Below are 47418 nucleotides of genomic sequence, written 5' to 3'. Positions count from 1 at the left end.
TCCTTTCTCCCCCCGCGTGCCCGCGGGGGCCCGGGGCGGCGGGGTGGGGGGGGGGGGGCGGCGGGGGGCCCCCCGGGCCCCCCCCCCCCCCGGGGGGGGGGGGGGGGGGGGGGCCCCCCCCCCCCCCCGCCCCTCCCTCTCCCCCGCCGACCACCCGAAGGACGCTTCCGCATGACTCCGCCCGCCTTCCTGTTCTGCTGCGACCCGCTACAACCCCGGCGCCCTGATCCGCAGTTCGGCCAGGAGGCGGCTGCGGCCCGGCGCGCCGGCGCGCAGATTGCTCTCGTCGATCACGACGCGCTTCTCGCCGGGGACGTGGAGACCGCCGTCGGCCGGGTCCGGCGGGACTCGGGGCCGTACTGGTACCGGGGCTGGATGATTCCGCCCGCCCGTTACGCGGAGTTGGAACGCGCCCTCGCCGCCCGTGGCTGCGCGCTGCTCACCGGCGCCTCCGCGTACCGCACCGCCCATGAACTCCCGGGATGGTACGAGGTGTTCTCCGGGCTCACCCCGCGCAGCGTCTGGCGTTCCCTGTCCACCGACGAGGTCCCGCCTGATGCTTCCGTATGGTCGGGCCTCGCCGGGGATCTCGGTCCCGGCCCCGGCATCGTCAAGGACTACGTGAAGTCCCGCAAGCACGAGTGGCTCGAGGCGTGCTTCGTGCCGGAGCTGAGGGACGCGGGCCGGCTAGCCGGAGTCGTCGGCCGATTCGTCGAACTGCAGGGGGACTTCCTGGCCGGCGGAGTGGTGCTGCGCGCGTACGAGCCGTTCGTGCCGGGCGGTGAGGCGCGGGTGTGGTGGGTGGACGGTGAGCCCGTGCTGGTGACAGCCCACCCGGACACGCCCGTCCAGGTGCCCGAACCCCGCCTCGACGCCGTCGGCGAGGCGGTGCGCGCGCTCGGCTGCCGTTGGGTGACCACCGACATGGCGCTGCGGGAGGACGGGGCATGGCGGGTCGTGGAGGTCGGTGACGGCCAGGTCAGCGGCCTGCCCGCCGACGACGACGGGCACCGCCTGTTCACCGCGCTCCTCGGCGCGTGAGCCGCACGCAGCGGTTCAGCAGCCGTAGTCCTCGGCGTCCGCGGGCGCACTGAGCGTGCCGGCCGCCCGGTGGACCACCGCCGACCCGTGCCGTTCCTTCACGATCTCGAGCTGGGCGGGGATGCGGCGCCGCAGGTCGGCCACGTGGCTGACGATGCCGACACTGCGGTCGCGTTCGCGCAGCGAGTCCAGTACGTCGAGGACCTCGTCCAGCGTCTGGTCGTCGAGGCTGCCGAAGCCCTCGTCGATGAAGAGCGTGTCCAGACGTACTCCGCCCGCCTCGTCCGTCACCACGTCGGCGAGGCCGAGAGCCAGCGCGAGCGAGGCGAAGAAAGTCTCTCCGCCGGACAGCGTGGCCGTATCGCGCTCCCGGCCCGTCCATGAGTCGACGACGTGCAGTCCGAGCCCCGCCCTGCGTCCACCGCTGCGCTCGTCGGAGTGGACCAGCGTGTAGCGGCCCGACGACATCCGCTGGAGGCGCGCCGTCGCTGCGGCGGCCACCTGTTCGAGGCGAGCCGCCAGTACGTACGACTCCAGGCGCATCTTGCGCTCGTTGTCCACGGAGGTGCCCGCGGTCAGGCCTGCGAGACGGGCGACCCTTTCGTGCTCCTGCCGCACGGGCCCCAAGGCACGCACCTCGCTCTCGGTGCGGCGTGAGAGCCGGCCGAGCTCCGCGCTGCGCTCCTGCGCGGCGGCGTCCGCCGCGGCACTGTCGCGCAGCGCTTTCGAGGCCAGTTCGTACGCCGCCTGCGCCGCGTCCGGCGCTGCGGGTGGGCGGGCTGCGGCGGATCGGGCGTCCTCCTCGGCGAGCCGGTCGGCGACCGTGGCGGCTTCCGTCTGCCAGGCGTCGATCCGGTGCTGGAGCTCGCGCTGCGCGGTGTCTCCGAGGAGTTTCGCGGCGGCGGCCTGCGGTGTGTCGAATCCGGCCCGGAAGGCAGCGTCGGCCAGCCTGCCGTCTGCCTCCTTGAGCCGCTCGGCCGCGCCCTGTTCGGCGCGGAGTGCCTCGGCGGCGTCGGCCAGCAGCCCCGCCCGCCGCTCCAGCAGCTCCGCGTGCTCGGCCACGGAGGCGCAGACGCCACGGGCCTTCTCCACCTCGGCTTGCAGCGCTGCCTGTTCACGGTCGAGTGCTTCGCGCTGCGAGCTGCGGGCAGCAGCACGCCGCTCGACCCGCTGCCGGTCGTCGAGCCGGCCGAGGTGTTCACGCTCCGCGGCAGCGAGGGCTTCCCTGGCCGCGTGTGTTCCCGCCGCGAGACGGTGCGCTTCGATGTGGTCCCTGGTCAGGCAATCGACGACCGCCCGCAGTTCGGCCACGGATACGGGGGCCCGGTGCACCGTTCCGGTGGCGTCGGTTCCGCCCTCCGGATCCGCCGCCTCCGCCTGCGCCGCCGCGAGGCGTTCGCGTAGGACTCCGAGCTCGCCCTCCGCCTCCGCACGGGCCCGGTCAGCCCGCTGGTGGGCGGCGAGTGCTGCCTCCTCCGTGGCCCGGTCCACATGGCCGGCCTCCGCGCGGGCGGGCTTCGGGTGCTCGGCCGAGCCGCACACCGTACAGGCCGCGCCGTCAACGAGCTGACCGGCCAGTTCCGCCGCGATGCCACGCAGCCGCTGCTCCCGTAGCGCCAGCCACTTCTCGTGCGCGTCCAGCGCATGCTCGCGGGCCGTGGTAAGGGCCGCAGCCGTCGTTTCCACCTGCACGCCGAGCGCGTCGCGTCGGCGTGCCGCCTCCAGCCTCCTGCGCGCGGGGTCGAGCCGGCCCGCCAGCTGTTCCGCGCGGGTCGCGGCGTCCTGCGCCGTCTCGATGGCTTCCCTGAGTTCCCGGTGGGTGGCCTCCCAGCCGGCCAGCCATTCCGCCGCCTCCTGGATCAGTTCGTCGTCGGAGCGGGACTGCCTTTCCAGCCTGGCCCGTTCGGCGTCGATCTCTCTGCTTCGCCGCTCGGCGCGGCGTGCGGCGTCGAGTGCACCCAGCTCCGCCCGCAGACCGCGTTCCCTGTCGGCCAACTGCTCGAAGCCCGCTTCGGCCAGCTCGGGAGGCAGTCCGGCGCGGGACCGCTCGCGGGCCCCGGCAGCCACGCGGTGGGCCCGCTCGGCCTCGTCGCGAAGGTCGAGCGCCGGGGCGACCAGGTCCGCCTTGCGCGCGCGTGCGAGCTGTTCGTGGCAGCGGTCGCGTTCGGCACGGCGGTCCTCCAGGCTTGCGGCTCGGCGGCCGGTCTCCTCATACCGTTGCTGAAGCCGGGCGAGTTCGCGCTCGGCCTCCATTGCGTGGCGTGCGGCGGTACTCCGGCCCTCCGCCCCGGCCAGGACGCACCGGGCGATGTCGAGCCGTTCACCCGCTCCGCTGCGCGCGACGGCGGCCCATTGCAAAACCCCCTCGGCGAGACCGGGCTCACCGGGCCGCTCCTCCGGCAGCGCCTCCTCCTCCGCCGCGGGCCCGGCTGCCTGCGCGATGCGCTGGGCGAGCGCGAGGATCTGTCCGTCCCCCGCCTTGACCCTGGCTTCGGCCGCCCGCCGCAGCTCCGCGAGTCGCTCCTCGACGGCCGCGAAACGGCGGGTGTCGAAGAGCCGGCCGAGCAGCTTTCCGCGTGCCTCCGCGTCGGCCCGCAGGAAGCGTGCGAAGTCGCCCTGCGGCAGCAGCACCACCTGGCAGAACTGGTCGCGGCTCATTCCGATGAGCCCGCCGATCTCCTCGCCGATCTCCTGATGGGAGCGGCTGAGCGGCTTCCAGCCGTTCTCGGCGTCGTATTCACGCAGCCAGCTCTGCGCCTTCTCGGTCGTGACCCCGCCGCCTCTCTTCTTGGGGCGGGGCTGGGCGGGCCGCCTGGTCACTTCCAGGCGGCGGCCCCCGACAGTCAGCTCCAGGCGCACCTCGGTCAACCGGTCCACCGGGGCGTGGTCACTGCGCAGGGAGGTGCCGGGGCTCTGCCGGGCGCCGGGCACCGCACCGTACAGGCCGTAGCAGACGGCGTCGAGAACGGAGGTCTTGCCCGCGCCGGTGGGCCCGTGGAGCAGGAAGATCCCGGCCGAGGACAGTGCGTCGAAGTCGACTTCCTGGGTGGCGCCGAAGGGCCCGAACGCGGTCAGGGTGAGCTTGTGCAGCCTCATCGGGACACCTCGCCGGCCCCGTCGGCGACCCGTACGTCGTCGAAGGCCGCGCTCAGCACCGCCCGCTCCTGTGCACTGGGGCCGCTTCCGCCCCGTACATGGGCCACGAAATCCTCCGCCACCTGCTGGTCGTCACGTCCCTTGAGCCGCTGGGCGTACGACGCGAGGGGGTCCTGAGGGGAACGCTCGGGGTCGAAGACCAGGCTGAGGGTGTGCGGGAAACGCTCGAGCAGCCGGGCCATCGGATCGTCGGGCCGCGCCGGGTCGGTGAGGGTAGCTTCCACCCAGGATTCCCGGTGCCGTTCGAGGGCCGGGTCGTCGAGCAGCGTGCCGAGGCGTCCGCGGAGCCGTGCGAGCGGGCGCGGGACCGGACAGTCGATGCGTTCGGCGACGAGCTCGCCGCCGGAACCGAGGTCGATCAGCCACATCGTCTTGCGGTGCATGTGCTCGGAGAAGGAATATGCGAGCGGCGAGCCCGAGTAGCGCACGCGTTCCGTGACCGTCTGACAGCCGTGCAGGTGGCCGAGGGCCACATAGTCGACGCCGTCGAAGACCCCTGCGGGGACGGCGGAGACACCGCCGACCGTGATGTCACGCTCGCTGTCGCTGGGTTCACCGCCCGCCACGAACGCATGGGCGAGCACCACGGACCGGGTGCCGTCCGGCCGGGAGGCGAGATCGGCGCGTACCCGGTCCATGGCTGCGGTGAGGACGTCTTCGTGCCCCGCCTTCGACGCGCCCAGGCTGTCCTTGACGAGGGCCGGCTCCAGGTAGGGCAGTCCGTAGAACGCCACATCACCCTGTGCGTCGGGCAGCACGACGGGGGTGGCGCAGTGGCCGGGGTCGGTGCGCAGATGGATCTGGGCCCGCGCCATCAGCCCGGCGCCGACACCGAGCCTGCGGGCGGAGTCATGGTTTCCGGAGATCATGACGGTCGGCACCCCGGCGGCGGCCAGCCTGTGCAGCGCGTCGTCGAACAGCTGGACTGCCGACAGCGGCGGTACGGCCCGGTCGTAGACGTCGCCCGCCACCACGACCACGTCGACGGCGTATTCCCGCACCGTGTCCACGAGGTGGTCCAGGTAGGCGGCCTGGGCGTCGAGCATCGAGACACGGTGGAAGGACCGCCCGAGGTGCCAGTCCGAAGTGTGCAGAATCCTCACGACATCACTCCGACGACTACGACACGCATGTTCCACTTCCTCCGCCCCCAGGACCCCACCGGTCCGGCACCCCGCCCGTCCCGGGAATCCGTGGCAGGCCCGACCACGCTAATGCCGCGTGGCCCCCGATCCCGCATCGGGCTCAGACATCCCCGTATGCCTCGCCACCCAGTTCGAGCGACGCGGAGCCTGCCGTGGCGTCGGCCAGCCAGGCCCTGAAACCGTCGACGTCGGCATCCGGCAGCCCGATCGCGAACGTCACGGCCTCCGCGTAGGTCACCTCGCGAACGGGCCGTCCGGTGGCGCGCAGGTCGTTCTCCAGCCTGCCCGCCCGCTGGTGGTCGACCGTGACGGTGGCGAGGCGGAACCGGCGGCGGGTGGTCGTGCCGAGCGCGTCGAGCGCTTCACCGACCGCGCCTCCGTACGCCCGGATCAGCCCGCCCGCGCCGAGCTTGACGCCGCCGAAGTAACGGGTGACGACGGCGACGGCGTACCGCACCTCCCGGCGCATGAGCATCTGCAGCATGGGGACGCCCGCCGTCCCGCCGGGCTCCCCGTCGTCACCGGCCTTCTGCACGGAGGCGTCGGCGCCGATGACGTAGGCGAAGCAGTTGTGGTTGGCAGCGGGGTGCTCCTTGCGGATACGCGCGATGAACTCCTGCGCCTCCTGCTCGGTGGCTGCGGGGGCGAGCGCGCAGAGGAAGCGCGATCGGCTGACCTCGGTCTCGTGCACGCCCACGCGGGCGACTGTCCGGTACTGCTCCTGCATCGGTCCACCCTATGTGCCCTTCCGGCCGGGACTTTCACCCTCCCGTGGGGAATGGTCCGGCGGGACCGTCCGTTGTCCGGGCATGTACGCAGACGATGAGACGGTTCGCAGGATCCTCCAGGACACGGGCGACACCTGGGCGGTGGTCGGCCTCTCCGCCAACCGCTCCCGCGCGGCCTACGGGGTGGCGGAGGTCCTCCAGCGCTTCGGCAAGAAGGTGGTGCCCGTCCACCCCAAGGCGGAGCCGGTCCACGGCGAACAGGGGTACGCCTCGCTGGCGGACATACCTTTCCCCGTCGACGTGGTGGATGTCTTCGTCAACAGCGACCTGGCGGGCGGTGTCGCCGACGAGGCGGTGGCGGCCGGAGCGAAAGCGGTCTGGTTCCAGCTGGGCGTGATCGACGAGGAGGCCTACGAGCGCACGCGCGAGGCGGGCCTCGCCATGGTGATGGACCGCTGCCCGGCCATCGAGATACCCCGCCTGGAGTCTCGCGGCTGACACGAGACGGCCCCCCGCCCGGCAGGCGTGGTGTCGCGGAAGGCTGCCGGCGGGGAGAATGTCCGCTGTGACACAGCCTCTCGTCCTCGGTGGTGAACGCGCCGCCGCCCAGTTGTACGCGCTCGGCGTGCGGCAGGGTGGTGTCGTGCTGGTGCACGCCTCGATGCGATCCGTGGGCGGGGACGCGGAGAGCATGGCCGCTGCGTTGCGACGGGCTCTGGGGCCGGCAGGGACGCTGGTGGTCCCTGCCTTCACCCCGGAGAATTCCGACACCTCGCGCTCGTACCTGGACCGTGTCCGCGGCCTCAGCGCCGAGGCCCGCGCGGCGGTGCGGGCGGCAATGCCGGCGTTCGACCCGGCGGTTTCTCCCGCACCCACGATGGGCGCGCTCGCCGAGACGGTGCGCCGGGCTCCCGGTGCGCTGCGCAGCGCCCACCCGCAGACCTCGTTCGCCGCGCTCGGCCCGGCGGCCGGGAAGCTCCTCGCCGGCCACCATCAGGACTGCCACCTGGGCGAGGACTCGCCTCTCGCCCGGCTGTACGAGGCCGACGCACAGGTCCTGCTGCTGGGCACGGGCTTCGGCAGCTGCACGGCCTTCCACCTCGCGGAGTACCGCCGCCCCGCCCCGCCCCGCCGCCTCTACCGCTGCGTGGTGGCCTTGGAGGGCGGAGGGGGACGCTGGTGGGAGTACGAAGACATCACCCTGGACGACAGCGACTTCGCCGCCCTCGGGAACGACATGGTCCGCGCGCGGGCCGAGGCCGTCGGCACCGGCTCGGTAGGGGCAGCCCGAAGCCACCTGTTCCCTCTCCGCGCGGCCGTGGACTTCGCTGTGGACTGGCTGGGGGACCGTCGTGGCACCGGCTGAGTGCGCCCCTCCCCCCAGCCCGCTGGGTGCCCGTTCACCCGGCGTTCGGGGCCGCAGTGCTCGACGAGACAGCCGTGTCGGCGATCTCGGGGGCGGTTTCGACGTAGACGGCCGACTCGGCGGGGGCGCCGCCCCAGCCGGTTGCCACCACGTCCGCGACGGGCGGGGTGAGCAGGTCCAGCCGGTCGGCGGCGGGAGAGGCATCGCTGAAGGTGCCCCGGGGTGCGCGCACACCGGTCACGCCAACAGCCCGCGCGAACGGCTCACTTGCCCTCGCGGCGGACCGGCGGAATCGATACCGCCATGGTCAGATCGGTGGGCTCGGTGCCGTCGTTGCGGTAACTGTGCGGCACATGGGCCTCGAATGTCGCGGAGGTCCCGGCGGGCACCGTGTGGGCCTCGCCGTCGACGACGAGGGTCAGTGCGCCCCTCGTGACATGGAGGAGCTCCACCGACCCTTCAGGGTGCGGGTCGGAGGCACTGCTGTCGCCGGGCATCAGATGCCAGGACCAGAGCTCGACCGGCCCCCCGGCCTCCGTGCCCACCAGCAGGGTGCTCGCACTGCCGGCCTCCGTCGACCACATGCGCACCGCCTGGCCCTCGGGCACCAGCCGGACATGTGATCCCTGCTCGTAGTCGAGCAGCACGGTGATGCTGACACCCAGCGCGTCGGCGAGTTTGACGGTGGTGCCGACGCTCGGATTCGTGCGCGCCTGCTCGATCTGGATGATCATGCCGCGGCTGACCCCCGCTCGGGCCGCGAGCGCGTCCAGGGTGAAGCCGCGCTCGCCTCGCCAGCGCTTGAGGTTACGTGCGAGCGACTGGGTGAGCTGATCGAGGTCAGACACATGCCGTCCATTATTTTGATTCCAGAGTCATGAATGCTGCACTACGGTGTGGCGCACCCCACCGACCGACGCACTGTACTGCGAGGCCCCCGATGACAGCACTGTCCGCCTTGGCCACGAGCCCGCTGTGGGGCTTGGCCGATTTCGGCGGGCCTCCTTGACCGGGCTTACGCCCGCCCTCACCGTGATGGTCGTGTCGCAGTGCATCGCCGCCGCCGCCCTCGGGATCGCCGTGATCGCGACCGGTGGCTGGAGCGAGGCCGGGGCCGGCTCCCGTTCGCGGTCGCGGCGGGGGCCGTCGGCCCGGTGGCGATGCTGAACTCCTACAAGGGCCGCGCGCTGCCCGAAGAAGGCGGGTGAACGTCTGCGCGGGGTCCAGGCGGCGGGCGCGGGCCTGGCCTTGCCCGGAACGCTCCTGCGGGCGACGGGGTGAACGCTCCCGGAGCAGGATCCGAAGAGGTCAGGTCCCGTCGGCCGCGCCCTCCGGCAACAGCGCCACAGCGGCCAGCTGCTCGGGCGTGACCCCGTCGGGAATCGGCACCGGGGCGGGCGTACGCAGCGGCGGCTGCCAGCCCTTGTCCGGATCCCAGCTCCGCACCACCCGGGCCGGCGCCCCCGCGACCACCGCGTGGTCGGGAACCTCTCCACGTACGACCGCCCCCGCCGCGACCACCACGTTGCGGCCGAGCCTGGCCCCCGGAAGGATCACCGCGCCGGTTCCGATCCAGCACCCTGGCCCGATCACGACCGGCTCCATGCGCGGCCACTGCTTGCCCACCGGCTCGTGGGGATCGTCGTAACTGTGGTTGGTGGAGGTGATGTAGACGTACGGACCGCAGTACGTGTCCGAGTCGATCGACACCGTGGTGTCGGCGATGACATGGCTGCCCCGGCCCAGCACCACGCCGTTGCCCAGGGTCAGGATCGGCTGGGCTCCAAGGTCCAGACCTGGCATCAGGCCCGCAGTCAGCGTCACCTGTTCACCGATGATGCAGTGGTCGCCCAGCTCGATCCACGGCTCCCCGAAGACCGTGCCCTGCGGGAAGGCGAGCCGCGTCCCCGTACCTATACGGCCGAACCGAAGCCGTCCGGGGTGCTGCGCGGTGACCGCTCCGGTCTCCTGCACCCAGGCCCAGACGCGATGGACGGCGCGGGACGTGACACCACGCCACCGGAGGGCCAGGGAGGAGAACAAGTTCCGGTTCTTCGGCACCCGCTCACGGTAGTCGGCCCGGCCGGAGGGGATCCGCGCGACGAGCTGTGATGTTCACCCCACCTGGCCGGCACGCCGGGACCGTCCATTACGCTTCGTGCGGAGCACGGGGCGCCGACGCACCAGACCCCACCGGAGGAGCAGACGATGACAGAGCGGGCATTGGTCACCGGAATCGGCGACAAGGAGCCGGACATCGACCCGGACGCCTTCGTCGCGCCGACTTCCGTCGTCGTCGGCGAGGTGTCGATGGCCGCGGGCTCCAGCGTCTGGTACCACGCCGTGCTGCGCGGCGACGGGGGCCCGATCTCCCTCGGCCCCGAGAGCAACATCCAGGACAACTGCAGCGTGCACACCGACCCCGGCTTCCCGATGACGGTGGGCGCCAGGGTCTCGGTCGGTCACAACGCCGTCCTGCACGGCTGCGTCATCGAGGACGACGTCCTGATCGGCATGGGCGCCACGGTGCTCAACGGCGCGCACATCGGCGCGGGTTCGCTGATCGCGGCGCAGGCCCTCGTACCGCAGGGGATGCGGGTGCCGCCGGGCTCGCTCGTCGCCGGCGTACCCGCCAAGGTCAAGCGGGAACTGACCGCCGAGGAGCGTGAGGGCATCACCTTCAACGCGGCCGGTTACGTGGAGCTGGCGAAGACCCACCGTGCGGCGCACCAGCGGGACTGACCTCACACGGCCCGCCCCGACCCGCCCGCGGGCCCCGGGCCAGGGCTGAAGGACACTCAGGGGCCCGCGCCGGGTCAGTCAGCCGGGACCGCGTCCGGCTCGGGCGCCACCACGGGCCGGTCGGATCCTGCGGCCTTCTTTGCGCGGTTCTTGAGCACCAGCATCGAGATCACACCGATCAGCACGGCGGCCAGCAGCCCCAGCCACGAGAAACGCTTGAGCCACGCCTCGGCGACTACTCCCACCGAGTAGATGACGGCGGTGGTGCCTCCGGCCCAGACGATCCCGCCGAGCACATTGGCGATCAGGAACTTCCAGTACGGCATGCGCAGGACCCCCGCCAGCGGTCCAGCGAAGATCCGCAGCAGGGCTACGAAGCGGCCGAAGAAGACCGCCCACACCCCCCACTTCTCGAACGACCGCTCCGCCATGGCGATCTGTGGTTCTCCGAAGTGCTTGGGGAACTTCCCGCCGCACCAGGCGAGCAGCGGGCGACCTCCCTTACGGCCGATGGCGTAGCCGATCGAGTCACCGATGATCGCCCCGGCCGACGCGCAGGCGCCGAGCACCACGGGGTCGATGTCGCCGTGCTGGGAGGCGAGGAGCGCCGAACTCACGAGGATGATCTCGCCGGGCAGCGGAATACCCAGGCTCTCGAGCCCGATGACGACCCCCACCAGAAGGTAAATGCTGACCGCGGGGACGGTCTCGAGCCACTCCTGGACGTGCAACGCGAGTCCTTCCCGTAAGAGATCTGCAGCCGTGCACCATGGGTGGTGCACGGCTGGCAGCCTACCGGGCCGGGCGGCAGGGGGCGCGGGGCCACGGAGTCCTCAGCGGTTCGGACGCAGCGTCCAGACCACGCTCATCTCGCTGGTGACGGCGCCGTCCGCACGCCGGATCTCGACGCTCACGGGGAACTCCGGGCGCTTCCCCTCGTCAAGTTCCGCGACGACCTCGGCCGCCGGGCGGCCCAGCACCGCGGTGGCGGTGAGGTCACCCATGGCCACCTTCTTGAAGGCCATCTCCGTGGTGACGGGCAGCGGCACGGCCCTGGACATCTGGTCGCCGAACGCGGCGACGACGATCGCGCCGCTTGCCGACTCGGCGAGCGTGAACATCGCCCCGGCGTGGGGCCCGCCGAGGTGGTTCTGATATTCGGACCGGTCGGGGAGCGAGAGCACGGCGCGCTCCGCAGTCGTCTCCAGGTACGTGATACCGAGGGTCCGGACCATCGGGACGCTCGCGGACAGGATGTCGCCGACCGTCATCTCTTCAGTGCTCATGGCGACAATATTACTAGTGAGTAGCACTCTTTGACCATCCCCTCACAGGGGCGCCCGTAGCAGAGGCCGCCCCGCCCCTCTATGGTTACTGGCCATGTGGCCAGGACAGCAGCCGCCCGGGGGCGAGCAGAACCCGCAGGACCAGAATCAGAACCCGTACCAGCAGCCGGGGTATCAACAGCCGGGTTACCAACAGCCGAATCCCTACCAGCAGCCGGGATATCAGCAGCAGGGTCAACCGGGGTACCCGCAGCCGAATCCGTACCAGCAGCCCACCGTGCCGCAGTACGCCGTACCGGGTGGGCCTGGCGGCCCGCAGCCGGACGACAAGAAGAAGACGACGATCGTCGCCGTCCTCGCGGCCACCGCGGTCGTCATCGCGGCGGTCGTCACCGGTGTCGTCGTCATGAACAAGGACGACGACAAGGGCGGCTCGGACGTTGCCGACGGTAACGCCTCCCCGTCGGCGAAGACGTCCGACGCCGCGTCCTCACCCGCGGCGAATCCGCGGGGCGGTGAGGACGCCGCGCCCACGATTCCGGGCTGGAAGGTCGTGACCAATCCCAAGTGGGGCACACAGTTCGATGTGCCCGGCGACTGGGAGGTGGCGAGCACCAGTATGATCTCGGGTTTCGAGGACGTGAAGGACCCCATGGGCCCGCCGGCGGTCGGCTTCTCGGCGCCCGCGCACTACAAGAGCGAGTGGTGCATCGACGACACGGACAAGGACGGCACCAAGGAGGACACCGGCCTGGCAGGTGTCGGAACCAAGGGCGGTCAGGGCGCCAAGAGCACGGATGAGGCAGCCACGAACGAGGCCTCCAACTGGGTCTGGGCCGCCTACGCGCAGGAGGACCCGAAGGAGAAGGTCAAGACCGGCAAGCCCGAGCCGTACACGACCAAGTCGGGCCTTTCGGGCAGCGTCGTCACGGCCACCGCCACCGGGCTGGCCAACAAGAACAAGTGCGACACCGACGGCAAGTCAATCGCGTTCACCTTCAAGAACGCCAAGGACGAGTACTCGTCCTGGATCCTCTACGCCAATGCCGGCGTCGACGACGAACTCCCGGACGCCACCATCCAGAAGATCCTCAGCACGGTGCGCCTGGCCGAGGTCGCGGAGACCTCCTCCTGAGCCTCCGGCGCACACGGTCCGGGCTGCCCATTTGGCGGGAGGGGGCCGGGGCGGGGATAGTCCCTTGGTGACTTCCGCCGACTTCTCCCCCTCTCCGGCCCCCCGCTCCGCGCCCGCAGGCCGCAACTTCGGTCTGCTGACCGCTGCCGCGATCATCACGAGCCTGGGCACCAACGGCGCGCTGATCGCGGCGGCGTTCGCGGTTCTGGAGTCGGGCGGCGACAGCGGCGACGTCGGTCTGGTCGCCGCCGCGCGTACGGCGCCGCTGGTGCTCTTCCTTCTGATCGGCGGCGCGGTCGCGGACCGGCTGCCGCGTCATCGAGTGATGGTGGCCGCGAACACGCTCAACTGTGCCTCGCAAGCGGTGTTCGCCTGGCTGGTGCTGACCGGCGGCGCCGAGCTGTGGCAGATGATGCTGCTGACGGCGCTCTGCGGTACCGGCCAGGCCTTCTTCGGTCCGGCGGCCGAGGGCATGCTGATGTCGAGCGTCACCGGCGAACAGGCGGCCCGCGCCTTCGCCTTCTTCCGGATGTCGATGCACGGCGCGGCCATCGGCGGTGCCGCACTCGGCGGCGCCATGATCGCGGCCATGGACCCGGGCTGGGTGCTGGCCGTCGACGCCGCGGCGTTCGCCGTCGCCGGTGCGCTCCGGGCCTTCCTGAACGTGAGCCACATCCCCGCACGCGCACCGGGTGGCGGGCTGCTCGCCGATCTCCGGGAGGGCTGGCAGGAGGTCGCCGGGCGTCCCTGGCTGTGGGCCGTGGTGCTGCAGTTCTCCGTGGTCGTGGCCGTCGTCGGTGCCGCCGAGGCGGTGTACGGACCGCTGGTGGCGCGGGACGAGCTCGGAGGCGCCCGCCCCTGGGGATTCGCCCTCGCGGCGTTCGGAGTCGGCACGCTGGGCGGGGCGCTGCTGATGATGCGGTGGAAACCGCGGCGGCTGCTGCTGGCCGGGACGCTCTGTGTGTTCCCGCTCGCTCTGCCGTCCGCGGGGCTCGCGATCCCGCTGCCGGTGGCCGGGCTCTGCGCGGTGATGTTCGTGACCGGCGTCGCCATAGAGGTGTTCGGGGTGTCCTGGATGACGGCCCTTCACCAGGAGATCCCCGAGGAGAAGCTGTCACGGGTCGCGGCTTACGACTGGTTCGGCTCGGTCGCGATGGTTCCTCTCGCCACGGCGGCAGCCGGCCCGGTGGAGACACTCGTCGGCCGCAGCGAGGCCCTATGGGGGTGTGCCGCGCTGATCGTGCTGGTGACGGCGGGCGTGCTTCTCGTTCCGGACGTACGACATCTGACCCGCCGCAGCACCGTGAAGGAGATCGGCGTCCCCGCGCAGTCCAGGGAGTCAGCCGACGCTGAAGGCGCCGTCGGGGGGCTCGGGTGAGGCCACGGCCTCACTGTCACGCACCGGCTTCGCCTCGCCGATGAGCCGGATGAGCGCCGCTCCGTGTTCGACCCGCGCGGGGAAGACGTCGGCGGCGCACAGCCTGGTGAGCGGCGCTATGTCGAGGGCGCCACGGGAGGCGAGCAGCACGGCGTTGCCGAAGCGCCGGCCGCGCAGCACGGCCGGCTCGGCGATGAGCGCGAGCTCGTCGAACACCTCGGCGAAGTTGGCCAGTTGCGACCGCAGGAAGCTGAAGGGCGCACTGTCGGCCAAGTTGGCCGCGTAGACGCCGTCCGCCCGCAGGACCCGCCCGGCGGCCCGCGCGTACTCGACGGAGGTGAGATGCGCCGGCACCCGTGAGCCGCCGAAGACATCGGCGATCAGAAGGTCGGCGGAACCTGGCGGTGCCTTTTCGAGCCAGTGCCTCGCATCGGTGCCGTGCACGGAGACACCGGCTCCCTCGGGCAGCGGCAGATGCTCGCCGACCAGGTCGATGAGCCCCCGGTCCGCCTCGGCCACGTCCTGCCGCGACCCCGGCCGGGTCGCCGCGACGTAGCGCGGCAGCGTGAGCGCGCCACCGCCGAGATGCACCACGTCCAGCGGCGCTCCCGGGGCGGCGGCCCGGTCCACGACGTGGCCGAGCCGTCGCACGTACTCGAATTCGAGGTGCTCCGGCTCGTCGAGATCGACGTACGACTGCGGGGCACCGTGGACCGTGAGCAGCCAGGCCCGGTCCCGGTCGACGTCGGGCAGCAGCCTGGCGGTGCCGCAGTCGGTTTCGCGGATGACGGGTATCGGCTCGTTCACCCCACCATTGTGACGGGCGCCCGGTCCTCTCCCCGCCGGGTCAGCCGTTCCACACCGCGGCGACCGCCTCGGTGTGGGCGGCGGACTGGGCGAGGCCGGCCCTGGCCGCCGCGGCCCGGCGTGCGGGGTCCAACGAGTTGCGGCCGATGGCCTTCCGGGTGCCGGCGTCCGGGGTGATGACCTCGACGCGGGCGCCCGCGGCCTCCAGTTCGGCGGCTTGCGCGCGGGGCGAGACGATCACTTTGTTGCCGCTGGCGGTGGGTGCGATCACGACGACGCGTTCGTAGCCGGAGGCGAGATGGGCGTTGGCCGGGGAGTGCACGCCCCCGTCGATCCAGCTCCCGCCTCCGGCGCTCATCACGGGCCAGACCGCCGGGACCGCGCAGCTGGCGGTGACGGCGTCGGCGAGGGAGACCGTGCCCCTCCTGTCGAAGGTGTGCAGCGCGCCTGTGGACGCGTCCACGGCGGTGACGAGCAGGTGCCGTTCGGGCCATTCGGACGACGGAAGCCAGCTCGCGATCATCTCCCGCCGTTCGTCCGCAGTCGCACCGTGCCGACTGTCCCGGGCCAGGGCGCCCAGCTTCCGGCCGTACTCCTCGGGCGTCCGAGCGGAGAGCACCGCTCTCGCGTAACGCAGGATGGTGACGGGGCCGAGCCTGCCGGCTGCCCCCTTCCCGTTCTCCGGGGCGGCGAGCTGCCGCTCGTAGAGGTCGCGGATGCCGGCAAGTCCGAAGGCGAGCTGCGCTCCGACGACGGCACCGGCCGAGCTCCCGACGATCAGATCGGCGGTGGAGAGGTCGACGCCCGCCTTGGCGAGCCCGTGCAGAATGCCGCTTTCCCAAGCGGTGCCGGCGACACCTCCGGCACCCAGTACAAGAGCTGTGTCTGCCATGGGCTCCAGTCTGCCCCAGAAGGTGCGGCCCGCCTGCCCCGGGGTGTCGGGAAGGCGGGCCGCACCGGAGCCGTCAGAGGAGGCCGGTGACCGTGCCGGCGCCGACCGTGCGTCCGCCCTCGCGGATCGCGAAGCCGAGGCCGGACTCCAGCGGGACGTCACGGCCGAGCTCGACGGTCATGGTGACCGTGTCGCCGGGCCGCGCCAACGCCGCCTCTCCGAGGTCGACATCCCCGACGACGTCCGCCGTACGGATGTAGAACTGCGGCCGGTACCCCGTGGTGACCGGCGTGGTCCGGCCCCCTTCCCGGGCCGACAGGACGTACACCTGCGCCGTGAAACGCCGCCCCGGAGTGACGCTCCCGGGCTCTACCACCACATGGCCGCGGCGGACCCGGTCGCGCTCGACCCCGCGCAGCAGCAGGGCGACGTTGTCGCCGGCCTCCGCGGACTCCATCGGCTTCCCGAAGGTCTCCAGGCCGGTGACGACGGTCTCGACCTCCGCACCGAGCACCGACACGCGGTCCCCGACACGCACCGTGCCACGCTCCACGGCTCCGGTGACGACGGTGCCGCGGCCCGTAATGGTGAGCACGTTCTCCACGGACAGGAGGAACGGCGCGTCGGTGTAGCGCACCGGGATCGGTACGTAGGTGTCGACGGCGTCCAGCAGACCCTCGATGGACGCGGTCCAGCGTGGGTCCCCCTGGAGCGCCCCGAGTCCCGACACCCGCACGACGGGCACGGTGTCCCCGCCGTAGCCGTGCGCGGTGAGCAGCTCGCGGACCTCCAGCTCGACCAGGTCGGTGAGCTCAGGGTCGCCCGCGTCGGCCTTGTTGAGGGCGACGACGATGTGGTCGACGCCGACCTGACGGGCGAGCAGGACGTGCTCCGCGGTCTGCGGCATGATGCCGTCGAGCGCGGAGACGACGAGGATCGCCCCGTCGAGCTGCGCGGCTCCGGTGACCATGTTCTTGATGTAGTCGGCGTGGCCGGGCATGTCGACGTGCGCGTAGTGCCGGGTGTCGGTCTCGTACTCGACGTGCGCGATGTTGATGGTGATACCGCGCTGCGCCTCCTCGGGGGCCCGGTCGATCCGGTCGAACGGCACGAAGGTGCCGGTCCCGCGGTCGCTGAGCACCTTGGTGATGGCGGCGGTAAGGGTGGTCTTGCCGTGGTCGACGTGGCCCATGGTGCCGATGTTGAGGTGGGGCTTGGTGCGCACGTATGCCGTCTTGGGCATGGCTCGTTCCTTGGATTTCGAAGCTGAGAGAAGAAGACCCCAGGGCCCCGCCGACCCTCCCCTTACGGGGTCCGCCGGACTGTCGGGGGAGGGTCAGCTTCGGGCGCCGCCGAAGGGCGCTGCGGCAGCGGTGAACGCTGCGTCAGTTGCTGCTGCGACTGCTGCTGTGCTTGCGGCCGCCTGGCTCACGGCAGCCTTCGGCGTGTCCGCGACTGCGGACTGCGCTGCGAGGAAGGCGTACCGGAACATGGCACTGAGCATGCCGGAGCGGCGCGGCGTCGTCGAATGGTTTTCGTCCAGTCCGCGGTCTCAGCCCTGTGCGTACGGACATGTCCGCATTCATGGCACTCCCGCCATGTCCGGACGGCCGCAGGGTTGTGTCCTCCCGCCCGCCCCGTTCGCCCGTTTCAAAATGCCGTCGATCTTGCCGCGCTGCGCCCCACGCCCACGTCCGTGCACGTGCGGGCCCCGAAGGAACTCCGGGTATCTGCTGTCACGGTGGGCCCGGAAGCATGGACCGGCTTCGCTGCGGGACGAACTGTCTGCTGTCGGTCCACGCGAAAGCCCTGCCGCCGTGGATGGCGGCAGGCTCTCCCGTGTTTGATGCTCTACGCCTCTGCTATCGGCGAACGTCGACGGCGGGGGACCTGTCGCCCGCGCATACGGCGATCACACATCCGTTTCGGTTACGCTCCCCAGATGTTCGACCCCGTCCCCGCAACACGGCCCTCCACCGGCCTAGCAGTGCGCTGTACGAGGGCGCTGCTCTCCCCCTGGTCCCGATTTTCCCTGCTCGTGGCGGTCCTGGTGGCTGCCGCCACCACGATGCTGCTGTTCGAACCACAGCGGTTGCTGGCCTCCGGCTGGCCACCGCAACTCACCGGTTCCGCCGCCGCGATGCTGTTCGGGCTCGCGTACGGCGTGTGCACCGTGGCTTTCGTGCCGCGCCCGCTGCTCAATCTGGCCGCCGGTGCGCTGTTCGGCGCTCAGACCGGTCTCGCGGCTGCGCTGGCCGGCACCGTCCTCGGTGCCGGTGTCTCCTTCCTGCTCGGCAGGGTGCTGGGGCAGGACGCGCTCCGGACGCTGTTGCGCGGCAAGTATCTGCAGGCGGCGGACGGGCTGCTGAGCCGGCACGGGTTCCGGTCCATGCTGGCGCTGCGGCTCTTCCCCGGGGTGCCTTTCGCCGCGGCGAATTACTGTGCGGCAACCTCCCGCATGGGCTATCCCCCGTTCCTGCTGGCCACGGGGCTCGGCTCGATCCCGAACACGGCTGCGTATGTCATCGCGGGCAGTACGGCCTCCTCTCCGACGTCGCCGGTGTTCCTGGCGGCGATGGGCTTCATTGTGCTGTCCGGCGCGGCGGCGGCGCTGGTGGCCTGGCGTCGACGGCACCGGCTGGGCGGGACGGACGACCCGGCGCCCCGGAAGGCAGGCGACGCGGCGTAGGCAGGGGCAGGCGGAAGCCTGTTCACCTGTAGGCGATACGCTGCGCGCAACCGACAGAGGATGTCCGGGGCCGTGGCGTCCCGTCCCCCTTTCTGACCGCATTCGCACGCCGCCGACGGCCTTCGCGTCCGTCGGCCGTTGCATGAGTACCTCCGGGATGGCCTAAGCCCCATGAGCTGGTTCGAATCATTCGTCCTGGGCCTCGTTCAGGGACTGACCGAGTTCCTGCCGATCTCCTCCAGCGCGCATCTGCGGCTGACTGCGGCTTTCGCGGGCTGGCACGACCCGGGAGCGGCGTTCACCGCGATTACACAGATCGGCACCGAGGCCGCGGTCCTCATCTACTTCCGCAAGGACATCGTCCGGATCGTCTCGGCCTGGTCCCGGTCGCTGACCAATTCCTCGATGCGCGGCGATCACGACGCCCAGATGGGCTGGCTGGTCATCATCGGCTCAATTCCCATCGGCGTACTCGGCATCACGCTCAAGGACCAGATCGAGGGCCCCTTCCGCGACCTCCGTCTGATCGCGACGACGCTGATCGTCATGGGCATCGTCCTCGGCATCGCGGACCGGCTCGCGGCCCGCGACGAGACCGGTGGCAAGCATCGGGCGATCAAGGAACGCAAGTCGCTGAGGGAGCTGGGGGTCAGGGACGGTCTGATCTTCGGCTTCTGCCAGGCGATGGCCCTGATCCCGGGGGTGTCCCGCTCGGGTGCGACGATCAGCGGTGGTCTGCTCATGGGCTACACCCGTGAGGCGGCGGCCCGCTACTCCTTCCTGCTGGCGATTCCGGCGGTGCTGGCCTCGGGGGCTTACGAGCTGAAGGACGCGGGCGAGGGGCACGTTTCCTGGGGGCCGACGATCTTCGCGACGATCATCGCGTTCGTGGTCGGCTACGCAGTCATCGCGTGGTTCATGAAGTTCATCACCACGAAGAGCTTCATGCCGTTCGTCATCTACCGCATCATCCTGGGCATCGTGCTGTTCGTGCTGATCGGGGCCGGTGTGCTGAGCCCGCACGCGGGCGAGTCCGCCGGCTGAGACGGGCAACGAGTGACGGCCCGTCCGGGCCCCGTCGGCAGCTGTCGGCGTCGGCCACGGGCGGGAGTCATGGGCCCGGGCCCCCGTGTTCCTCGCGGCCCGCCATCGCCGCGTCCTCATCGGCGAGCTCGCCGCTCTTGAGTGTCATCAAACCCTTCTCTGAGGCACCACGCGATACGTCACGTGTGTCACCGACTTCGCTGCTCGCGACTCCACCTGCTCAAGATTCAGAGACGGCACGCCGTCGAACAGTCGTGTGCCGGCGCCGAGCGTGAACGGCACGACATGGAGCCGCAGCTCGTCGATCAAGCTTGCGGCCAGGTACTGGTTGACGGTGGTCGCGCCGCCGTGGACCGACACGTTGCGGTCTCCGGCCGCCTCGCGCGCCCGCCGCAGTGCGGATTCGATGCCGTCCGTGACGAAGTGGAACGTCGTGCCGCCGTCCATCGGTTGCGGGTCACGCGGGTGGTGGGTGAGGACGAAGACCGGCGCGTGGTACGGCGGATTGTCGCCCCACCAGCCCTTCCACTGCCGATCCCACACGCCGCGTACGGGGCCGAACATGTTGCGCCCCATGATGAAGGCTCCGACTGCCGTCAGCCGGTCGAGTTCGGCCTGCCGCTGCTCCGGGGTTTCGAACATCCAGCCGTGCAGCCTGTCACCCCAGCCATCGCCTGCGTCGTCGCCGAACGGACGCTGCTCGGTCTGGTCGAGCCCGGCCGAGTACCCGTCGACGGAAATCGAGAGATCACAGGTCACCCTGCCCGAACGTGTGGTCACTGTGCCGTCCTCCTGGTGGCGACCTTCCGTCGCCTTCGCGGTGTGAGTCACCTGATCCGTTCACTTGGGTAGACCGTTCCGGGCCCGCGAACTCATCGCACGGAAGGCGATCGGCGAGGTCAGGGTGCTGGTCGCGCAGCAGACCCCGGACCGACTCCGCGACGGCCTCGATCTCGGTTCATGCCATGCGAGGCAACGACGGCGTCGCCGATTGCGCTGTACGCAGCCAGCCGCTCATCGGACAGCATCCCTGCGCCGTCGGCCGTCGTCTGCATCCGGACACCTACCTCGCGTTTCACGACAGCGATCGTCGTCTTCGGGACGCCTGTGGTCGGCCCGCAGGTTCAACGGTGGAGGGCGTGGCGCCTCGGTGGCGGCGCAGCGCCGCCACCGAGTAAGGACTCGGCGCCCTCTGCCGACGACCTTGCCCTGATGGAGCAGGGCACGGTGGGTGTATACCCGAACCGGTGAACCTGGCCACGGGCCGCACGCGGGGTCGGCATGACCGGACCTAGAGAGCAGGACTGGTGACCCTGCCGCCGATGTCCAGCTGTGAGGGACGGCGGCCAGCCGAGTTCCGTGAGCAGGCGGCCGGTGAGCCGTTTGGCTTCGGCGTTGACGACCAGGGTCATGGGGGAAGGCTTCCTGGATCTGTTCACCAGGCTGCTGTTGGGTGCGGTGAAGTCCTCGGGGAGACCGACCCCGACATCGATCAGTACGGTGCCGGCCGGCGCGGGTGCCTGATGGAGTGCAGCAGTTCCACGGAGATGCCCCTCGGAGTGGCGTTGACCGGTACCTCGGCGTGGACGGCCGTATCGCTCAGGTCTACGCATGGTGTGACGCCAGCCGTCGTCGGGCCGGTGGATCGGACCGCGGATTCGGGTGGGACGGCACCAGAATGTAAGCCTGCGGTCGCTCGCTTTCATGGGAACTTCCCGGGGCGAGCGGATCCCCCGTTCGGGGGCATCCGGACCCGCCTCCTGCCACTTCGCCGACTGCCTGGGTTACCTTCCACCTTCTTGGCCGTGGCGGAGCCCCTGCGTCGCATCCGGGGCGGTCCGGCTCCAGTTCGGAGCGATGAGTTCCGCCGTGGTTGCCGGTCATCCCCCACACGCGATCAGCCACACCAGAGGAAAGCGCCATGTCCGCTACGTACACATTTGATGTCTTCTCCAGCCTCGACGGCTTCGGTGCCGCCGGCGGCAACTGGACCGGCTACTGGGGCAAGCAAGGCCCCGAGCTCCTCGACCACCGCCTCGCCCTCTACGCCGAGGAACAGCAAATGGTCTTCGGGGCACACACATATCGGGCGTTCGCGCGGATGATGGCCTCGAGCACCGAGGAGTCCGAGATGCGTGACCCATGGGTCACCCGGATGAGGAATCTGCCGGCGACGGTGGTGTCGAACACGCTGGAGGGATCCCTCGACTGGCCGGATGCGAACGTCGTGAACGGCGATGCCGTCGATGTCGTCGCTCGTCTCAAGGAGGAGTCCGGGGTACCGCTGCGCTCGCACGGCAGCCTGTCGATGAACCGGGCACTGATGGCCGCCGGTCTGGTCGACCGCGTCCAGGTGACGCTCTTCCCTGTGATCACCGGTCAGACCGGGCTGGACCCGGTCTTCCAGGGTGCGGCCGACTTCGACCTCGAGCTGATCGAGCGCCGGACGCTCGACGGCCACACCCAAGAGCTCATCTACCGGCCCACCCTGCATGTCTGAGTCCATCCGCTTGCCGGAGACGGCGGCCCGGGTCCCGGCCGTCGGTCATTTCACCGATGACGTGGGGGCCCGGGGGCGGGAAGTTGGGCGTGGTCACGAGCCGTCGGCGTCACGCGGCAGCCGTGCACCCCCGTCTTCGCTCCCCACATCACGGAGAACCTCATGCCCCTGCCCCGTACAGCCGGAGCCGCTCTCCTGGCCCTCGCGCTCGCCTCGGTCCCCGTGTCCACGGCGGCAGCCACGACGGAGGCCGCCGAGGTGAACTACGTGGCCCTCGGTGACTCGTACGCCTCCGGCACCGGCGCCGGCGACTACTCCGACATCGCGTGTACGCGGAGCCGAAACGCTTATCCCGCACTCTGGGCCGATGCCAACGACCCGGCCTCATTCGCCTTCGCCGCCTGCGGCGGTGCGAAGATCCCCGACGTGCTGGGTGACCAGGTAGGCGAACTGGACGAGGACACGACCCTCGTGAGCCTGAGCATCGGGGGCAACGACTCCGGGTTCGCCTCCACCATGCTCAGTTGTCGGTACTCCACGCAGTCGGCGTGCGAGCGGGCCCTGGAGACCGCCGGGGAGTACGTCGTCAACGAGCTGCCGGGCGAGCTGGACAGCCTCTACGCGACCGTCCGCGCCCGGGCGCCCCACGCCGAGATGGTCGTGATCGGATACCCGCACCTCTACAAGGAGGGCGGCCTCTGCCTCGGCGGGCTCAGCTCGGCCAAGCGTACGGCCGTCAACCAGGGTTCGGACCTGCTCAACGACACGATCGCGGGCCGCGCGGAGGCGGCCGGGTCCGCGTTCGCGGACGGCAGGCCCGCCTTCGCCGGGCACGAGATCTGCACCAGCGACGCTTGGATCAGCAGCACGAACGTCCACCCGACGGCCGAGGGACACGAGTCCGCGTACCTCCCGGCGTTGACGGCGGCCGTGTCGGGGAGCTGAGCTCAGTACACGTCGCGTACGTATCGCTTGTCGGCGGCGAGCTGCTTGACGTACGCGGCGGCGGTGTCCTCCTGGAGTCCGCCGTGGGCCACGGCGATGTCCCGCAGCGTCCGGTCCACGTCCTTCGCCATCCGGGAGGCGTCGCCGCAGACGTAGAAGTGGGCACCCTCCTGGAGCCAGGACCACAGCTGGGCACCGTGCTCCCGCATCCGGTCCTGGACATAGATCTTGGCCCGCTGGTCGCGGGAGAAGGCGGTGTCCAGCCGGGTCAGGGTGCCGTCACGGCGCAGGGAGTCGAGTTCGTCCCGATAGTAGAAGTCGGTGGACCTGCGCTGCTCGCCGAAGAACAGCCAGTTGGCGGCGCGGTGGCCGAGGGCACGTCGTTCGTCCAGGAATCCGACGAAGGGGGCTACCCCGGTGCCGGGGCCGACCATCACCATCGGGGTGGCGGGGTCCGCCGGCGGACGGAAGTGCGGGGCGCGCTGGACGAACACGGGGACGGGGCTGCCCGCTTCCGCGTCGGCGAGGAAGGTGGAGGCCACGCCCTTGCGGACGGCGCCGTGCCGGTTCTCGTAGCGGACGACGGAGACGGTGAGACGCACGAGGCCGGGGTCGGTGAGCGGGCTGGAGGATATGGAGTAGAGCCTCGGCCGGAGACGGGTGAGGGCTCCGGCCCACTCGGCCGCGGTGGCGCGGGCGGAGTATTCGGCGATGACGTCGACGGCCTGCCGGCCCCAGGTCCACTGTGCGAGTTCGCCCTTGTTGTCCGGGCGCAGGAGCTTCTTGAGCGTGCGGTCGTGGGTGCGTTCGGCGACCAGGCGCAGCAGTCCGGGAGTGATGCGGGCAAGATCCAGGTGGCGGTGCAAGGCGTCGCCAAGAGGCACGGCACCGACGCCTGATACGTCGACGGGATCCGCGGGGTCCAGTCCGGTGACGGCAAGCCACTCCGCGACGAGCTGCGGACAGTTGAGCGCCTCGACGCCGAGTGCGTCACCCGCCTCGTAGGTGAGCGGTACGGGGCTGTCCTGTGTGTCGAAGGTGAACTGCCGCACTTCTTTGGTGGCACCGGGGAGGCTGAGCAGCTTGTTGCCCACGAGACGCCCGGTCGCCGCCCTGGTGGAGCAGGCCGGTGATGAGGGGGCCGTTGGTACGACAGGGGCGGACGTGGCGCCCAGTGCGGCGAACACCTCATCCAGCCACTGCCCGGCCGGCTCCTCGTAGTCCGGTTCGCAGTCCGTACGGGGGACGAGTCGCACGGCGCCCAGTTGCCCGAAGCGTTCGTCGAGCCGCCTGCCGTGCCCGCAGAAGTCGTCGTACGCGGAGTCCCCGAGGGCGAGTACGGCGTAGCGCACACCGTCCAGTCGGGGCGTGTCGGGCGCGTTGAGCGAGTCCCAGAAACCGGAGCCGTTGTCCGGGGCGTCGCCGTCGCCGAAGGTGCTGGTGACGACCAGCAGATCGGCTGTGCGCGGAAGGCTCTCCAGGGGGCTGTCATCCATCCCTATGAGGGTCGCCGGCCGCCCTTCGGCGGCCAGCCGCCGGGCTGCGGCCGCAGCGACCTCCTCGGCGTTCCCGGTCTGCGACGCCCACAGGACCACGACCTGCCGGGCGGCTGCGGCCTCGGGTGCGTGCGCCGTCCCGACGGGCTCCGAGCCATGGGCGGCATCGCCGGGCACGCGGGAGAACATACCGGCCAGCACCCCGTTGACCCACAGGGCGTGATCCGGGTCGAACGGCGCGTGCACCGGCAGTACGGGGGTGCCCTCGGCCTGCGTACCGAGTCCCGCGAGGAAGCCGGACAGATAGCGCCGTTCGTGGTCGGCCAGAACGGGCGGTGCCGTGTCCGCGACCCCGAACAACCCGGCGAGGGCGGCGGCAGAGGAGTCGGCGGGGGCCGCGAGGGGTGCCGGTACGACGGCAGCGACCTTCACCAGTGTCACGGCGCAGATCTTGAAGCCTGGCTGGAGGGACACCGGGTCGACGGCGTCGTGGGTGACGGCGTTGACACTGAGGTACTCGCCGAAGAGGTCGTTCCAGTGGAACGGCGCGAAGCAGTTCCCGGGCCGCACCCGGTCGGTCACCACGGCCGGCAGCACGGCCCGGCCACGCCGTGAGGCGACCTCGACCGAGTCGCCCTCCCCGATCGAGAGGGCCGCCGCGTCCTGCGGGCTGATCTCCACGAAGGGGCCGGGATTGAGCCGGTTGAGCTTGGCGACCTTGCCTGTCTTCGTCAGGGTGTGCCATTGGTGCTGCAGGCGGCCCGTGTTGAGCACGAAAGGGAAGTCGTCGTCGGGCATCTCGGCCGCCGGCAGGTGCGGGCGGCCGAAGAACAGCGCCCGGCCGCTCGCCGTGGGGAATGCCAGCCGGGGCACGCTCCCGTCGGGGCGTACGGCCAGGGTCTGGCTGACGCCGTCGTTGAGGTAGCGGACCGGGTTTCGGTCGGGGCCGTCCGGAGTGGCGCTGGGCCACTGGACGGGCGTGCGGCGCAGCCGCTCGTAGGTGACTCCGCGCAGGTCGTAGCCGGTCTTCGGGTTGTGGGCCCGCTTGATCTCCTCGAAGACCTCCTCGGCGCTGCTGTAGCCGAAGGCCTCTTCATACCCCATCTCGCAGGCGATCCGCGCGATGATCCGCCAGTCCGGCCAGGCCTCCCCCGGCGGATCGGCGGCCCGTCTGCCGAGCGTGAGGTTCCGTTCCGAGTTGACCATGACGCCCTCGGCCTCGCCCCACAGCGCGGCGGGCAGGGCGACGTCGGCGTACGCGTTGGTCTCGGTGTCGGCGAACACGTCCTGGGTGACGACGAACTCCGCCGCTTCGAGCCCCTCGATGACGGTCCGGCGGTTGGCCACGGATGCCACCGGGTTGGTGCAGATGATCCAGCAGGCCTTGATCCCGCCGTCAGCCATGCGCCGGAACATGTCGACGGTCCCGGTGCCCGCCGCGTCCGTACGCAGGGTTCCGGCTGCGAGGCCCCAGAGCTCCTCGGCGTGGGCGCGGTCGTCGGCGGACTGCAGGCCGCGCTGGCCTGGCAGGCCCGGGCCCATGTAGCCCATCTCGCGGCCGCCCATGGCGTTGGGCTGGCCGGTGAGCGAGAAGGGGCCGCTGCCGGGGCGGCAGATCGCTCCGGTGGCCAGATGCAGATTAATCAGGGCGTTGGTGTTCCAGGTGCCGTGGGTGCTCTGGTTGAGGCCCATGGTCCAGCAGCTCATCCACTCGCCCGCCTCGCCGATCCAGCGGGCGGCCAGGCGGATGTCCGCCTCCGGGATGCCGGTGGTCTCCGTGACCGCGGCGGGGGTGTAGTCCCTCAGGAAGCCGGGCATCGCGTCCCAGCCCTCGGTGTGCTCGGCGATGAACTCCGGGTCGGTGTGGCCGTTCTCGATGAGGAGGTGCATGAGGCCGTTGAGCAGGGCCAGGTCCGTGCCCGGGCGTATGTGCAGGAACAGATCGGCCTTGTCGGCGGTGGCGTTGCGCCGGGGATCGACCACGATGAGTCTCGCGCCGGCCTTCACCCGCTCCATGAGCCGGAGGAAGAGGATGGGGTGGCAGTCCGCCATGTTCGAGCCGATGACGAAGAAGGTGTCGGCGTGCTCGAAGTCCTCGTACGAGCCGGGCGGGCCGTCGGCGCCCAGCGAGAGTTTATAGCCGCTGCCCGCACTGGCCATGCAGAGCCGGGAGTTGGACTCGATCCAGCTGGTGCGGACGAAGCCCTTGGCCAGCTTGTTGGCGAGGTACTGCGCCTCCAGCGTCATCTGCCCGGAGACGTACAGGGCGAGCGCGTCCGGCCCGTGCTCGTCGACGATCGCACGCAGCCGCCGTGCGGTCTCCTTGACCGCGGCTTCCATCGGCCGGGGAGCGGGCTCCTCGCTGCGGTCGGCCCGCACCAGCGCCGTCGCCAGCCGGCCGGGGGCTGCCAGCATCTCGGCGCTCGTCGCGCCCTTGGTGCAGAGCCGCCCGCCGTTCGCCGGGTGCGCCTTGTCGCCCGTGGCCTTCAGGACCGTACGCCGTCCGTCGGGGCCCCTGCCGATGTCGAGGACCATCCCGCAGCCGACACCGCAGTACGAGCAGACCGTCCGCACCTGGGAGGGAGTGTCCGGCAGCGGGTTCGGCTCGGTCATGGGCGGCCTTTCATGGGGGCGCTGATATCGCGACGGTACGAAACGTCCGTTTCCCGGGTGTCACGCCGGACGATCAGGCGTGGTTACGTCCGCTGCACAGTCGTCGCCGTGTGCCGGTGAGGCCCGCCGGGCCGCTCCCCCGCGATCAGGCGATAATCGCTTTTCGGGGCTGCCCTGCCCCGACCCCGGAGATGTCCGAACTGCCTCGGAGGATTCATGACCGCCGACGACCTTCCCGTGATCGCCGCCGTGGACGGTTCCGCGCACAGCTGGGAAGCGCTCGACTGGGCCGCCGCCGAAGCCACGCGCCGCGGTCTGCCGCTGCTGATCGTGCACGTCCGTCCGCTCACGCGGCGTGCGGAGGAGGAAGCAGGGCTGCGGGAGGCAGAGGAACTGCTCGCGCAGGCCGAGCTGCGGACCTCCCGGCTCGTCCCCGGTCTGCCCACCTCGACGCTGGCCCCGCTGGACTTCCCTTCGGCGGCGCTCACCTCGCTCAGCCGAGACGCCTCGATGGTGGTCGTCGGATCCCGCGGTCTCGGCGGATTCCGCTCGCTGATGATCGGATCCAACAGCCTGGCCACGGCGTCGATGGCGCAGTGTCCGGTCGTCGTCGTCCACACCGGCCGGACGGACGAGAGCGAGGCGGAGCCGGTGGACACCTTCCCGGACGTCGTCGCGGGGGTCGCCGCCGACGAGAGCAGCGGAACGGTCCTCGATTTCGCCTTCGAAGCCACTGTTTCCAGGCCGGGCGCACGGCTGCGGGTCGTACACGGATGGACGATGTTCTCGTCGATGCTGTCCGGCGGCCCCATGTTCGGCAGCAAGGCCGCGGCGGACTCGGCCGAGCGGACCCTGGCCGAACTCACCGCGGGCCGGCGTGCGAAGTATCCACAGGTGGACGTCGTCCGCGAACCTGTCAGGGGCTCGGCGTCGCGCACCCTGGTCACGGCGTCGGCCACCGCCGCGCTGACCGTGGTCGGGCGGCGCAAGGGCGGCGAGTCGCTCGGGCTCGGCCTTTCGCCTGTCGCACAGACGACGGTGACGCACGCTCTCGGTCCGGTGGTGGTCGTCCCCACCTGACGCCGGACCTCAGGTCCGGGCCACGGGCCGTGCGCGGCCCCTTGGCGTGCGGCGCCCGACGACCGAGACTTGGGCGATGACACAGCGCGTGGCTCTCGCGACGGTGATGGACCGACTCTCCATCGATGCAGTGATCACCGATTACGCCGTGGCGCTGGAGGACGGCGCATGGGAGGACTACGGCGCCCTGTTCACGTCCGACGGACGCGCCGACTACCGCGAGGCGGACGGGGCAGAGGGGGCGGCCGCAGAGGCCGCACGGTGGCTGGCGGCGAGTCTGCGGTTCCACCCCGCCCGCCAGCATCTGATCGTCAACCGGCGCCTGGACCTCCAGGACCTGGGTGGCTATCCCGGTGACCGGGCACAGGTACGCGCCGACTACCTCAGTCCGACGGGCCCGGAAGCCTGGAGCGGGGAGACGGCCCCGGCCCTGGTCACCGGCGGCCGGTACGTCTTCGAACTGCGGCGCACGGAACCGGGCTGGCGGATCCGGACCGTCACGGCACACCGGAAATGGCAGTACGTGCCCGGGGCCGCCGCCGGCTGATCTGCGGCCGGTGCGGTGCACGCCGCGGCACGCCCCCTGTGCGCTGCGGATCTTCTGCACCACACTGGGATCAAGTACAGCGCGGGCGAGGAGGAGGACGCATGCCGAAGAGGGGCAGGCGGCTTCCGGTCGGGCGGGCAGGTGAGGGCGGCGCGCGGTTGTTCGAGCGCCTGCCGCGTTCCCGTACCGGGCGCGGCGCCGCGGCTCTGTGCGCGGGCGCTCTGCCCGCCCTCGCGTTTCCCGCACCCTCGCTCTGGTGGCTCGCCTACGTCGCCCTGGTGCCCTGGCTGCTGCTGATCCGGTCGGCGGGCACGGGCCGCCGTGCGGCGCTGGACGGCTGGCTCGGCGGGACGGGCTTCATACTCGCCGTGCACCACTGGCTGATGCCGAGTCTCCATGTGTTCATCCTGGTGCTGGCCGCCCTGCTGGGACTGCTGTGGGCTCCCTGGGGCCTGCTCGTGGCACGCCTTCTCGGCGGCCCGCCGTCCGTCCGGCGGTCCGTGGCCGCTGTGGCCATGGTGCCCTCCGGGTGGCTGGTGATCGAACTGGTCCGTTCCTGGGAGGGACTCGGCGGCCCCTGGGGCCTGCTGGGCGCCAGTCAGTGGGAGGTCCCGTCGGCCCTGCGCGTCGCCTCGGTGGGCGGCGTATGGCTGGTCGGCCTGGGTGTGGTGGCCGCGAACACCGTGGTCGCGCTGCTGATCGCCGTACCGGCGGCCCGCACGGCCGCGGCGGCGTGCCTGGTGGTGGGAGCCCTGGGCGTGGGCGCGACAGCGCTCTGGGCGCCGCGTCCCGAGGAGACCGGTACGGTCCGGATCGCCGTCGTGCAGCCGGGCGTGGTCGAGGGCCCCGGCAGTATCGACCGCAGGTTCGCGCGCAGCGAGGAGCTGACCCGGGGCCTGGCCGGCCGGGACGTGGACCTGGTGGTGTGGGGCGAGAGCAGTGTGGCCGTGGACCTGTCCCTGAGCCCGAAGACGGCAGACCGCGTCGCGGCACTGTCCCGCTTGGTCGGGGCCGATGTGCTGGTGAATATGGACGCCCGGCGCACGGACGGCCCCGACCGCACCGGGATCTTCAAGTCCGCGGTGCTGGTGGGCCCGGACGGCCCGACCGGGGACCGCTACGACAAAATGCGCCTGGTGCCGTTCGGGGAGTACGTCCCGGCCCGCGCGTTGCTCGGCTGGGCGACCTCGGTGGGCAAGGCGGCGGGCGAGGACCGGCTGCGCGGCAGTGGACCCGTGGTGATGAATCTGCGGGACGGGCTCCGGGTGGGACCGCTGGTGTGCTTCGAGTCCGCGTTTCCCGACATGAGCCTGCAGCTGGCGAAGGACGGGGGTCAGCTGCTGGTCGCCCAGTCGTCCACCTCGACGTTCCAGCACAGCTGGGCCCCTGAACAGCACGCCTCGCTGGGTGCGCTGCGGGCGGCCGAGTCGGGCCGTCCGATGGTGCACGCCACGCTCACGGGCGTGAGCACGGCATACGGCCCGCAGGGCGAACGGCTGGGCGCGCCGCTCGGTACGGACGCGAGCGAGGCCACCGTGTACGACGTACCCCTCGCCCGGGGCACCACCCTCTACGTCCGGCTGGGCGCCTGGCCCGTGTACGGCGCGCTGGCGGTGCTGGCCGTCTTCTTCGGAGCGGCGGGACTGCGGTCCCTCAGGACGCCTGCTCCGATGCGTCCAGGACCACTCGCTCGCACAGCCGGTGGGTCTCCAGGGCGTCCCGGGCGCTGAGCACCTTTCCGGCCCGCACCGCGTCCAGGAAGGACAGCACGCTCTGCTCGATGCCGCGCTGGCGGGCGACCGGCACCCAGTCGCCGCGCCGTCGCAGGGTCGGCTGCCCCTTGTGGTCGACGACCTCCGAGAGGTTGAGGACCTGCCGCTTGGTGTCCTGCCCCGAGACCTCGAGGATCTCCTCCGTCGATCCGTTGAGCCGGTTCATCATGCCGATGGCGGTGAATCCGTCCCCGGCCAGCTGGAGCACCACGTGGTGCATGAGCCCGTCGGCGATCCGTGCCCGCACGACGACGTTCGACACGGGGCCGGGGACCAGGAAGCGTAGCGTGTCGACGACATGGATGAAGTCGTCGAGCACCATGGTGCGGGGGTCCTCCGGCAGCCCCACCCTGTTCTTCTGCATGAGGATCAGCTCGCGCGGATGATCGACGCACTGCGCGTACGACGGGGCGAGCCGGCGGTTGAACCCCACCGCGAGGCAGACACCACGCTCCTCGGCGAGAGCCACCAGCCGCTCCGACTCGGCGAGTTCGTACGAGAGCGGCTTGTCGACATACGTGGGGACGCCCGCTTCGAGCAACCGTCCGACGATCTCTGCGTGCGCGGCGGTCGGCGCGTGCACGAATGCGGCGTCCAGCCCTTGGTCCAGGAGCGACCCGAGGTCCTCGTGGCACTGCGCCGCAGGGATCCGGTGGGCCCCCGCGACAGTCGCCAGCGTGGCCGGGGTGCGGGTCTGCAGATGCGGTTCGACGCCGGGCAGGGTCGTCAGTACGGGCAGATACGCCTTCTGCGCGATGTCGCCGAGCCCGATGCAGCCGACCTTCACGAACTTCTCCCTGTCGCCTTGACCAGGGCCTTGTCACGGTTGAGTCGTCTGCCCTTCCCTGGTCAAGGCAGCATACGTGCGCTGTGGCGGCCGCCAGTCACAGATGCCGTCGAACATGCGCAGGACGAGCCCCGGGCCGAAGCGGGAGACCGTAAACATCAGCCCGTTCCGGAGGGCGACGGCCGGCCCACTGGTCAACCCGGTCAACCGGGAGACCTGCGCCGCCTTGCGCACCATGGCGGTGGTCCGGGGTTGCCTGGCCGCACTGTAGGCGGCCACGCCCGCCCCCAAGTCACCGTCCGGCGTGACGTGGTGGGCGAGTACGACGGCGTCCTCGATGGCCTGGTTACCGCCCTGGCCGAGGAAGGGCACCATGGCGTGCGCCGAGTCGCCGACGAGCACCGTGCGGCCCCGGTGGAAGGACGGCAGCGGATCGGCCAGCTGGTACACATCGTGGCGCAGGACCTGGTCCGGCTCCACGGCGTCGATGATCGCGGGGATCGGGTCGTGCCAGTCGCCGTACCGGCGTACCAGCTCCGCCTTCTCGTCGTCGGCGGCCCGGGCGCCGGCAGGGACGGCGGCCGCGGCGTAGGCGTAGATCCCGCCGTCTTTCAGCGGGTGGCTACCCCAGAGCGCACCGCGGCCCCAGGTCTCGTGGGAACTGAAGGAGTGGCCCACACCGGGGGCGAGGACTCGCCAGGTGGTGAATCCGCTGTACGCGGGGCCGGGGTGGCGCGGGAAGAGCACGGTGCGTACGGCTGAGCCGATGCCGTCGGCTCCGACCACGAGGTCGGCCTCGATGTCACCGGAATCCGTCCTGACGAGGGCCGGGCTCCCGCCGGCGCGGCCCGGGTCCATGAGCCGCGCCGGTGTGCCGGTGCGTACGGCGCCCTCGGGGAGCTGTACGCGGAGCAGGTCGATGAGCGCCGAGCGGTGCAGCAGGACGAGCGGCCCTCCGAACCGTTCGGCTGTGGCGACGCTGTCCGTGCGGGCGAGCCAGCGCCCGGACGGTGTACGCATGCCGCCGTCGCCCTGCCAGGCCGCGAGGGACCGGACCTCGTCACCGAGCCCGATGACGTCGAGGGCGCGCTGGGAGTTGGGGGCGAGGCTGATGCCGGCGCCGACGGGTTCCAGTGAGGCGGCACGCTCGAGCACGGTGACCTGCCACCCGCTCCGGTGCAGCGCCGCCGCGGCGGCGAGTCCGCCGATACCGCTGCCGATGATCACCGCTCGGGACGTCGTCATGACTGCCTCCTCCTCGGAACTACACCTGTAGTGTAGGGATCGACCGTACTACAGATGTAGTGGGAGCGGTAGATTGGTTTCATGCCCACACGTTCCACACCCGCGCGCCCCGCGCACGTCGACGGCGGTCCGCCCGCCCTCTCCCGCGCCTACCTGATCGCGGACGCCGCGCTCTCCCTTCTCGCCGAGCGCGGAATGAGGGGCCTCACCCATCGCGCGGTGGACGAGCGGGCCGGGCTGCCCCAGGGTTCGACGTCCAACCACGCCCGCACCCGGCAGGCCCTGCTGGAAGCCGCAGTACGCCGGCTCGCCGAGCGCGAGGCGCAGGTGCTCGTGCCCGGGGAACCGCTCACCGGCAGCAGCGATCCGGCCGGGGCTGCCGCATGGCTGGCGCACGCACTGCACCGGTATCTGACCGGCGGCACCGAGCTCCTGGTCTGTCGCTACGAACTGGCGTTGGAGGCCACCCGGCGCCCCGGCCTCCGCGCGTTCTACGACGACGCGGGCAGGCGGTTCCGCGAACCGCTGGTGGCCCTGATGACCCTGGCGGGATCGGCCGAGCCGGAGCGCCACGCGCTGTCGGTCGTGGCCTGGGCCGAGGGCATGATGTTCGCGTGCGCCGTGGGCTCCTACCACCGCGCTGTGCCGACCGAGGACGATCTGCGCAGGGGTTGCACCGAGCTGCTGCGGGGCATGCTCGGCACGGCAGCCGATTAGGCGATGGTGCCGCTGATCATCGCTGCGCGATGATGCCCGGATGACGACACAGGAACGGTCCGCGCCGGCGGTCGACGCAGCCGAACGGCAGATGCTGGAGGGCTGGCTGGACTACCACCGCGCGACTCTGGCCATGAAGTGCGAGGGGCTCACCGACGCCCAGCTGAGGAAGGCGTCCGTGCCTCCTTCGGAATTCACCCTGCTCGGTCTCGTCCGGCACCTGGCCGAGAACGAACGCGGCTGGTTCCGCGAGGTGCTGGCCGGTGAGGACGTACCGCCGATCTATGGGACGGACGAGGACCCGGACGGGGAGTTCCATCTCACCGACGCGGACACCTGGGACGAGGCCAGGTCCACCTGGCTGGGGGAGATCGAGGTGGCCCGGGCCAACGCAGCGAAGGTCGGGCTCGACGGCTTGTCCGTCGGCGTGGGCAAGCGGGGCAAGCCGTTCAGCCTCCGCTGGATCTACACGCACATGATCGAGGAGTACGCCCGGCACAACGGCCACGCCGACCTCGTACGGGAACGGATCGACGGAGCGACCGGCGAGTGACGGTCCGGGGCGGCAGCCTGCGGTCCACCGGTCCGCGTCACTCCTCCGCGGCGCTCCCCCGCAGGCGCTGCTCCATGCGCCCGATGGCGGCACGGACCCCTTCGCCGTATCCGTCGTCCTCCAGTACTCCGACGGCACCCCAGGCCCGGTCCAGATGGGTCCGGGCGGCCTCGAAGCACTGCAGCTTCAGATAGTCCGCCGCCAGATTGAGGTGCAGGGAGGGCGCGAGGGCCCGCACGGCGGTGGCGTCCCGGTGCTCCACGTCGCGGCCCGGGCTCGCAGCCGGGGCCCCGGCTGCGGTCAGGCCCTCCGCAGCCGTCAGCGCCCTCAGGTCCCACTCCAGCTCGTCCCTGGGATCATCCTGGGTGCCGGCCATGTAGTGGGCGAGAGTGCAGCGGTGCAGGGCGTCGCCACGCTCACCGATCTCCGACCAGATGATCCCGAACCGGTTGCGGGCCTCTGCCCTGTCTCCGGCGTGGAGCAGCATGACCGCCTGGCCGATCCTGGTCATGACGGCGTCCCCCGACATCTCCCGCTGCTCCACTACAGAGGTCTCCCTGATCACCGCTCGGCCTGTTCCGGTCGCTCAGACGCTAGCCGCAGCCATCGGAAATCCCGCTCAGGCGCGGGCCCCGGCGGTCGGCCGGGTCGTCTGCACACCCAGGTCCGGGATCCGCCAGTCGATGGGCTCGTGACCCTGTGCGGCGACGGCCTCGTTGATCTGCGTGAAGGGGCGGGAGCCGAACCACTTCTTGGCGGAGAGCGGCGAGGGATGCGCTCCCTTGACCACCACATGGCGGTCCTGGTCGATCAGCGGGATCTTCTTCTGGGCATAGTTGCCCCAGAGGACGAAGACGGCCGGGTCGGGCCGCTCGGCCACCGCGCGGATCACCGCGTCGGTGACCTTCTCCCAGCCCTTGGCCTTGTGCGAATTCGCCTCGCCGGCCCGGACCGTCAGCACCGCGTTGAGCAGCAGGACGCCCTGCTCGGCCCACGGCATCAGATATCCGTTGTCCGGGATGGGCAGGCCGAGCTCGTCGTTCATCTCCTTGTAGACATTGCGCAGCGAGGGAGGCGTCTTGACACCGGGCCGGACCGAGAAGCACAGACCGTGGCCCTGCCCCTCGCCGTGGTAGGGATCCTGGCCGAGGACGAGCACCTTCACGCGGTCGTACGGCGTGGCCTCCAGCGCTGCGAAGACCTGCTCGCGCGGGGGATACACCGGCCCCCTGGCCCGCTCCCCCTCGACGAAATCAGTGAGCTCCTTGAAATAGGGCTTCTGCAGCTCTTCGCCGAGGACGCCGCGCCAGGACTCGGGCAGCAGGTCGGTGTCGGTCACGTCCACAACCTCCGGTAAGCAGTCGGTTCTTGCGTACAGAACCTACCGGGGGCCACTGACAAGGGAGCCGCCGAGCCCGCCGCCGCCCTCCTGCCGGCTGTTCTTGCGGTACAGGCGAGCTCGTCGTTCCGGCCGATATCTGCCGGTCCGCTCTTCCGAGCTGCTGCCGGACAGCAGACCGCATCCGGCCACCGGAGAAAGGGAAGCAAGGCTGCAGGCCGGCCCGGTGGAACACGCACACGCTCCTCGGTCGGGCCTGGGCGTCGGCAGACCGTACCGCAGCGCCCCGCCGGGTCGATCCGCCGGCCCGGCAGGGCACTTGAGCCAATTACGCCGAACCGGCGCAGGCCTCTCTCAGCCCACGCCCGCGTTCAGGAAAATACCGCCGTCGACCACGAGCGTCTGCCCGGTGACCCAGTCGGACTGCTCGGACGTGAGGAACGCCGCCGCACCGCCGATGTCCTGCGGGACACCGAGCCGGCCCAGCGGGTAGGCGGCCGCGGCCTCTGCCTCCCGGCCCTCGTACAGCGCCTCCGCGAACTTGGTCTTCACCACCGCCGGGGCGATCGCGTTGACCCGCACGCCCGGCGCGAACTCGTGCGCCAGCTGGAGGGTCAGATTGACCATGGCGGCCTTGCTCATGCCATAGGCGCCGATGAACGGTGACGCGGAGACACCCGCGACCGAGGCGATGTTGACGATCGCCCCGCCGTTCTCCTTCTGCCATGCCTTCCAGGTCTGCTGCGCGAACCCGAGCGCCGAGATCACATTGGTCTCATAGACCTTGCGGGCGACGTTGAGATCGAGCTCGGCCATCGGCCCGAAGACGGGGTTCGTACCCGCGTTGTTGACCAGATAGTCGACCCGGCCGAACGCCTCCATGGCGCGCTCGACGGCCGCGGCCTGGTGCGCCTCGTCGTGCGCCTTGCCCGCGATGCCGATCACCCGGTCGGCGCCGAGCCTCTCGACGGCCTCCTTCAGGGCGTCCTCGCCACGGCCCGTGATGACGACCCGGTCGCCCCGGGCGACCAGCGCCTCGGCGATGCCGTAGCCGATGCCCCGGCTCGCGCCCGTGATGAGCGCGACTTTGCCACTGTCCTGCACAGTCATGTTGGCCTTGCCCTTCCGGTGTCAGTTGAGCGGTCCGCCGGCGACGTACATGACCTGTCCGGAGACGAAGCCCGCGTCCTCACCGGTGAAGAAGGCAATGGCGTTGGCGATGTCCTCGGGGCGCCCCACGCGCTGCACCGGGATCTGCGTCGCGGCGGCGGCCTGGAACTCCTCGAAGCCCATGCCGACCCGGGCCGCCGTCTGGGCGGTCATCTCGGTGACGATGAAGCCGGGGGCCACGGCGTTGGCGGTGACACCGAACTTGCCGAGCTCCTTGGCGAGCGTCTTGGTGAAGCCTTGAAGACCGGCCTTGACTGCTGAGTAGTTGGCCTGACCCCGGTTACCCAGCGCCGAGGAGGACGAGAGCGAGACGATGCGGCCGAACTTGGCCTCGACCATGTGTGACTGGACGGCCTTCGCCATCAGGAACGCGCCCTTGAGGTGCACGTTCATCACGAGGTCCCAGTCGGACTCGCTCATCTTGAAAAGCAGGTTGTCGCGGAGCACGCCCGCGTTGTTGACGAGGATCGTCGGGGCGCCGAGCTCGGCGGCCACGCGCCCGACGGCGGCTTCCACCTGAGCGCTGTCCGACACATCGCAGCCGACGGCGAGGGCCTTGCCCCCAGCGGCGGTGATCTTCTCGACCGTGTCCTTGCACGCCGCCTCGTCGAGGTCGAGTACGGCGACGGCGCGGCCCTCGGCCGCCAGGCGTACGGCGGTGGCGGCGCCGATGCCCCGTGCCGCTCCCGTCACGATGGCGACGCGCTGCTCGGTGGTGGACATGCTTGGTTCTCCTCGCCCTTGGATCGCGGCTCAGCGGACGTCAGGAAGTTCCCGATAACTGAGCAACCGCTTAGTACCTTCAGCAGACGAGACGCTAGAAGCCCTGGCACCCGGTGTCAACGGCACACGGGGGCACGGGCGCATGTCACACCGGACGGAGCCGCCGCCCCCTCCGTCGCGGGCGGCGGCTCCGGCTCGCGGTCAGCGCACCAGCAGGTCGAGCAGCCGCTCGAGCTCGGCGGCTGGATCCGTGGTCAGACCGCTGTGCACGACGCCGGGCTGGACGACCGTGGAGCGTGGCGCGATCAGCCAGCGAAAGCGGCGCCCCGGGTCGTCGCCGGCTGCCTGGCCCGCCGCCTCACCGCCGCTACAGACCCCTTCGACCGCCCGCAGGGCGGCCCGCACACCGAGTACGTCGGCCTGCGGGTCCAGCGCCTCGAGCTTGCGCTCGTCCAGGTGGGTCCGGGCTGCGACGTACGACTTGGCCCGGCAGTAGACCAGCACACCGGCGTTGAAGCACTCACCGCGCTCCACGCGCGGAACGACGCGCAGGACCGCGTACTCGAAGACATCGCGCTCGCTCATCGGCCACCTTCCTTGCTGTTCCGTCCGGCGCCGGTCCGTGCGTCGCGGTCCCTCTCGGCCGGATGCGGCCAGGAGCTCAGACGGCCGGTGAGCCATCCGGGGGCCTGGGAGGGCCGGGTCTTCGTGGGCGCTTCCAGGACGATGCGCTCGTGAATGCTCCCGGCGCGGGCCAGCAACGGCTCCACGTACGCCTGGCGCAGCTGGTCCGTGGTGTCGAAGCCCGGCTCGCCGGCGAGCCACTCGTCCGGCACCTCTGCCGCCACCTCGGTGAGCAGTTCTTCTGTGACGAGCGGCGCCAGCTCGGCGGCCGCGGCGGCGATGTCCGGCGCGAACGGCGCGAGGACATGGTCGGAGGCGTTGTACGGCTTCGCGGCGGAAGCCTGCGCGCCCGGCCAGTTGTGGTGCCAGATCATGGTGGCCCCGTGGTCGATCAGCCACGGATCACCGTGCCAGACGAGCATGTTGGGATTCCGCCACGACCGGTCCACGTTGTTGATCAGGGCGTCGAACCAGACGACCTTGCCGGCCTCCGCCGAGGCGACCTCGTAGGCGAGCGGGTCGAATCCGAGTGAGCCGGGCAGATAATCCATCCCGAGGTTCAGCCCGGCGCTGGCCTTGAGAAGCTCCTGCACCTCCTGGTCCGGCTCGGCAAGACCGATGACGGGGTCGAGCTGGATGGTCACCAGCTCCGGCACGCGCAGCCCCAGCCTCCGGCCGAGCTCCCCGCAGATGACCTCCGCGACGAGGGTCTTGCGCCCCTGTCCGGCTCCGGTGAACTTCATGACATACGTGCCCAGGTCGTCGGCCTCGACGATCCCGGGCAGTGATCCGCCCTCCCGCAGGGGCGTGACATAGCGAGTCGCGGTGACTTCTGTCAGCATTTCCTCAGGCTATACGGCGCCGCTCCCTGCGGATCAACGGACCGAGGTCAGGGCCGTAGAGCATGGGAAAACACCCCGATCTGCTTTGGGGAGCATCTGGGGAGTTCTGACCGATGGCCCGCTCCCCCAAGGAGCCGTCGATCACAGCCCGGCCTACATTCCCACTTTCCGGCATGACGTGCGCATCGTAACCAAGCGTGATCGACGGCGACGAGGCCCCGACCACTGGGCCAGGGTGACAACGGACTCGCCCCTCTCCGACATCATCGAGGCGTTGGAGCCCCTCCCCTCATAGCGTGGAGGCCATGGCTGCAGGGGGAGTTGAGAGTCATGGAGGGAAGCGACGGAAGTTCGAGCCGGAGTTCCGTGAGGGGACTGTACGGATCGTGACGGAGACCGGCGAGCCGATTCCGGAGGTCGCGAGGGATCTCGGGCTCAACGAGACCACGCTGGCCGGCTGGGTGTCCCGGGCCTGGCGCACCGGAGTGTGCCGGCCGGTACGAGTGACGAGCTGGAGCGGCTGCGGCTGCGGCTGCGGCTGCGGCTGCGGCTGCGGCTGCGGCTGCGGCTGCGGCTGCGGCTGCGGCTGCGGCTGCGGCTGCGGCTGGAGAACGCCCAACTCAAGCAAGACAACAAGGAGCTGGCGATGGAGCGCGAAGTCCTCGAACGCCGCATGGTCCTGTGGGTGAAGTGGCCGTGGCGGACCCGGCGGCCGTCGTCGGGGCGATCAGCGACCCCAGGACGGAGCACGGCATCCGCACCGCACCGCGTCGTCTGTCCGGCTTGAGGGCGAGCGAGTTGTGGTTCTACAAACACCGCAAGCATCTCGGGCCCTGTCTGAACCATGAACTCATCGCGGCGAAAGATTTGATGAGCCGGAGCGCTCCGGCCCGAAACCGGATCGTGGAGACCTTCCTATGCAATCATGTTCACGATCACAGTACCGACGTCCTCAATTCAGGGCCGTACAGCCGTACGGCAATCGGGTGCCACCGTCAGTACCCCTCGGCAATCTCAGGGCTCCGTATACAGAGCCGTTCAGGGCATCGCAATAATCACCTGAGCCATAGCCACGTCGGGAGGCCGGAAAACCGAGACTGTTTTCCGACCGTAGGAGTGGCCATCGTCACATGGATGCGCTACGGCGAGGCTGCCCAGCTCTGGCACGGCCTCCGAGGTCAGAAATCCCCAGCACCACGGCAGCAGCTTCGTCGGCGACAGCAGCAGCCGCCCCACCCCGCCCAACCACAGCGGGCACCGGCTGCACAGGCCGGCAGGCACGTTGAATGGCGACGAGCACTGCTGCACGGCCGGATACATGGCCACGACCACGACGCCCCCGATTCTGTCCCACGCCCGGGCAGTTCCCTACGCTGCCCTGGTGGGCGGCCCGCTGACGACCTGCTCCTGGACATCACCGACCGGACACCGGACGGGTTCAGCGCCGGCGGCCCCGCCCTGTACGACCCGCGCCCGGGCGACCGACATCGCTTCGTGCTGTTCCGGCGACAACCCTGGCCGTTCTCCCGCGCGGCGCGTGCCGTCTCCCTCGTGCCCTGGCCCATGGAGAAACGGCCGATGTCCTCAGCCGCGCCCACCCGACCGGCTACCGGGTGAGCACGGCTGAAGAGGTGTGTCAGACCGTCGTGACCGCCTGGTCATAGGCGAGGCGGGGGGAACGGTCGAACCACGCGTTCTCACCCGGCTTGCCGATGTTGACCACGACGAGAACCGAGTGCTCGCCGTTGGGGAAGAACTCCTTGTCGATGCCGTCGGCATCGAATCCGGTCATGGGACCGGCGGCCAGACCCGCGGCCCGAATGCCGAGAATGAAATAGCCCGCCTGCAGAGAGGCGTTCAATTTCGCGGACTGCTCTCGCACACTCCGGTCGGAGAACATCAGGTCCTTGGCCTGAGGGAAATACGGGAACTGCTCGGGAAGCTCCTCGTGGAACTCGTTGTCTGCGGCAAGAATTGCGACCAGCGGCGCCGTCTCGGCCTTCTTGTTGTTCCCTTCGGCGAGGTGCTGGACCAGGCGCCCGCGAGCCTCGTCCGAACGGACCAGGACAATACGGAGCGGCTGCTGGTTCATCGACGTGGGAGCGTACTTGACCAGGTCGTAGATGGCCTGAACCTGCTCGTCAGTCACCGGTTCGTCGGTGAACGTGTTGGCGGTACGGGCCTCCCGGAAGAGCAGGTCCTGTGCCACGGGGTCGAGAATGAGAGACATAGACGCATTCCTTCTGAACGAATGGGCGGGTCGACCGACGGACGAATCCTGCAACCCGTTCCTGCACGGTCGGCAGGATATCTCAGAATACTTCACTTACCTACCGCAAAGCGGCGATTCCATTATCCCCTGACTCTTTCCAGCCAATTCAGCGTCGTACGGGAACACATATTTGCGGGTCTCCCCACTCCGTCTCCCGGTCATCCGGCGGCTCGGGGCACGCCCAGTCCGAAGAACGTGCGGTAGGAGTCCACCTGGCCGGTGAGCATGTGTATCCCGTGGTGCACCTGGTGGCCCCACGCGGCCGCCTCCCGCAGGAGAGGTGTTTCCCTCGGTTTCATGATGATGTCCGCCACCACGCTGCCGGCAGGCAGGGCATGGGGTGAGAACGGCAGGGGATCACCGGGGCGCAGGCCGAGCGGAGTGGCGTTGACGGCGATGTCACTCTCGTGCAGCGGCGGTTCGGGGACCGCACGGACGCGTCCCGGCCAGTGTCCGGCCAGCCGGTCGACGAGCGCGGTCAGGCGTGGCCCGTCCGGATCGGACACGGACAGATTCTCCGCACCCGCGGTGAGCAGCGCCGCCGCGATGGCACTGCCCGCTCCGCCCGCACCGGCCAGTGCCACCCTCCTGCCCTGCGGCGAATGGCCGGCCCCGACGAGGCCCGCCACGAACCCCGAACCGTCGAAGTTCTCGGCGAGCCAGGCACCGTCGGGCTCGCGCCGCAGGGCGTTCGCACTCCCGGTCACCTCCACCGTGCGGCTGCGACGGTCAGCCAGGTGGGTGACGGCCGCCTTGTGCGGCACGGTGACGAACAGGCCGTCGAGGTTGCCGACCCGCTGCAGACCACGGACCACGTCCGCCAGGTCGTCGCCGCGCACGTGCACGGGCACCAGCACCGCGTCGATACCCAGCCGGGCGAAGACCGGGTTGAGTAACCCCGGGGACTGGACCTGGGTGACCGGGTCGCCCAGGACGGCGTACAGACGGGTGGTTCCGCTGATGGGCCCCGGGTGCGGAGCGTCGGTCATCATGACCCTTCCTCGTACTGAACGGTGCTGCGTGCGCGGCAGTTGTCGGCAGTGCCCCGGCGGCACGTGCGGGAGCTCAGCCGACGGAGATCAGATCTTCTTGGCCACGTAGTGCCGGTAACTGTCCACCGGCGGCATGAACTGCGACGGCAGTACGCCCATCTTCTTCAGCAGCCTGGTGGAACCGCTGTCGGTGTAGCCGGCGAAGGAACCGCCCACGGCCTCCGGGCCGACCCGCTTGGCCATGTGCCGCTGGATGACACCGACCCGCTGCTCCCGCAGTGCCTTGTGGAAGGAGCCCTCGGGGGACAGCCGCCCGTGGACCGCGGCCTGCACCTGGGGCGAGATGTCACGGTCGAGCACCCACTCCAGGCCGAGGTCCTTCCCCTGGAGCTCCTTCAGGAAGGCGTGGCGCTGCGTGGTGTAGAGGTCGACGTGCGTGAAGTAGCCGCCCGGCTTGAGCACGCGCGCCACCTCTTTCAGGAACTTCTCCAAGCTCGGGTAGTTGTGCGCGCTCTCTATGTTGACCAGTACGTCGACCTCGCCGTCCTCGAACGGCAGGTTCTCCGCGTCGCCCTGGACATAGCGCAGGCCTCTGCGGGACAGCGAGGCATTGGCGCGCTTGATGGCCTGGTCCGACAGGTCGAGGCCGGTCATGCTCTTCGCGTCGACGACGCGGGAGAGGAAGTTCAGGCCTTCACCCAGTCCGCAGCCGACCTCGAGGACGAACTTGTCCGCGTAGTCGTCCAGGTCGAGCGGCACCTCGCGGAGGGCGGCGAAGTAGAGCTCCTCGGAGAAACCGTCCGTGTCGTACTCGAGGAAGCCGGGAATGCGGGCACTGATCTCCTTTGCCACCTGGTCGTCGTGGTAGCCCCAGTTCCACAGGATGCCCTTCTTCGACATCCGGGCCTGCAGGTCGTAACTGGTGGATATGTTCTTCTTGTGCGTGCCCTCCTTGGCGCTCTGACCGCCTTGATCATGCGTCAGGTTGATTTCATTGACACTCGTGAACAGGCCGTACATATCTTCGCGTGCACCCATGTGCGTGTTCCTTTCCCATCGTGCTTCCCGAAAGCGGGAACTCTTCGAGGCCGGGGCTTCTCAGCCGACGGCCGGGACCGGTACTCCCAGCCGGTGGGCGAGCTGGTCCACCAGTTCGCCCAGTTCCTCGGGCCCGTTGGCCGCACCGAAGACGGTGAAGTCAGGGCGTACGAGCACGGCCGTCGCGCCGTGCTCGGCCAGGTACGGCAGATAGCGGTCCTCGATGTCGACCACGGCGCCGGGGCCGGGCGCCCCTGGTTCCGTGTCCGCGGGCAGGACGTGCGCGCAGCGCGTACCGAGGCCGTCGAGGAAGGCCCGCCGCCCGTCGTCGAGCAGCGCCGCCGGATCACTGACGGCGAGCAGTACGAAGCCCAGGCCGACGATCTCGTCGAGCAGCCCCTCCCCTTCGGCGTCAGCCACCCGGGCCTGCGGGAACAGGGTGCCGGCGGGCCTCAGTGGTGTGCCGTCGCCAGCCTGTCGGAACAGGCCTTCGTCCAGGGGGACCACGGTCGACATGGGCAGCGCGGTGGCGCCCTCGCGGTCGCGGGCGGCCAGCATGATCGCGTCCCGGTCGGCGGCTGCCGCGGGATCGGTCACGCAGATGACCTTGCCGAGTCTGACGGACGTGGTGATGGCGTTCTGGACGTGTGTCCGGCGCTCGGCGGTGTAGGTGTCGAGCACGGACTCGTCGACGAGACCACGCAGGGCCAGGTCGAGCTTCCACGACAGGTTGGCCACATCCCTGAAGCCCGAGCACATGCCCTGCCCGGCGAAGGGCGGCATGAGGTGTGCGGCGTCCCCCGCGATCAGCAGCCGGCCCTTGCGCCACTCCTCCGCCCAGCGGGCCTGGAAGGTGTATACGGAATGCCGTTCGAGCTTCGCGTTGTCCGGTCGGACGGAAAACATCTCCAGCATGCGCCACAGGTTGTCGTCGCGCTTCAGCTCCTCGACGTTCTCGCCCGGCAGCCGCATGAATTCGAAGCGGCGGTGCCCCGGGCCGGCCGACACTGCGGTCCGCGGCCGCTGCGGGTCGCAGATCTGCAGGTTGTTGGGACGGAACTCGCGCGGCTCGTCCAGTACGACGTCGCAGATCAGCCAGTCGTAGAAGAACCCGAGGTCGGTGAGCGAACTCTCCATGGACTCCCGGACGAAGCTGTTGGCCCCGTCGCACCCGACGACGTATCGCGCGGTGAAGGTGTGTTCCTGCTCGTCGGCGTCCTCGGAGATCACCTCGACCAGGTCGCCGCGGTCGTCGAGCTCGACGACCTCCTGCCCTCGGACGACCCGGAGGTTCGGGAAGTCGGTGCCCCGCTCGATGAGCGTGGCCTCGAGTCCGGGCTGGTACATGGCCGTCGCCTGCGGCCAGCCGCAGTGGCCGTTCGCGGCGCTCTCCATGTGCAGCAGGGTGTCGCCGGCGGCGTTGCGCCATGCGTAGTCCCGTGAGTTCTCCCCGAACTTGTCGAGAAACGGCCCGATGCCGGCGGCCGCCAGGATACGAGCGGCCTCGTCGTCGAAGCCGACGGCACGCGGCATGGGGTACGGCTGTGACCAGCGCTCCACGACCGTGACCCGCCAGCCGCGCCGGGCCAGCAGGATCGCCAGCACCTGTCCCACCGGGCCGTAGCCGACGACGGCCACGTCCGTGTCGGTGACGGTATCCGTCTCGGCCCCGGCGCCTGCCGTCTGCGTCTCCACCGTCATCTCCATCCCGTCCCGCCTCAGCCGTTGCCCGTGCCGGCGAGGATGTCCTTCACCACGCGCTCGAACTCGGCCTTGTCGATCAGGGTGCGGATCGTCTCCTGACCGTGCTCCACCGTCAGCAGCCGCCTGCCGGTGAGGACGAGCTGCCCGTTGTCGGTGGCGCGGCCACGCAGCACGGTCCCGGCGAACAGCGAGTCCTTCACGATCTGCTCGGCGGCGGAGTCCCGCGGGCTGTCCCAGTCGGAGACGGCGCGGGCCGTCAGCTCGAACCGGTAGACCGAGCGCCAGTCCCCGGTGCCGGCCCTGCGTTCCAGTACGTGGTAGGTGCCGTCCGCCGTGAGCCGGTAGGCACAGCCGAACTGGTGCTGCACCTCGTCGGTCATCCGCAGCGGTTCCAGGTATGACGGTCCGGCGAAGCCCACGTCGACCAGCCAGGTCTCCCCGTCCAGCAGCACACCGGTGAAGGTGTGCTCGAAGTCCGGCCCGAACTGCCCGTTCGGCCAGCGCTGGGACGCGGCCAGAACGAAGACGTCGTATCCGAGTTCGGTCAGGAGCCTGCGGAACAGGCCGCTCAGATCGTGGCACACACCGCCCGCACCCTCGACGACGATCGCCCGGAACGTGTCGTCGATGTCGATGTCGACGACGTTGCGGAAACCGGTGAAGCTCTTGATGAAGTGGCTGCTGTCGTAGGCCAGCGACATCAGGTGCCTCTTGTGCAGCAGACGGAGCGTCTCGGCACTGGGCGCTGGCACCTCTGTGAAACCCAGACGGTGCAAGTAGGTCTCGACCTCAAACATCCGCTTACTTTCCCTTCTCCGTGTGGTCCCACTCGGCCAGCAGCTCACGCAGCCGCGAGACGGCCCGCGCACGCGACGCATCGTCGTGCAGTGCCGGAGCCAGGACCGTTTCCAACTTGCTGATCTCCTCGGCGACCACCTCCGGTGTGACGGCGAGCCCGGGCTCGAATGCCTCCAGCATCAGCTCTGCGATCATGCCCGCGGTGGGGAAGTCGAAGATCAGGCCCTGCGGCAGGCCGAGTCCCGACAACAGGTTGAGCCGGTTGCGCAGTTCGAGACCGGTCAGTGAGTCGAAGCCGATATCGAGGAAGGCGACCCCGTCCTCGACCGCCGTCGAACCGGTGGCGTGACCGAGCACCTGTCCGGCCTCCGCCAGCACCAGATCGGTCAGTACCATCAGCCGCTCCTGCGGGGGCAGACGCAGCAGCCGCGCCCGCAGCGCCTCGCCGTCGTCCCCCGTCTTCACGTCCTTGCCGGCGCCGCTGCCGGTGGCGGTGGCGGTGGCGGTGAGAGCGGCGGCCTCGGGCAGTTCCTTCAGCAGCGGGCGTTCCCGGGCCACCGTGTAGGCCGGTACGAACCGCGACCAGTCGATACCCGCGACCACGAGGTGCCCCTCACCACGCGCCATCGCCTGGCCCAGGGCCTCGACCGCGAGTTCGGGCCGCATCAGCTCGACGCCTACCTCCGCGAACTCCTCGGCCACCGTCTCGTCGACCATACCGCCGCCGGCCCAGGCGCCCCAGGCCACAGCGGTCGCCGCCCGGCCCTCGGCGCGCCTGCGATGCGCGAGGCCCTCGACGAAGGCGTTGGCGGCGGCGTAACCGCCTTGCCCCGCACCACCCCAGACGGCGGCGCCGGAGGAGAACACCACGAAGGCGTCCAGCGGACGGTCGGCGAGCAGGGCGTCCAGGTGCACGGCACCGGCGACCTTCGCCCGGCCCACCTCGGCGAACTCAGCGACGCTGCTGTCCGGGAGTTGCCTCGGTTCCTGTGCGGCGCCTGCAGTGTGGAAGACAGCTGAGACGGGCAGGTCGGACGGGACCGCCTCGATGACCTCGGCGAGCGCGGCCCGGTCGGTGACGTCACACGCCACGACGGTGACGCGGGCACCGAGCCCGGTCAGCTCCGCCTCCAGCGCGTCCGCCCCCTCGGCGGCCCGGCCGCGGCGGCTGAGCAGCAGCAGGTGTTCGGCGCCCCGGCCCGCGGCCCAGCGCGCCACGTGTGCACCGATGCCACCGGTACCGCCGGTGACCAGGACCGTACCGCGTGGCGTCCAGAGCGGCTGTTCGGACACCGTGCCACCGCCAGCAGCGGACTCGGCACGGGTCATACGACGTGCGTACGCACCCGTGTCCCGGATCGCCACCTGGTCCTCGCCGTGCTCCCCGCAGAGCACGGCGACCAGTCGGCCCAGCGCCGTCTCGTCCGGACCGGCGGCCACATCGACGAGCCCACCCCAGGACCTGGGATGGTCGAGAGCCAGTACGGTGCCGAGCCCCCAGACCATGGGCTGCGTCGCGCTGCCCACCTCCCCGTCCGCCCGGACAGCGACGGCCCCGGAGGTCAGGCACCACAGCGGGGCGGTGACGTCCAGGTCCTTGAGCGACTGGACGAGGGTGACAGTGGCGGCCGTACCCCGCGACAGCGTGGGGTGGCCGGCGTCCGGCCGCTCGTCCAGGGGCAGCAGGGAAACCACCCCGACCGGTGTGGTCCTCGCCGGATCCCAACCCGCCCGGACGAGTTCCGCCAGGCCCTTCCGGTCCTCACCGTCCACGTCCACCCGTACGACGTGAGCGCCGTGGGCGGTCAGCGCAGCGCTCGTGGCGTCCGCCATGGCGTCGGCCTGCCCCGCGGGGACCAGCATCAGCCATGTGCCGTCGGCGGCGGCATCCGGTGCCGACGCGTCCGTCATCGGCCGCCAGTCGATCCGGTACCGCCAGTTGTCCAGCACAGCCTGGTCGCGGTGGTGGCGGCGCCACGAGGACAGGGCGGGCAGCACACCGTCCAGGACGGATACGTCGAGGCGCAGGGAGCGGGCCAGCGAGTCCGTGTCGCCGCTGTCGACGATGTCCCAGAACGCCGCGTCCACGGGGCTCGCCACCGTCTCGGGAACGGCCGGTCCGTCGCCCTCGATCCAATAACGTTGCCGTTGGAAGGTGTATGTGGGCAGGTCGACACGGCGGGCACCGGTCCCGGCGAACACCTTCTCCCAGTCGACATCGACACCACGGGAGTGCAACTGACCAAGGCAGG

The 47418-nt window shown here is 70.6% G+C and carries 44 protein-coding genes and 2 pseudogenes; 18 read left to right on the top strand and 28 right to left on the bottom strand.

Features of this window, described 5'->3' with window-relative positions:
• Nucleotides 1-171 precede the first annotated feature (171 nt).
• A complete protein-coding gene (locus ACWD04_RS30750; RefSeq protein ID WP_451137019.1) occupies nucleotides 172-1041 on the top strand; it encodes an ATP-grasp domain-containing protein in 870 nt (289 codons plus the stop codon).
• 15 nt (nucleotides 1042-1056) lie between these two features.
• On the opposite strand, the gene ACWD04_RS30745 is transcribed toward ACWD04_RS30750, so the two are convergent.
• The 3 genes from ACWD04_RS30745 to ACWD04_RS30735 all read right to left on the bottom strand — a co-directional run bounded on the left by ACWD04_RS30745 (nucleotide 1057) and on the right by ACWD04_RS30735 (nucleotide 6069).
• A complete protein-coding gene (locus ACWD04_RS30745) occupies nucleotides 1057-4137 on the bottom strand; it encodes an AAA family ATPase (protein WP_451137018.1) in 3081 nt (1026 codons plus the stop codon).
• Nucleotides 4134-5300, bottom strand: a complete 1167-nt coding sequence (locus ACWD04_RS30740; protein ID WP_451137017.1) for an exonuclease SbcCD subunit D — start codon at nucleotides 5298-5300, stop codon at nucleotides 4134-4136. The genes ACWD04_RS30745 and ACWD04_RS30740 overlap by 4 nt, the downstream gene beginning before the upstream one ends.
• Nucleotides 5301-5442: 142 nt before the next feature.
• Entirely contained in the window at nucleotides 5443-6069 is a 627-nt protein-coding gene (locus ACWD04_RS30735; RefSeq protein WP_451137016.1) for a YigZ family protein, read from the bottom strand.
• A gap of 82 nt (nucleotides 6070-6151) precedes the next feature.
• On the opposite strand from ACWD04_RS30735, the gene ACWD04_RS30730 reads away from it, so the two are divergent.
• Entirely contained in the window at nucleotides 6152-6568 is a 417-nt protein-coding gene (locus ACWD04_RS30730) for a CoA-binding protein (RefSeq protein ID WP_451137015.1), read from the top strand.
• 58 nt (nucleotides 6569-6626) lie between these two features.
• Nucleotides 6627-7436, top strand: coding sequence for an aminoglycoside N(3)-acetyltransferase (locus ACWD04_RS30725; RefSeq protein WP_451137014.1), 810 nt, complete (start codon nucleotides 6627-6629; stop codon nucleotides 7434-7436).
• A gap of 34 nt (nucleotides 7437-7470) precedes the next feature.
• On the opposite strand, the gene ACWD04_RS30720 is transcribed toward ACWD04_RS30725, so the two are convergent.
• Both ACWD04_RS30720 and ACWD04_RS30715 read right to left on the bottom strand, forming a co-directional pair.
• Nucleotides 7471-7677 carry a hypothetical protein gene (locus ACWD04_RS30720; protein WP_451137013.1) on the bottom strand — a complete coding sequence of 69 codons (207 nt, stop codon included), beginning with the start codon at nucleotides 7675-7677 and terminating at the stop codon, nucleotides 7471-7473.
• Between the two features lie 22 nt (nucleotides 7678-7699).
• Nucleotides 7700-8284, bottom strand: coding sequence for a helix-turn-helix domain-containing protein (locus ACWD04_RS30715; RefSeq protein ID WP_451137012.1), 585 nt, complete (start codon nucleotides 8282-8284; stop codon nucleotides 7700-7702).
• A 92-nt stretch (nucleotides 8285-8376) separates the two neighbouring features.
• On the opposite strand from ACWD04_RS30715, the pseudogene ACWD04_RS30710 reads away from it, so the two are divergent.
• Nucleotides 8377-8638, top strand: a pseudogene (locus ACWD04_RS30710) (hypothetical protein); the annotation flags it as partial.
• 106 nt (nucleotides 8639-8744) lie between these two features.
• Here ACWD04_RS30710 and ACWD04_RS30705 read toward each other — a convergent pair.
• Nucleotides 8745-9497: an acyltransferase gene (locus ACWD04_RS30705; protein WP_451137011.1), complete on the bottom strand. Its 753-nt coding sequence runs from the start codon at nucleotides 9495-9497 to the stop codon at nucleotides 8745-8747.
• A 147-nt stretch (nucleotides 9498-9644) separates the two neighbouring features.
• On the opposite strand from ACWD04_RS30705, the gene ACWD04_RS30700 reads away from it, so the two are divergent.
• Complete coding sequence (locus ACWD04_RS30700; protein WP_451137010.1) at nucleotides 9645-10178, top strand: gamma carbonic anhydrase family protein; 534 nt, start codon at nucleotides 9645-9647, stop codon at nucleotides 10176-10178.
• A gap of 74 nt (nucleotides 10179-10252) precedes the next feature.
• Here ACWD04_RS30700 and ACWD04_RS30695 read toward each other — a convergent pair whose 3' ends face one another.
• Nucleotides 10253-10909, bottom strand: coding sequence for a DedA family protein (locus ACWD04_RS30695; protein WP_451137009.1), 657 nt, complete (start codon nucleotides 10907-10909; stop codon nucleotides 10253-10255).
• A gap of 102 nt (nucleotides 10910-11011) precedes the next feature.
• Nucleotides 11012-11449: a DUF4442 domain-containing protein gene (locus ACWD04_RS30690; protein ID WP_451137021.1), complete on the bottom strand. Its 438-nt coding sequence runs from the start codon at nucleotides 11447-11449 to the stop codon at nucleotides 11012-11014.
• Nucleotides 11450-11558: 109 nt separating this feature from the next.
• Between ACWD04_RS30690 and ACWD04_RS30685 the strand changes: the two genes are divergently transcribed.
• Nucleotides 11559-12599, top strand: coding sequence for a hypothetical protein (locus ACWD04_RS30685; protein ID WP_451137008.1), 1041 nt, complete (start codon nucleotides 11559-11561; stop codon nucleotides 12597-12599).
• A 67-nt stretch (nucleotides 12600-12666) separates the two neighbouring features.
• Entirely contained in the window at nucleotides 12667-13977 is a 1311-nt protein-coding gene (locus ACWD04_RS30680) for an MFS transporter (protein ID WP_451137007.1), read from the top strand.
• Here the strand turns inward: ACWD04_RS30680 and ACWD04_RS30675 are convergent.
• The 3 genes from ACWD04_RS30675 to tuf form a co-directional block, all read right to left on the bottom strand.
• Entirely contained in the window at nucleotides 13939-14784 is an 846-nt protein-coding gene (locus tag ACWD04_RS30675) for a spermidine synthase (RefSeq protein ID WP_451137006.1), read from the bottom strand. The genes ACWD04_RS30680 and ACWD04_RS30675 overlap by 39 nt on opposite strands.
• Before the next feature lie 40 nt (nucleotides 14785-14824).
• Nucleotides 14825-15676, bottom strand: a complete 852-nt coding sequence (locus ACWD04_RS30670) for a patatin-like phospholipase family protein (protein WP_451137005.1) — start codon at nucleotides 15674-15676, stop codon at nucleotides 14825-14827.
• Between the two features lie 73 nt (nucleotides 15677-15749).
• Nucleotides 15750-16919, bottom strand: a complete 1170-nt coding sequence (tuf, locus tag ACWD04_RS30665) for an elongation factor Tu (RefSeq protein WP_451137004.1) — start codon at nucleotides 16917-16919, stop codon at nucleotides 15750-15752.
• Nucleotides 16920-17618: 699 nt separating this feature from the next.
• On the opposite strand from tuf, the gene ACWD04_RS30660 reads away from it, so the two are divergent.
• A complete protein-coding gene (locus ACWD04_RS30660; RefSeq protein WP_451137003.1) occupies nucleotides 17619-18365 on the top strand; it encodes a TVP38/TMEM64 family protein in 747 nt (248 codons plus the stop codon).
• Nucleotides 18366-18536: 171 nt separating this feature from the next.
• Nucleotides 18537-19409 carry an undecaprenyl-diphosphate phosphatase gene (locus ACWD04_RS30655; RefSeq protein WP_451137002.1) on the top strand — a complete coding sequence of 291 codons (873 nt, stop codon included), beginning with the start codon at nucleotides 18537-18539 and terminating at the stop codon, nucleotides 19407-19409.
• A gap of 147 nt (nucleotides 19410-19556) precedes the next feature.
• Here ACWD04_RS30655 and ACWD04_RS30650 read toward each other — a convergent pair whose 3' ends face one another.
• Nucleotides 19557-20189 carry a dihydrofolate reductase family protein gene (locus ACWD04_RS30650; protein WP_451137001.1) on the bottom strand — a complete coding sequence of 211 codons (633 nt, stop codon included), beginning with the start codon at nucleotides 20187-20189 and terminating at the stop codon, nucleotides 19557-19559.
• A 1141-nt stretch (nucleotides 20190-21330) separates the two neighbouring features.
• On the opposite strand from ACWD04_RS30650, the gene ACWD04_RS30645 reads away from it, so the two are divergent.
• Together ACWD04_RS30645 and ACWD04_RS30640 are read left to right on the top strand one after the other, a co-directional pair.
• Nucleotides 21331-21909 (top strand): dihydrofolate reductase family protein, encoded by a 579-nt coding sequence (locus ACWD04_RS30645; RefSeq protein ID WP_451137000.1) that lies wholly within the window; start codon nucleotides 21331-21333, stop codon nucleotides 21907-21909.
• Nucleotides 21910-22071: 162 nt separating this feature from the next.
• Nucleotides 22072-22854 carry an SGNH/GDSL hydrolase family protein gene (locus ACWD04_RS30640; RefSeq protein WP_451136999.1) on the top strand — a complete coding sequence of 261 codons (783 nt, stop codon included), beginning with the start codon at nucleotides 22072-22074 and terminating at the stop codon, nucleotides 22852-22854.
• 2 nt (nucleotides 22855-22856) lie between these two features.
• On the opposite strand, the gene ACWD04_RS30635 is transcribed toward ACWD04_RS30640, so the two are convergent.
• A complete protein-coding gene (locus ACWD04_RS30635) occupies nucleotides 22857-26963 on the bottom strand; it encodes a molybdopterin-dependent oxidoreductase (protein ID WP_451136998.1) in 4107 nt (1368 codons plus the stop codon).
• A gap of 216 nt (nucleotides 26964-27179) precedes the next feature.
• Here ACWD04_RS30635 and ACWD04_RS30630 point away from each other — a divergent pair, with 216 nt between their 5' ends.
• The 3 genes from ACWD04_RS30630 to lnt all read left to right on the top strand — a co-directional run bounded on the left by ACWD04_RS30630 (nucleotide 27180) and on the right by lnt (nucleotide 30320).
• Nucleotides 27180-28043 (top strand): universal stress protein, encoded by an 864-nt coding sequence (locus ACWD04_RS30630; RefSeq protein ID WP_451136997.1) that lies wholly within the window; start codon nucleotides 27180-27182, stop codon nucleotides 28041-28043.
• 76 nt (nucleotides 28044-28119) lie between these two features.
• Entirely contained in the window at nucleotides 28120-28590 is a 471-nt protein-coding gene (locus ACWD04_RS30625) for a nuclear transport factor 2 family protein (protein WP_451136996.1), read from the top strand.
• Between the two features lie 101 nt (nucleotides 28591-28691).
• Complete coding sequence (gene lnt / locus ACWD04_RS30620; RefSeq protein ID WP_451136995.1) at nucleotides 28692-30320, top strand: apolipoprotein N-acyltransferase; 1629 nt, start codon at nucleotides 28692-28694, stop codon at nucleotides 30318-30320.
• On the opposite strand, the gene ACWD04_RS30615 is transcribed toward lnt, so the two are convergent.
• On the bottom strand, nucleotides 30244-31149 hold the full coding sequence (locus tag ACWD04_RS30615; protein WP_451136994.1) for a Gfo/Idh/MocA family protein: 906 nt from the start codon (nucleotides 31147-31149) through the stop codon (nucleotides 30244-30246). The genes lnt and ACWD04_RS30615 overlap by 77 nt on opposite strands.
• Before the next feature lie 33 nt (nucleotides 31150-31182).
• Nucleotides 31183-32394, bottom strand: a complete 1212-nt coding sequence (locus tag ACWD04_RS30610; protein WP_451136993.1) for an FAD-dependent monooxygenase — start codon at nucleotides 32392-32394, stop codon at nucleotides 31183-31185.
• Between the two features lie 81 nt (nucleotides 32395-32475).
• Here ACWD04_RS30610 and ACWD04_RS30605 point away from each other — a divergent pair, with 81 nt between their 5' ends.
• Both ACWD04_RS30605 and ACWD04_RS30600 read left to right on the top strand, forming a co-directional pair.
• On the top strand, nucleotides 32476-33111 hold the full coding sequence (locus ACWD04_RS30605) for a TetR/AcrR family transcriptional regulator (RefSeq protein ID WP_451136992.1): 636 nt from the start codon (nucleotides 32476-32478) through the stop codon (nucleotides 33109-33111).
• Between the two features lie 40 nt (nucleotides 33112-33151).
• Nucleotides 33152-33664, top strand: a complete 513-nt coding sequence (locus ACWD04_RS30600; protein WP_451136991.1) for a DinB family protein — start codon at nucleotides 33152-33154, stop codon at nucleotides 33662-33664.
• Between the two features lie 37 nt (nucleotides 33665-33701).
• Here ACWD04_RS30600 and ACWD04_RS30595 read toward each other — a convergent pair whose 3' ends face one another.
• From ACWD04_RS30595 to ACWD04_RS30570, 6 genes are all read right to left on the bottom strand, one after another.
• Entirely contained in the window at nucleotides 33702-34208 is a 507-nt protein-coding gene (locus tag ACWD04_RS30595) for a hypothetical protein (RefSeq protein WP_451136990.1), read from the bottom strand.
• Nucleotides 34209-34283: 75 nt separating this feature from the next.
• The gene (locus ACWD04_RS30590; RefSeq protein WP_451136989.1) at nucleotides 34284-35003 is read right to left on the bottom strand and encodes a uracil-DNA glycosylase; all 720 of its coding nucleotides are present in this window, start codon (nucleotides 35001-35003) and stop codon (nucleotides 34284-34286) included.
• Between the two features lie 354 nt (nucleotides 35004-35357).
• Nucleotides 35358-36113 carry an SDR family oxidoreductase gene (locus tag ACWD04_RS30585; protein WP_451136988.1) on the bottom strand — a complete coding sequence of 252 codons (756 nt, stop codon included), beginning with the start codon at nucleotides 36111-36113 and terminating at the stop codon, nucleotides 35358-35360.
• Between the two features lie 21 nt (nucleotides 36114-36134).
• Entirely contained in the window at nucleotides 36135-36896 is a 762-nt protein-coding gene (gene fabG / locus ACWD04_RS30580) for a 3-oxoacyl-ACP reductase FabG (RefSeq protein ID WP_451136987.1), read from the bottom strand.
• A gap of 201 nt (nucleotides 36897-37097) precedes the next feature.
• Complete coding sequence (locus ACWD04_RS30575) at nucleotides 37098-37481, bottom strand: DUF3037 domain-containing protein (RefSeq protein ID WP_451136986.1); 384 nt, start codon at nucleotides 37479-37481, stop codon at nucleotides 37098-37100.
• The gene (locus tag ACWD04_RS30570) at nucleotides 37478-38362 is read right to left on the bottom strand and encodes a HipA family kinase (RefSeq protein ID WP_451136985.1); all 885 of its coding nucleotides are present in this window, start codon (nucleotides 38360-38362) and stop codon (nucleotides 37478-37480) included. The genes ACWD04_RS30575 and ACWD04_RS30570 overlap by 4 nt, the downstream gene beginning before the upstream one ends.
• A gap of 305 nt (nucleotides 38363-38667) precedes the next feature.
• Between ACWD04_RS30570 and ACWD04_RS30565 the strand changes: the two are divergent.
• Both ACWD04_RS30565 and ACWD04_RS30560 read left to right on the top strand, forming a co-directional pair.
• A pseudogene (locus ACWD04_RS30565) lies at nucleotides 38668-38775 on the top strand (hypothetical protein); the annotation flags it as partial.
• A 74-nt stretch (nucleotides 38776-38849) separates the two neighbouring features.
• Nucleotides 38850-39149 carry a hypothetical protein gene (locus ACWD04_RS30560; RefSeq protein WP_451137022.1) on the top strand — a complete coding sequence of 100 codons (300 nt, stop codon included), beginning with the start codon at nucleotides 38850-38852 and terminating at the stop codon, nucleotides 39147-39149.
• 251 nt (nucleotides 39150-39400) lie between these two features.
• Here ACWD04_RS30560 and ACWD04_RS30555 read toward each other — a convergent pair whose 3' ends face one another.
• The 7 genes from ACWD04_RS30555 to ACWD04_RS30525 form a co-directional block, all read right to left on the bottom strand.
• A complete protein-coding gene (locus ACWD04_RS30555) occupies nucleotides 39401-39694 on the bottom strand; it encodes a hypothetical protein (protein ID WP_451136984.1) in 294 nt (97 codons plus the stop codon).
• A gap of 304 nt (nucleotides 39695-39998) precedes the next feature.
• On the bottom strand, nucleotides 39999-40592 hold the full coding sequence (locus ACWD04_RS30550; RefSeq protein ID WP_451136983.1) for a malonic semialdehyde reductase: 594 nt from the start codon (nucleotides 40590-40592) through the stop codon (nucleotides 39999-40001).
• A gap of 200 nt (nucleotides 40593-40792) precedes the next feature.
• Complete coding sequence (locus tag ACWD04_RS30545; RefSeq protein ID WP_451136982.1) at nucleotides 40793-41626, bottom strand: shikimate dehydrogenase family protein; 834 nt, start codon at nucleotides 41624-41626, stop codon at nucleotides 40793-40795.
• An 87-nt stretch (nucleotides 41627-41713) separates the two neighbouring features.
• On the bottom strand, nucleotides 41714-42664 hold the full coding sequence (locus ACWD04_RS30540; protein ID WP_451136981.1) for a methyltransferase domain-containing protein: 951 nt from the start codon (nucleotides 42662-42664) through the stop codon (nucleotides 41714-41716).
• A gap of 60 nt (nucleotides 42665-42724) precedes the next feature.
• Nucleotides 42725-44365, bottom strand: coding sequence for a bifunctional 3-(3-hydroxy-phenyl)propionate/3-hydroxycinnamic acid hydroxylase MhpA (gene mhpA, locus ACWD04_RS30535; RefSeq protein ID WP_451137020.1), 1641 nt, complete (start codon nucleotides 44363-44365; stop codon nucleotides 42725-42727).
• Nucleotides 44366-44382: 17 nt separating this feature from the next.
• Nucleotides 44383-45120: an arylamine N-acetyltransferase family protein gene (locus ACWD04_RS30530; RefSeq protein ID WP_451136980.1), complete on the bottom strand. Its 738-nt coding sequence runs from the start codon at nucleotides 45118-45120 to the stop codon at nucleotides 44383-44385.
• 49 nt (nucleotides 45121-45169) lie between these two features.
• The coding region (locus tag ACWD04_RS30525) for an SDR family NAD(P)-dependent oxidoreductase (RefSeq protein ID WP_451136979.1) at nucleotides 45170-47418 on the bottom strand (2249 nt) is incomplete at its 5' end.

The organism is Streptomyces sp. NPDC002911 (genome assembly GCF_053591835.1).
Note: the sequence above shows the minus strand (reverse complement) of the source record. Positions and strands in the feature narration are given on the sequence as shown.

Excerpts from the sequence above, each read along its gene's own strand:
- ACWD04_RS30750 (WP_451137019.1), top strand. The coding sequence starts at position 172 with ATGACTCCGCCCGCCTTCCTGTTCTGCTGCGACCCGCTACAACCCCGG.
- ACWD04_RS30745 (WP_451137018.1), bottom strand. The coding sequence starts at position 4,137 with ATGAGGCTGCACAAGCTCACCCTGACCGCGTTCGGGCCCTTCGGCGCC.
- ACWD04_RS30735 (WP_451137016.1), bottom strand. The coding sequence starts at position 6,069 with ATGCAGGAGCAGTACCGGACAGTCGCCCGCGTGGGCGTGCACGAGACC.
- ACWD04_RS30730 (WP_451137015.1), top strand. The coding sequence starts at position 6,152 with ATGTACGCAGACGATGAGACGGTTCGCAGGATCCTCCAGGACACGGGC.
- ACWD04_RS30725 (WP_451137014.1), top strand. The coding sequence starts at position 6,627 with ATGTCCGCTGTGACACAGCCTCTCGTCCTCGGTGGTGAACGCGCCGCC.
- ACWD04_RS30700 (WP_451137010.1), top strand. The coding sequence starts at position 9,645 with ATGACAGAGCGGGCATTGGTCACCGGAATCGGCGACAAGGAGCCGGAC.
- ACWD04_RS30690 (WP_451137021.1), bottom strand. The coding sequence starts at position 11,449 with ATGACGGTCGGCGACATCCTGTCCGCGAGCGTCCCGATGGTCCGGACC.
- ACWD04_RS30685 (WP_451137008.1), top strand. The coding sequence starts at position 11,559 with ATGTGGCCAGGACAGCAGCCGCCCGGGGGCGAGCAGAACCCGCAGGAC.
- ACWD04_RS30670 (WP_451137005.1), bottom strand. The coding sequence starts at position 15,676 with ATGGCAGACACAGCTCTTGTACTGGGTGCCGGAGGTGTCGCCGGCACC.
- tuf (WP_451137004.1), bottom strand. The coding sequence starts at position 16,919 with ATGCCCAAGACGGCATACGTGCGCACCAAGCCCCACCTCAACATCGGC.
- ACWD04_RS30660 (WP_451137003.1), top strand. The coding sequence starts at position 17,619 with ATGTTCGACCCCGTCCCCGCAACACGGCCCTCCACCGGCCTAGCAGTG.
- ACWD04_RS30655 (WP_451137002.1), top strand. The coding sequence starts at position 18,537 with ATGAGCTGGTTCGAATCATTCGTCCTGGGCCTCGTTCAGGGACTGACC.
- ACWD04_RS30645 (WP_451137000.1), top strand. The coding sequence starts at position 21,331 with ATGTCCGCTACGTACACATTTGATGTCTTCTCCAGCCTCGACGGCTTC.
- ACWD04_RS30640 (WP_451136999.1), top strand. The coding sequence starts at position 22,072 with ATGCCCCTGCCCCGTACAGCCGGAGCCGCTCTCCTGGCCCTCGCGCTC.
- ACWD04_RS30635 (WP_451136998.1), bottom strand. The coding sequence starts at position 26,963 with ATGACCGAGCCGAACCCGCTGCCGGACACTCCCTCCCAGGTGCGGACG.
- ACWD04_RS30630 (WP_451136997.1), top strand. The coding sequence starts at position 27,180 with ATGACCGCCGACGACCTTCCCGTGATCGCCGCCGTGGACGGTTCCGCG.
- ACWD04_RS30625 (WP_451136996.1), top strand. The coding sequence starts at position 28,120 with ATGACACAGCGCGTGGCTCTCGCGACGGTGATGGACCGACTCTCCATC.
- lnt (WP_451136995.1), top strand. The coding sequence starts at position 28,692 with ATGCCGAAGAGGGGCAGGCGGCTTCCGGTCGGGCGGGCAGGTGAGGGC.
- ACWD04_RS30610 (WP_451136993.1), bottom strand. The coding sequence starts at position 32,394 with ATGACGACGTCCCGAGCGGTGATCATCGGCAGCGGTATCGGCGGACTC.
- ACWD04_RS30605 (WP_451136992.1), top strand. The coding sequence starts at position 32,476 with ATGCCCACACGTTCCACACCCGCGCGCCCCGCGCACGTCGACGGCGGT.
- ACWD04_RS30600 (WP_451136991.1), top strand. The coding sequence starts at position 33,152 with ATGACGACACAGGAACGGTCCGCGCCGGCGGTCGACGCAGCCGAACGG.
- ACWD04_RS30585 (WP_451136988.1), bottom strand. The coding sequence starts at position 36,113 with ATGACTGTGCAGGACAGTGGCAAAGTCGCGCTCATCACGGGCGCGAGC.
- fabG (WP_451136987.1), bottom strand. The coding sequence starts at position 36,896 with ATGTCCACCACCGAGCAGCGCGTCGCCATCGTGACGGGAGCGGCACGG.
- ACWD04_RS30575 (WP_451136986.1), bottom strand. The coding sequence starts at position 37,481 with ATGAGCGAGCGCGATGTCTTCGAGTACGCGGTCCTGCGCGTCGTTCCG.
- ACWD04_RS30570 (WP_451136985.1), bottom strand. The coding sequence starts at position 38,362 with ATGCTGACAGAAGTCACCGCGACTCGCTATGTCACGCCCCTGCGGGAG.
- ACWD04_RS30550 (WP_451136983.1), bottom strand. The coding sequence starts at position 40,592 with ATGTCTCTCATTCTCGACCCCGTGGCACAGGACCTGCTCTTCCGGGAG.
- ACWD04_RS30545 (WP_451136982.1), bottom strand. The coding sequence starts at position 41,626 with ATGATGACCGACGCTCCGCACCCGGGGCCCATCAGCGGAACCACCCGT.
- ACWD04_RS30540 (WP_451136981.1), bottom strand. The coding sequence starts at position 42,664 with ATGGGTGCACGCGAAGATATGTACGGCCTGTTCACGAGTGTCAATGAA.
- mhpA (WP_451137020.1), bottom strand. The coding sequence starts at position 44,365 with ATGACGGTGGAGACGCAGACGGCAGGCGCCGGGGCCGAGACGGATACC.